At 59.3% G+C, this 55496-nt stretch carries 54 protein-coding genes and 4 pseudogenes (1 of these 58 running past the window's edge); 24 read left to right on the forward strand and 34 right to left on the reverse strand.

Features of this window, described 5'->3' with window-relative positions; genetic code table 11:
- Positions 1 to 236, forward strand: a pseudogene (locus RHIBUN_RS33880) (IS630 family transposase); the annotation flags it as partial.
- Here RHIBUN_RS33880 and RHIBUN_RS0124350 read toward each other — a convergent pair.
- A complete protein-coding gene (locus RHIBUN_RS0124350) occupies positions 196 to 3648 on the reverse strand; it encodes a TM0106 family RecB-like putative nuclease (protein ID WP_025661568.1) in 3453 nt (1150 codons plus the stop codon). The pseudogene RHIBUN_RS33880 and the gene RHIBUN_RS0124350 overlap by 41 nt on opposite strands.
- Before the next feature lie 545 nt (positions 3649 to 4193).
- On the opposite strand from RHIBUN_RS0124350, the gene RHIBUN_RS0124360 reads away from it, so the two are divergent.
- Entirely contained in the window at positions 4194 to 5894 is a 1701-nt protein-coding gene (locus tag RHIBUN_RS0124360; RefSeq protein WP_025661569.1) for an adenylate/guanylate cyclase domain-containing protein, read from the forward strand.
- A gap of 575 nt (positions 5895 to 6469) precedes the next feature.
- Here the strand turns inward: RHIBUN_RS0124360 and RHIBUN_RS0124365 are convergent.
- The 8 genes from RHIBUN_RS0124365 to RHIBUN_RS0124400 form a co-directional block, all read right to left on the reverse strand.
- A complete protein-coding gene (locus tag RHIBUN_RS0124365; protein ID WP_025661570.1) occupies positions 6470 to 7237 on the reverse strand; it encodes a fumarylacetoacetate hydrolase family protein in 768 nt (255 codons plus the stop codon).
- Positions 7238 to 7316: 79 nt separating this feature from the next.
- Positions 7317 to 8693 carry an FGGY-family carbohydrate kinase gene (locus tag RHIBUN_RS0124370; protein ID WP_025661571.1) on the reverse strand — a complete coding sequence of 459 codons (1377 nt, stop codon included), beginning with the start codon at positions 8691 to 8693 and terminating at the stop codon, positions 7317 to 7319.
- Positions 8690 to 9010, reverse strand: coding sequence for an L-rhamnose mutarotase (rhaM, locus tag RHIBUN_RS0124375; protein WP_025661572.1), 321 nt, complete (start codon positions 9008 to 9010; stop codon positions 8690 to 8692). The genes RHIBUN_RS0124370 and rhaM overlap by 4 nt, the downstream gene beginning before the upstream one ends.
- Positions 9007 to 10020 carry an ABC transporter permease gene (locus tag RHIBUN_RS0124380; protein WP_025661573.1) on the reverse strand — a complete coding sequence of 338 codons (1014 nt, stop codon included), beginning with the start codon at positions 10018 to 10020 and terminating at the stop codon, positions 9007 to 9009. The genes rhaM and RHIBUN_RS0124380 overlap by 4 nt, the downstream gene beginning before the upstream one ends.
- Positions 10017 to 11018, reverse strand: coding sequence for an ABC transporter permease (locus RHIBUN_RS0124385; RefSeq protein ID WP_025661574.1), 1002 nt, complete (start codon positions 11016 to 11018; stop codon positions 10017 to 10019). The genes RHIBUN_RS0124380 and RHIBUN_RS0124385 overlap by 4 nt, the downstream gene beginning before the upstream one ends.
- 10 nt (positions 11019 to 11028) lie before the next feature.
- Positions 11029 to 12564, reverse strand: coding sequence for a sugar ABC transporter ATP-binding protein (locus RHIBUN_RS0124390; protein WP_025661575.1), 1536 nt, complete (start codon positions 12562 to 12564; stop codon positions 11029 to 11031).
- A gap of 73 nt (positions 12565 to 12637) precedes the next feature.
- A complete protein-coding gene (gene rhaS, locus RHIBUN_RS0124395) occupies positions 12638 to 13633 on the reverse strand; it encodes a rhamnose ABC transporter substrate-binding protein (RefSeq protein ID WP_025661576.1) in 996 nt (331 codons plus the stop codon).
- A 50-nt stretch (positions 13634 to 13683) separates the two neighbouring features.
- Positions 13684 to 14493, reverse strand: a complete 810-nt coding sequence (locus RHIBUN_RS0124400) for a DeoR/GlpR family DNA-binding transcription regulator (RefSeq protein ID WP_025661577.1) — start codon at positions 14491 to 14493, stop codon at positions 13684 to 13686.
- Positions 14494 to 14693: 200 nt separating this feature from the next.
- On the opposite strand from RHIBUN_RS0124400, the gene RHIBUN_RS0124405 reads away from it, so the two are divergent.
- Complete coding sequence (locus RHIBUN_RS0124405) at positions 14694 to 16790, forward strand: bifunctional rhamnulose-1-phosphate aldolase/short-chain dehydrogenase (protein ID WP_025661578.1); 2097 nt, start codon at positions 14694 to 14696, stop codon at positions 16788 to 16790.
- A 62-nt stretch (positions 16791 to 16852) separates the two neighbouring features.
- Complete coding sequence (gene rhaI, locus RHIBUN_RS0124410) at positions 16853 to 18145, forward strand: L-rhamnose catabolism isomerase (RefSeq protein WP_025661579.1); 1293 nt, start codon at positions 16853 to 16855, stop codon at positions 18143 to 18145.
- A 62-nt stretch (positions 18146 to 18207) separates the two neighbouring features.
- On the opposite strand, the gene RHIBUN_RS0124415 is transcribed toward rhaI, so the two are convergent.
- Entirely contained in the window at positions 18208 to 18666 is a 459-nt protein-coding gene (locus RHIBUN_RS0124415) for a carboxymuconolactone decarboxylase family protein (protein ID WP_025661580.1), read from the reverse strand.
- A 109-nt stretch (positions 18667 to 18775) separates the two neighbouring features.
- Here RHIBUN_RS0124415 and RHIBUN_RS0124420 point away from each other — a divergent pair, with 109 nt between their 5' ends.
- Entirely contained in the window at positions 18776 to 19648 is an 873-nt protein-coding gene (locus RHIBUN_RS0124420; RefSeq protein ID WP_025661581.1) for a sigma-70 family RNA polymerase sigma factor, read from the forward strand.
- Positions 19649 to 19724: 76 nt separating this feature from the next.
- On the opposite strand, the gene RHIBUN_RS0124425 is transcribed toward RHIBUN_RS0124420, so the two are convergent.
- The gene (locus tag RHIBUN_RS0124425; protein ID WP_025661582.1) at positions 19725 to 19937 is read right to left on the reverse strand and encodes a hypothetical protein; all 213 of its coding nucleotides are present in this window, start codon (positions 19935 to 19937) and stop codon (positions 19725 to 19727) included.
- Between the two features lie 128 nt (positions 19938 to 20065).
- Here RHIBUN_RS0124425 and RHIBUN_RS0124430 point away from each other — a divergent pair, with 128 nt between their 5' ends.
- Positions 20066 to 20689 carry a TetR/AcrR family transcriptional regulator gene (locus RHIBUN_RS0124430; protein ID WP_025661583.1) on the forward strand — a complete coding sequence of 208 codons (624 nt, stop codon included), beginning with the start codon at positions 20066 to 20068 and terminating at the stop codon, positions 20687 to 20689.
- Positions 20690 to 20757: 68 nt separating this feature from the next.
- On the forward strand, positions 20758 to 20946 hold the full coding sequence (locus tag RHIBUN_RS0124435; protein ID WP_025661584.1) for a hypothetical protein: 189 nt from the start codon (positions 20758 to 20760) through the stop codon (positions 20944 to 20946).
- 6 nt (positions 20947 to 20952) lie between these two features.
- Here the strand turns inward: RHIBUN_RS0124435 and RHIBUN_RS0124440 are convergent, their stop codons facing one another.
- Both RHIBUN_RS0124440 and RHIBUN_RS35650 read right to left on the reverse strand, forming a co-directional pair.
- On the reverse strand, positions 20953 to 21390 hold the full coding sequence (locus RHIBUN_RS0124440; protein WP_025661585.1) for a DUF1810 domain-containing protein: 438 nt from the start codon (positions 21388 to 21390) through the stop codon (positions 20953 to 20955).
- Between the two features lie 70 nt (positions 21391 to 21460).
- Positions 21461 to 21769 (reverse strand): hypothetical protein, encoded by a 309-nt coding sequence (locus RHIBUN_RS35650; RefSeq protein ID WP_084659804.1) that lies wholly within the window; start codon positions 21767 to 21769, stop codon positions 21461 to 21463.
- A 225-nt stretch (positions 21770 to 21994) separates the two neighbouring features.
- Between RHIBUN_RS35650 and RHIBUN_RS0124445 the strand changes: the two genes are divergently transcribed.
- From RHIBUN_RS0124445 to RHIBUN_RS0124455, 3 genes are read left to right on the forward strand one after another with little or no spacing between them, the layout of a single operon-like run.
- Positions 21995 to 23365 carry an amidase gene (locus RHIBUN_RS0124445; RefSeq protein ID WP_025661586.1) on the forward strand — a complete coding sequence of 457 codons (1371 nt, stop codon included), beginning with the start codon at positions 21995 to 21997 and terminating at the stop codon, positions 23363 to 23365.
- Between the two features lie 30 nt (positions 23366 to 23395).
- A complete protein-coding gene (locus RHIBUN_RS0124450; protein WP_025661587.1) occupies positions 23396 to 24259 on the forward strand; it encodes a TIM barrel protein in 864 nt (287 codons plus the stop codon).
- Between the two features lie 19 nt (positions 24260 to 24278).
- Complete coding sequence (locus RHIBUN_RS0124455) at positions 24279 to 25073, forward strand: aldolase/citrate lyase family protein (RefSeq protein WP_025661588.1); 795 nt, start codon at positions 24279 to 24281, stop codon at positions 25071 to 25073.
- Between the two features lies 1 nt (position 25074).
- Here the strand turns inward: RHIBUN_RS0124455 and RHIBUN_RS0124460 are convergent, their stop codons facing one another.
- Positions 25075 to 25746: a hypothetical protein gene (locus RHIBUN_RS0124460; protein WP_025661589.1), complete on the reverse strand. Its 672-nt coding sequence runs from the start codon at positions 25744 to 25746 to the stop codon at positions 25075 to 25077.
- 97 nt (positions 25747 to 25843) lie between these two features.
- Positions 25844 to 26140, reverse strand: a complete 297-nt coding sequence (locus RHIBUN_RS37490; protein ID WP_084659806.1) for a hypothetical protein — start codon at positions 26138 to 26140, stop codon at positions 25844 to 25846.
- Positions 26141 to 26342: 202 nt separating this feature from the next.
- Between RHIBUN_RS37490 and RHIBUN_RS0124465 the strand changes: the two genes are divergently transcribed.
- Positions 26343 to 26627 carry an acylphosphatase gene (locus tag RHIBUN_RS0124465; protein WP_025661590.1) on the forward strand — a complete coding sequence of 95 codons (285 nt, stop codon included), beginning with the start codon at positions 26343 to 26345 and terminating at the stop codon, positions 26625 to 26627.
- Between the two features lie 189 nt (positions 26628 to 26816).
- Positions 26817 to 27539, forward strand: a complete 723-nt coding sequence (locus RHIBUN_RS0124470) for a L,D-transpeptidase (RefSeq protein WP_025661591.1) — start codon at positions 26817 to 26819, stop codon at positions 27537 to 27539.
- A 29-nt stretch (positions 27540 to 27568) separates the two neighbouring features.
- Here RHIBUN_RS0124470 and RHIBUN_RS0124475 read toward each other — a convergent pair whose 3' ends face one another.
- The 3 genes from RHIBUN_RS0124475 to RHIBUN_RS0124485 all read right to left on the reverse strand — a co-directional run bounded on the left by RHIBUN_RS0124475 (position 27569) and on the right by RHIBUN_RS0124485 (position 31681).
- A complete protein-coding gene (locus RHIBUN_RS0124475; RefSeq protein WP_025661592.1) occupies positions 27569 to 29365 on the reverse strand; it encodes a PAS domain S-box protein in 1797 nt (598 codons plus the stop codon).
- Between the two features lie 117 nt (positions 29366 to 29482).
- Positions 29483 to 30160, reverse strand: coding sequence for a dimethylsulfonioproprionate lyase family protein (locus RHIBUN_RS0124480; protein ID WP_025661593.1), 678 nt, complete (start codon positions 30158 to 30160; stop codon positions 29483 to 29485).
- Between the two features lie 186 nt (positions 30161 to 30346).
- The gene (locus tag RHIBUN_RS0124485; RefSeq protein ID WP_025661594.1) at positions 30347 to 31681 is read right to left on the reverse strand and encodes an aspartate aminotransferase family protein; all 1335 of its coding nucleotides are present in this window, start codon (positions 31679 to 31681) and stop codon (positions 30347 to 30349) included.
- A 143-nt stretch (positions 31682 to 31824) separates the two neighbouring features.
- Between RHIBUN_RS0124485 and RHIBUN_RS0124490 the strand changes: the two genes are divergently transcribed.
- Complete coding sequence (locus RHIBUN_RS0124490; RefSeq protein WP_025661595.1) at positions 31825 to 32373, forward strand: cupin domain-containing protein; 549 nt, start codon at positions 31825 to 31827, stop codon at positions 32371 to 32373.
- A gap of 5 nt (positions 32374 to 32378) precedes the next feature.
- Here RHIBUN_RS0124490 and RHIBUN_RS0124495 read toward each other — a convergent pair whose 3' ends face one another.
- From RHIBUN_RS0124495 to RHIBUN_RS37495, 3 genes and pseudogenes are all read right to left on the reverse strand, one after another.
- Positions 32379 to 33164 carry a pyrroline-5-carboxylate reductase gene (locus RHIBUN_RS0124495; RefSeq protein ID WP_025661596.1) on the reverse strand — a complete coding sequence of 262 codons (786 nt, stop codon included), beginning with the start codon at positions 33162 to 33164 and terminating at the stop codon, positions 32379 to 32381.
- A gap of 120 nt (positions 33165 to 33284) precedes the next feature.
- Positions 33285 to 33866, reverse strand: coding sequence for a hypothetical protein (locus RHIBUN_RS0124500; protein ID WP_025661597.1), 582 nt, complete (start codon positions 33864 to 33866; stop codon positions 33285 to 33287).
- 22 nt (positions 33867 to 33888) lie between these two features.
- Positions 33889 to 34400, reverse strand: a pseudogene (locus RHIBUN_RS37495) (hypothetical protein); the annotation flags it as partial.
- A 146-nt stretch (positions 34401 to 34546) separates the two neighbouring features.
- On the opposite strand from RHIBUN_RS37495, the gene RHIBUN_RS0124515 reads away from it, so the two are divergent.
- The 3 genes from RHIBUN_RS0124515 to RHIBUN_RS0124525 all read left to right on the forward strand — a co-directional run bounded on the left by RHIBUN_RS0124515 (position 34547) and on the right by RHIBUN_RS0124525 (position 37087).
- Positions 34547 to 35137: a DedA family protein gene (locus RHIBUN_RS0124515; protein WP_025661600.1), complete on the forward strand. Its 591-nt coding sequence runs from the start codon at positions 34547 to 34549 to the stop codon at positions 35135 to 35137.
- A gap of 282 nt (positions 35138 to 35419) precedes the next feature.
- A complete protein-coding gene (locus RHIBUN_RS0124520) occupies positions 35420 to 36727 on the forward strand; it encodes a hemolysin family protein (protein ID WP_025661601.1) in 1308 nt (435 codons plus the stop codon).
- 75 nt (positions 36728 to 36802) lie between these two features.
- Positions 36803 to 37087: a DUF1236 domain-containing protein gene (locus RHIBUN_RS0124525; RefSeq protein WP_025661602.1), complete on the forward strand. Its 285-nt coding sequence runs from the start codon at positions 36803 to 36805 to the stop codon at positions 37085 to 37087.
- A gap of 133 nt (positions 37088 to 37220) precedes the next feature.
- Here RHIBUN_RS0124525 and RHIBUN_RS0124530 read toward each other — a convergent pair.
- Positions 37221 to 37510 (reverse strand): annotated as a pseudogene (locus RHIBUN_RS0124530) (iron chelate uptake ABC transporter family permease subunit); the annotation flags it as partial.
- Between the two features lies 1 nt (position 37511).
- Positions 37512 to 37759 (reverse strand): annotated as a pseudogene (locus RHIBUN_RS37500) (ABC transporter transmembrane domain-containing protein); the annotation flags it as partial.
- Between the two features lie 56 nt (positions 37760 to 37815).
- Here RHIBUN_RS37500 and RHIBUN_RS0124540 point away from each other — a divergent pair.
- From RHIBUN_RS0124540 to RHIBUN_RS0124570, 7 genes are all read left to right on the forward strand, one after another.
- Positions 37816 to 38100, forward strand: a complete 285-nt coding sequence (locus RHIBUN_RS0124540) for a dienelactone hydrolase family protein (RefSeq protein WP_025661604.1) — start codon at positions 37816 to 37818, stop codon at positions 38098 to 38100.
- A gap of 399 nt (positions 38101 to 38499) precedes the next feature.
- Positions 38500 to 38916: a hypothetical protein gene (locus RHIBUN_RS0124545; protein WP_025661605.1), complete on the forward strand. Its 417-nt coding sequence runs from the start codon at positions 38500 to 38502 to the stop codon at positions 38914 to 38916.
- 338 nt (positions 38917 to 39254) lie between these two features.
- Positions 39255 to 39563, forward strand: coding sequence for an MliC family protein (locus RHIBUN_RS0124550; protein WP_025661606.1), 309 nt, complete (start codon positions 39255 to 39257; stop codon positions 39561 to 39563).
- 84 nt (positions 39564 to 39647) lie between these two features.
- Complete coding sequence (locus RHIBUN_RS0124555; protein ID WP_025661607.1) at positions 39648 to 39971, forward strand: DUF6665 family protein; 324 nt, start codon at positions 39648 to 39650, stop codon at positions 39969 to 39971.
- 202 nt (positions 39972 to 40173) lie between these two features.
- Positions 40174 to 40629, forward strand: a complete 456-nt coding sequence (locus RHIBUN_RS0124560) for a (2Fe-2S)-binding protein (RefSeq protein WP_025661608.1) — start codon at positions 40174 to 40176, stop codon at positions 40627 to 40629.
- Positions 40630 to 40633: 4 nt separating this feature from the next.
- Positions 40634 to 42784: a molybdopterin cofactor-binding domain-containing protein gene (locus tag RHIBUN_RS0124565; protein ID WP_025661609.1), complete on the forward strand. Its 2151-nt coding sequence runs from the start codon at positions 40634 to 40636 to the stop codon at positions 42782 to 42784.
- The gene (locus RHIBUN_RS0124570; protein ID WP_025661610.1) at positions 42784 to 43428 is read left to right on the forward strand and encodes a hypothetical protein; all 645 of its coding nucleotides are present in this window, start codon (positions 42784 to 42786) and stop codon (positions 43426 to 43428) included. The genes RHIBUN_RS0124565 and RHIBUN_RS0124570 overlap by 1 nt, the downstream gene beginning before the upstream one ends.
- A gap of 88 nt (positions 43429 to 43516) precedes the next feature.
- Here the strand turns inward: RHIBUN_RS0124570 and RHIBUN_RS0124575 are convergent, their stop codons facing one another.
- The 7 genes from RHIBUN_RS0124575 to RHIBUN_RS0124605 form a co-directional block, all read right to left on the reverse strand.
- The gene (locus tag RHIBUN_RS0124575; protein ID WP_025661611.1) at positions 43517 to 44347 is read right to left on the reverse strand and encodes a shikimate dehydrogenase; all 831 of its coding nucleotides are present in this window, start codon (positions 44345 to 44347) and stop codon (positions 43517 to 43519) included.
- A complete protein-coding gene (locus tag RHIBUN_RS0124580) occupies positions 44344 to 45420 on the reverse strand; it encodes a Gfo/Idh/MocA family oxidoreductase (protein WP_025661612.1) in 1077 nt (358 codons plus the stop codon). The genes RHIBUN_RS0124575 and RHIBUN_RS0124580 overlap by 4 nt, the downstream gene beginning before the upstream one ends.
- Before the next feature lie 19 nt (positions 45421 to 45439).
- Complete coding sequence (locus RHIBUN_RS0124585; protein WP_025661613.1) at positions 45440 to 46168, reverse strand: amino acid ABC transporter ATP-binding protein; 729 nt, start codon at positions 46166 to 46168, stop codon at positions 45440 to 45442.
- A 62-nt stretch (positions 46169 to 46230) separates the two neighbouring features.
- Complete coding sequence (locus RHIBUN_RS0124590) at positions 46231 to 46872, reverse strand: amino acid ABC transporter permease (RefSeq protein ID WP_025661614.1); 642 nt, start codon at positions 46870 to 46872, stop codon at positions 46231 to 46233.
- Positions 46873 to 46881: 9 nt separating this feature from the next.
- A complete protein-coding gene (locus RHIBUN_RS0124595; protein WP_025661615.1) occupies positions 46882 to 47550 on the reverse strand; it encodes an amino acid ABC transporter permease in 669 nt (222 codons plus the stop codon).
- A gap of 9 nt (positions 47551 to 47559) precedes the next feature.
- Positions 47560 to 48003, reverse strand: coding sequence for a type II 3-dehydroquinate dehydratase (gene aroQ, locus RHIBUN_RS0124600; RefSeq protein WP_025661616.1), 444 nt, complete (start codon positions 48001 to 48003; stop codon positions 47560 to 47562).
- Between the two features lie 103 nt (positions 48004 to 48106).
- Complete coding sequence (locus RHIBUN_RS0124605) at positions 48107 to 48937, reverse strand: transporter substrate-binding domain-containing protein (RefSeq protein ID WP_025661617.1); 831 nt, start codon at positions 48935 to 48937, stop codon at positions 48107 to 48109.
- Between the two features lie 247 nt (positions 48938 to 49184).
- Between RHIBUN_RS0124605 and RHIBUN_RS0124610 the strand changes: the two genes are divergently transcribed.
- Positions 49185 to 51074 carry a sugar phosphate isomerase/epimerase and 4-hydroxyphenylpyruvate domain-containing protein gene (locus tag RHIBUN_RS0124610; protein ID WP_025661618.1) on the forward strand — a complete coding sequence of 630 codons (1890 nt, stop codon included), beginning with the start codon at positions 49185 to 49187 and terminating at the stop codon, positions 51072 to 51074.
- An 11-nt stretch (positions 51075 to 51085) separates the two neighbouring features.
- Here RHIBUN_RS0124610 and RHIBUN_RS0124615 read toward each other — a convergent pair whose 3' ends face one another.
- From RHIBUN_RS0124615 to RHIBUN_RS0124635, 4 genes are all read right to left on the reverse strand, one after another.
- Positions 51086 to 51760 (reverse strand): GntR family transcriptional regulator, encoded by a 675-nt coding sequence (locus tag RHIBUN_RS0124615; RefSeq protein WP_025661619.1) that lies wholly within the window; start codon positions 51758 to 51760, stop codon positions 51086 to 51088.
- A gap of 39 nt (positions 51761 to 51799) precedes the next feature.
- Positions 51800 to 52486, reverse strand: a complete 687-nt coding sequence (locus RHIBUN_RS0124620) for a GntR family transcriptional regulator (RefSeq protein WP_025661620.1) — start codon at positions 52484 to 52486, stop codon at positions 51800 to 51802.
- Between the two features lie 629 nt (positions 52487 to 53115).
- Positions 53116 to 54117 (reverse strand): Ldh family oxidoreductase, encoded by a 1002-nt coding sequence (locus RHIBUN_RS0124630; RefSeq protein WP_025661621.1) that lies wholly within the window; start codon positions 54115 to 54117, stop codon positions 53116 to 53118.
- Position 54118: 1 nt separating this feature from the next.
- Positions 54119 to 55496 carry the 3' portion of an FAD-dependent oxidoreductase gene (locus RHIBUN_RS0124635; protein ID WP_025661622.1) on the reverse strand. It continues 608 nt past the right edge of the window, so only the last 1378 of its 1986 coding nucleotides appear in the window; its start codon lies beyond the right edge, outside the window — the gene reads right to left on this strand; the stop codon is at positions 54119 to 54121.

Consider the following 55496-nt stretch of genomic DNA (forward strand, 5'->3'; position numbering starts at 1 on the left):
GAGCCTGGCTCGATAAACGACCGGCAGGCCGCTTCGAATTTACCTTCACGCCCAAACACGGCTCCTGGCTCAACCTGATCGAGGGCTTCTTCTCCAAGTTCGCCCGCTCCGTCCTGCGCCACATCCGGGTGACCTCAAAACACGAGCTCAAGGAACGCATTATGGCCGGTATCGACGACATCAATCGTCATCCCGTCATCCACACTTGGTCATACAAGCTCGCCGAGGCTGCTTGATATGATTCGAACCACGAAAACGCGCTACTAGATACCTGCAGAAAGCGTTGGCCAACTGCATCTGTCTCGGCGTCTTGCAGTCGGCATCGAAGATTGCCGGGGAGGCGACCAGGATGGCTAGGCACTTCGCCCGCGAGATAGCGACGTTGAAACGGTTGGCGCTATAGAGGAACTCCATGCCCCGGGGAGCTTCGGCATAGCTCGAAGTTGCCATGGTATAGATCGCAATTGGCGCTTCCTGGCCCTGGAACTTGTCGACCGTTCCCACTCTGGCAGTGGGCAGTCGTTTCTGGATTTCGAGGACCTGAGCATTGTATGGCGTAATGATCACAATATCGTCGATGGAAAGCGATGCCACCTGGCCGTTTCGGTCCAGCCACGTTGGTCCGCACTCGAGGATCCGGGAGACCAAAGACGCTACGGCATTGGCTTCTTCGATCGATGAGCTGGCGTTGCCCGAGTGCTCGACAGGCAGGTATCTCAGGCCCGATCCCTTTATCGGCCCTTCGGAGAAGATTTCTTGCTGGCCGCATGAAACGATCGGGGCCAGTTTCCCTTCATAGAAAAGCTCGGAAATGAAATCACAGACGTCCGGTTGCATCCGCCAGGTCTCGGCGAGAAAAAGCCCTTGATCGCGATCAATAGTCTGCCGTTCTCCGAGAACATGCTCGAGGGACGAAACACCGACCCCATCGGGATGGGTGCCTTGTGTGGGCTGGTCAAGTTGTTGTGGATCGCCGAGCAACACCAACCGTTTGGCTGCGTGCGACACAGCGAGCACATTAGCGAGCGACATCTGGGCAGCTTCGTCAACGAATAGAACGTCCAGCACGTCTTCGGCGTCCGGGCGAGCCCAAAGGAAGCTGGTTGCCCCGGCAACGTCTCGTTGCCCCAACCTCATCGCGTCCAGCAGATCTTCGTTTCTTTTCGCAAAGAGGAGATGCGCGGTACTCGCCTCGGTGTTGCCAGCCTCGGGCTTCTGGACGCAACGAAGATCGATGGCCATCTCTTGCGCGGCTTCCATCGCCTTGTCGAGGAGGTTGCGGATCACCTTGTGGCTGTTGGCCGTAATTCCGACCTTCTTTCCGTCGGCAACGAACTGACAGATCATTCGCGCACCTGTGTGCGACTTGCCCGTGCCTGGCGGACCTTGGATCGGCAGGACGCCTCGTTCCAGCTTGGCCGCTATGCGGATCGCCGCATCGAGAGTGCTTTCCCCTTCGTTTTGCAGAGGCTCGCCACCGATATAGGGTGGCAGGCGGAGCAGCAGTTCCCGGGCTGCCTGATATCGGCCTTCACCCGTTATACCCTCGCCAGCCACGTACTCGCCCAACCGCAGAAGCGCCTCGGCCTGCTCCTCGGCCGCGATATGCTCATGGACAAACACAGCTTCGGGATGGACAGTGGCGGTATCCGCTCTCTTCTTGATGTCGATCGTGAATTGGTCGCTGGCGATGTCAAGAGCGGTCCCGAGCGGAGCGCCGCCGGGCTGAAAAAGCGACTTTTCTGCGCGAACGTCGGTATCCTGAGGCGGGAACGTGTAACGGTGAACCGGGATCTTAGCGTTGCCTCCCGGGACCTCCTCAATAAAGGAAAGTCCGGAAATCGCCGCGCGCTCGTCCAGTAGCTCATCAACGCTGAGATCCCTCAGCCGGAATTTTTCCCAGTAAGACGCCTTGTCTTCACGACGATGCCAATCGAGAATGTTTGCGAGGATCCATTGCGCCTGCTCTTGTGGAGAACGCTGTTCTGGATCAACTGAGATACCGGTTAGTAGGCGTTCGGACAGCTCGGCGACGCGCCGTTGGCGGATGGATACTTTTTCGCTTGGGCCTTCATCCATGAGCGGTCGACGAGGAACACTGACGCCGGTCGCGACAAGCTCGTCGCGCCGCTCTTCGAGCCAGTCCCTGAGATACCTGGTAGAGACGCAGTCATCCTCGTTGTAGCCTCGAACGATATCCTTTTCGCCCTGCGTAATTGATGAGATGTCTTCAAGCTCCAGCCCGGCTTGGAGCGACGCCAATGCCACGTTTGCGTCCCGTAGAGCTATCGTGCGCTCGTATCGATAAAACTGTTCAAGCCGTTTGATGGAGTAGCTCTCCACACTCGCACGCAATGCGTTTCGAATGACGCTGTACAGATCCACGAAGACGAGATTCCGAAGAAGCTGATCGATCTCCTCTTCACGGGAGGCGTAGCGCCCCATCAACCTCTTCAAGGCAGCCGGTTCATAAGGAGCGAAGTGGTATATGTGGAGGTCAGGATAGGCCTCCCTTCTCTCGACGATGAAATCGATGAAGCGCTCAAACGCCGCCTTCTCGGCCTCTCGATCGAATGCCCAATCACATACATACTCTGCTTTGCCATCAGCGCCCCAGTATTGATACCCGAACAGGTATTCCAATCCATGTTCGCCAACAAAGGGGTCACCTTCGAGATCGAAGAACACGTCGCCGGGATTGGGTTCGGGCAGCGCGGACAATCCGAGACCTGGTTGGACTTCAATCAGCTCAAACCGAGGCTCTCCCGATTGCCTTGATTCCGCCTGTATCCGCGCTTGCTCCCGAACCCTTGTGAACGACTGCACCGCCCCACGCTCTGGCTTCCAAGACATGGGTAGCGGCATCTGGGCGAGCTGGTCGAGCGTCCTGATATCGTGCTCAGCGAATTCCGCTATCTGGTTCCGGGAAATACCAGCGACGAAGGAGAGGTGATCGTCATTGCGTCGGCGTTTGTCGCAGGCATCGTACCAGCGACAGATGTCGCAGTGTGACGTCGGGTGAGGGTAGGTCTCTGCCGGTTCAGCCAGCGTCGCCGCTTCCGCCGCCCGCTTCGCTTTTCGATAATAGGCTCCATAGTCGTCCAGGCGAAAGCGCTGCGGCTCGAAGTCAGACCATGGCGCGACAACATAGGCCGCATGGGGTTGCAGTCCCTGGGTGGATGCCAATAGCTCCGAGTACAGACAGAGCTGCAGTACGGTGCCGCCCCGAGTCTCCCGGGCCAGCTTGGTATCCATAACTTCATAAGACCACTGTCCGAGATCGCTTGGCCGCTCGACGCGTCTCAGAATGTCAGCGCGACCAGCCCAGCGGCCATCGTGAAGAGCAGCCTGCACTATGATATCGGGGCCTCGGCGCATGGCAGCGAGGGTCTGTGCCACCCAGACGTCTTCGATGCCGACGCCGTCGATCTTTTCGACAGAGAGACCGCTTGAGGTGAGGTGATCAACAAAGGCTGCCTCGTGCCTAAAGCCGCGCTCCCTCAGGATGTCTAGAAGTGGATCCCACTGCACCGGCTTTGAAACCGCGCCGGACATGACCTGGAGGTCGAGGGACGTGAGATGCTCGCAGTTGAGATGGCCGACGAGATCCGACGCCGAAAGTTGAATTTGGTTGAGAAGCGTCTTCATTTGCTCATCTTACGCGAGAGTAGCCTTCGCAGCGAGCTTATTGAAAGCGAGTTCGTTGAGGTCGATGCGCGGATGCAAACGATAGGATGGCATTGGCTTACTGTGCCGCAGGAGATTTATCGCTTAGTTTATTGAATATGTGTAGTTTCGGTATTTCCCTGGGAGTAGCTCTCTTATTTTCCGGTGCGCCGCCTCCTCAGCCGAGTTATTAGCTGCAGTGCTTCGGACGGAGTCAACTTGACGCTGCTTGACCAAACTTCAGCTGGACAACCCCATCGCGGTGTCAATCACCGCGTAGAGGCCATGCTCGTCTGTGTGGACTTGATAGCGCGGACGTTGGATCATTGTAAGGGGAACCGATTGAGGGCGACCACATGTCCGTGCTGGCATCCCCCGATGTCAATCAGATTTCCTAACGTCGATCTTCATGACGGATTTCGACTTTAAACCTAATTGAAAGCCCGCTCCCTGCGGCGTAACGTCTATGGATGCCAGGCGATAGCGAACCAACCTTGGTTTCTGCCGGACCCGAGAGGAGACTGGCAGTGATACTTGCGGCCGATGTCGCAGGCTATAGTCGTTTGATGGAACGTGATGAGGAAGATACTCACGCACGGCTCCAAAAGCTCTTGCGAGATGACATCCGGCCCGCGGTGGGAAGCCACAGGGGACGCATTTTCAAAACAGCAGGGGACGGACTGTTTGTCGAATTTGCCAGTGCCATCGAAGCCGTCCGCTGTGCCGTTGACCTGCAGCGCGCAATTGCGGAACGAAACGAGGGGGTTGCTTTAGACCGACGGCTCGCATTCCGCATAGGCATCAATCTCGGCGACGTCCTTTCTGACCAAGAAGACCTGTTCGGAGACTGCGTCAATGTGGCGGCGCGGTTGGAAAGCATGACCGAACCCGGCAGCGTGCTCATCAGTCACAGCGTCTACGATCACGTAGATCGCAAGCTGCCCCTGCGCTTTGATGATCAAGGCGATTGCACGCTGAAAAACATCGCTCGACCAATTCGCGTTTACAAGGTCTGTTGGGATGAGAAGCCGCAGGTTGATTCAGCAACTCCTCTCGAGCTCCCTCAACTCGCCTCCATCGCTGTGTTGCCATTTGCCACGTCCAGCAATGACCGAGAACAGGAGTATTTTGCAGAAGGTCTCGCCGAGGACCTAATCACTGATCTCTCAAAGGTGAAGGGCCTCCTTGTTATCGCCGCGCATTCCAGTCTTGCTTACAAGGACAGATCCATTGATGTACGCCGGATCGCCGCGCAGCTCGGCGTGCGGTATCTCGTCGAAGGCAGCGTCCGGCGTGCGCAGACGCGCACCCGGATTAATACGCAACTCATCGACGCAACGCATGGCAACTGCTTGTGGGCCGAACGGTTTGATCGTGATCTCGCTGACATATTCGCGCTGCAGGACGAGGTCGTAAGTAAGGTCGTAACGGCACTCGCGGGCACGTTGCCTGCTGCAAGACCTGCTCCAAGTCACAGAACCACGAACCTGCAGGCATACGACCTGTTTGTTCGCGGTCGGGCGCTCGCTACCCAATCTCTCCGAGAGACCAGGCTGGCTCGCCCGCTTCTGACCAGGGCCATCGAGATCGACCCTGAATTTGCCGGGGCGCATGCTTGGCTAGCGATGAGCCATCATTTCGACGCGCTATACTATGAAAGCGAGACGGTGGAGCACCGCGCCTTTGCGCGAGTGGCAGCTGAAAGGGCTGTCGAGATCGATTCAGAGAACGCGGACGCTCATATTGTTCTGGGTTATCTGCGAGCTTATGAGGGAGAATTCGAAGCTGGCATCGCTCAGTTTGAGCACGGGCTTCGGCTCAATCCCAACCACGCAGAGGGCTGGTCGCTGCTTGCAGATCTCAGGGTTTTTCAAGGACGTGCGACTGAAGCAGTAGAATCCGCCGAGAACGCTTTCCGGCTCAACCCATCCCCTCCGGGTGACTATTACTCGTTTCTGGGCTGGGCTCAGTATGCGGCTCGTCGGTATCAAGAAGCTGTCGCTACACTTCGCCAGCCGCAAGCGGGTGGTCCAGGCTCGAAACGCAATCTGGCTGCAGCACTCGCCCGGCTCGGGCTCATCGACGAGGCCCGAGCGACGGCGTGTGACTTCCTCTCAGAGTTCCCCAATTTTTCGGCCGCGCAGTGGGGAAGAACGCAGCCCTTTGTTGACGATAACGACCGTCAGCACTTCATTGAAGGCTATGCCATGGCCGATCTTCCTAAGTGACTGGTAAAGATGCGTCTCCTCTCTCCCAGGTCCGCCCGCAATGGACGCTTGGCTGGGCTGCCCGCCGATGCCTTCGCGTTGGTTTGCTAAGTTTGTATTGGGCCAAGCGGGAGAATGATGGACATAGCCGTCGATAAAGAGCGACCACCGCGCCGTCGGCCTCATCCTTGTACGTTGGGAGATCGCCTTGTGACCGCACCGAACGCGCTTGACCATGATACAGGCCCGCGAATGATTGACCGTTCCTCGAACATCTGCGATCGCCAAGAGTACGCTGACCGCTTATCGCGTCTGCCGCTTTCCAGTGAGTGCCCAAGCGTTGCGTATCTTCTGAAGCCGCGAGGAAATCTGCTCCTTTGGGGGGGGGAGGCCGATATTCCATTGCGAAAATCAGCCAAAGCCTGAGCCTCCAGGCTCGTTCTCTCGGCTGATCCATCCCGGTCCCCGATTGGCCTGCCAAGCTGGTGATCTACGACTGACCACGTCCCGTTTTCAAATGTTGTATCCGATAGCATCGCGTTCTGAAGCCATTGATTTGGTGTGGCAACATCAGCCAGAGATCACTTTGAATGCGGTTAGACGAGGGCCAGGCGCAAATAGGCAGACCCACCAAAGGCAATTTCGATTTCGCCTGGCGTGAGAAGTTCGATCGCGCCACAGAGCGTGCCCGTCGTGATGAGCGCGCCAGCCTTGAGCGATGTGTTTGGCCGCATCCCATCATTTGCGTAGTCCAGGAGCCACGTCAGGACATCCCCCTTGGGATGCTGGGCGGGCGCGTCATAGAGTGGCTGGCCGTTGAACGTCACCTTAAGCGCCGTTCCGCTCGCCGTGTCGACCGCCGACTTTGACACGCGCGGACCGAGCACATAGCCGCTGTTTCCCAGTCGATCGGCCAGAAACAGAAGGAACGAGATCTTGCCGCTCTCCTCAACGGCGCTGGCCAGTAGTTCGGCGCCGAGATGGACGGCGTCGATCGCGTCGACGATGTCGGCTCGGCTGTAGCTGCCCTCCCGGCGGATCGGCAGGTCACGGCCGAGGCGAACTGCGATCTCTGCCTCGAATTTGGTGCCCCTCTGCCACGGAATTTGCGCCCCTGAGTCAGCCTGCACATAAGGGTGCAGTGGCGCGGTTACGGCCTGCCCATCGGGCGAGACGGTCACTTTCCAGGCGTTGCTTTCGATCGCCTCATCGGCGGCGAGAAAATTCTGCGCGTCCATCGCGTGCCGGAGATCGGCAGGCAGGGAAAACCCCGCGGTCGGTGCCTGGTTTCGTGAACGGCGCAGACCGTGTAGTTTTGCTGCAAGCGCGCGCGGATCAAAGGGTGCGGCGGCCGAATCTGCCATGAGGTCTCCTCCTTTTGCTTTGAGTCGCGAGCCTATAGCTAACGCTAAGATGGAGCGAGGGGTCTCTATGGAAAGACTGCTATGCCATCGCTGCATGCCAAGCTCGACGGTAGGCGTCGAGCCCGGAGACAGGGCTTCGCGTGACATGGCGTTCGGCGCCGGCAGGTGGCTTGATGCCGGTCAGCAGAGCGGCGCCCTGGCTCGTGCCGGTCGATCCGGGGACGGCGATGACTTCGCGGTTGGTTAGAGCCGCAAGCAGCGTCAGATACGTATCGTTGAGCGCAAATGGTCCTTCCACGATGACCGGGCCCCGCGCGCCGATCAGATCGAGGCAGGCCTGGTTCATCATGGCGAGATAGAGGCAGAGCGCGGCGTAGCGTTCTTCGGGTGTCACGCCTTGCGCGTTGACCCAACGCGCGCTTTTGCCGGGGAATGGGCCGGAGCCTGGTGCAACATTCGCAAGCAGCATCAGGCGCTTTGTTATCGCCTGCTCGACCGCCGAGGCGACCTTTTCCTTGTCAACCTGTCCGATTTCGCCCGAGATCGTTTCATATTCGCGTCCGCCCATGAAGCGGGAAGAGGGAACGGCGCGGCCATAGGCATCGACATTGGCGAGTGTGTCGCGCTTGGGATCGAGATGATCGAGATCGCCGCCGACCCCGAAATTGATCACCCATGTGCCTGTCGAGACAACTGCGAAGGGCGCCGGGCGGTCAAGCAGATGTGGCAGAAGCGACGCGTTGGAATCGTGAATGCCACAATAGACCGGGATTTTGCGGGTGAGGCCGATCGCGTCGGCAATATCAGGCAGGACCGGTCCGAGGGGATCGAAGGCGGAACGGATCGGTGCCATCAGGTCACGGATGCCCAGAGTATCGACCAGCGAGGAATAGCGGCCGTCGCGCGGGTTCCAGAGGTCGGTGTGGCAGCCGAGTGAGGTCACCTCGTTCGACACGACACCGGTCAGCCGTGCTGTCCAGTATTGCGGGTAGGTGAGGATCGTTGCCACCTTGGCAAAATCATCAGGGAAGGCAGTCTTCTGGTAATGCAGCTGCGCGCCGATGTTCAGGCCCATCGTTTGGTGCGGCGAAAAGGTTTCTTCGAAGGGTGGGCGCAGTCGCGCATATGCGTCGCTGATGTCTTCGGGATATTCGTGCTCGTAGTCGAGGACCGGCATTGCCAAATTGCCGGCCCTGTCGAGAAGCGCAGCCGAGGCGCCATGGGTCGTGATCGAGATGGTGTCGAAACCCGGCTCGCTCGCGAAGGAGCGAAGGGCATCCAACGTGAAGGACCAGAGCCTGTCGATATCGTAGTGCGGATAAAGTCCACCCTTGAGAACCGTGTTCGGAGTTCTCGCCACGGCGATTTCGGCGCCGGTCGCGCTGTCCAGGACCACGACCTTGGCATTGGTCTTGCCGATGTCGAGAACGGCGATGCGGCTGTAATTCGGCGTCATGGCATATGGAAGAGGGTGACGAGGTCGCTCTGGACGGGAGAATTATCCGGGTTGGTTACCATGATGTCGGCCATGTGAGCCCACCACTTCTTCATGACAGGGTGGTCTGGCAGGCTTGCCATCGCATGATCGACGGGACGGGTCAAAACGCCAAAAAGGGTGTTCGTTTCGCGGTCGAGATGGATCGAGTAGTCGCTGGCTCCGGACTGGTGCAGCAGGTCGACCAGCTCCGGCCAGATTTCGTCATGCCGCTTCCTGTACTCGGCTTCCATGCCGGGGTTCAGCGTCATCTTGAAGGCGTGCTTTTCCATCTTCATTTGGAACTCATGGCTTTGAGGCGGCGGGCGACGATCGGGATCGCGATGGTGATGATCAGCAGCAGGCCGATGAAGATCGACATGACGATGCCGGGCACATTCAGGAGGCCGAGGCCGAAGGTGACAAGGCCCATGACGAAGGCGGCAATGACGACGCCGCCAATCTTGCCGGAGCCGCCGAGGATGGAGACGCCGCCAAGCACGACCATGGTAACGACTTCGAGCTCCCAGCCCTGAGCGATCGAGGGGCGGGTGGAGCCGAGGCGTGAGGTCAGGCAGACGGAGGCGACGCCGCTCATCACGCCCGTCAATATGAACAGGATGAATTTCACGCGCTCGACCGGGATGCCGGAGAACCGGGCGGCGAAGTCGTTATTGCCGATCGTATAGACCTGACGGCCGAAATTCGTGGCATGCAGCAGGATCGCAAAGGCGATCGCGAGCGCAATGAAGAGCACGAACTCGAAGGAAAAGACCCAGAAGACATAGCCCTGGCCGAAGAAGGCGAAATCGTCCGGATAGCCTCCATAGGCCTGATCGCCCAGGACGATGTAGGAGATGCCGCGAAACAGGCTCATCGTGCCGATCGTCACGACGATCGACGGCAGCTTCATGACGGAAACGAGAAACCCGTTGAACATGCCGCAGAGGAGGCCAACGCCGATGCCGATGAGAACGAGGCCCGGTGCCCCGACACCGACTTGCGCTGCCGCGCCCATGGCGGTCGAAGCAAGGGCGATAATGGCGGCAACCGACAGGTCGATCTCGCCGGCAATGACGAGCAGCGCCATGGCAAATGCGATCATCGCCTTTTCAGTGAAATTGAAGGTCGCGTCCGAAAGGTTCCAGGCGTCCAGGAAGTAGGGGGATGCCAGCGAGTTGAAGATGAAGATCAAGACAGCAACGCCGAAGAGGAGGACCTCCCAGCTCGACATGATGCGCTTGAACGGCGTGCCGAGGCGGTCTGGGATGACGCGCTTTTCGCTCGGGGTGGAAACGACGGTGCTCATGCTGCCACCTCTGCTGGTGTCTCTGCTGCGGCCTTGTCACGCAGGATGATGCGGCCACGATTGCGCTCGCGCCTCGCATTGAAGACGACGGCAAGGATGATGACGGTGCCGGAAATTGCCATCTGCGTGAACGGCGAGATGCCAATGACGGGAAGGGCATTCTTGATGACACCGAGGAACAGGGCGCCAAGCACGGTACCGATCACCGAGCCGACGCCACCGGCAATCGAGATGCCGCCGATAACACAGGCTGCAACGCTGTCGAGTTCGAAGCCGTTGGCGATATCGACATAGGCGACCGCATAACGCGAGACCCAGAGATAGCTGGCAAGCCCGGCGAGCGCTCCCGACAGAACAAAGGCAAGGAACTTCGTCCAGCCGACATCGATGCCGGCGTAGACCGCAGCCGTCGGATTGCCGCCGGCAGCATAGGTCGAGCGGCCAAACTGGGTGTATTTCAACAGCATGTAGATCAGTGCGACGATAATGATCGCGGCCCAGCTCAGGATCGGCATGCCGAGGACGACGGTGCGCGGCACGTTGAGAAAGGTCGGCGTCATCTGGTGCGCGTTGACCCATTCGCCGCCTGACAGGACGAAAGCCATGCCGCGATAGATGGTGAGTGTGCCAAGCGTGACAACGATTGGCGGAATTTCCAGCGCCCAGACGAGGAAGCCGTTGATCGTGCCGAGAAAGGCGCCGATCAGGATCGCGGCGAGGATCAAAACGATCAGCGGCAGGTCGGGATAGGCGGCGTTCATCATCGCAATGGCCATGCCGGTGAACGCAAGGTTTGCAGCAACCGAAAGGTCGATCGACTTCGTCAGGATGACGGTCATCTGAGCGAGCGCAAGGATGATCAGGATCGACGTGTCGTTGAAGATGGCAGCAAGGTTGCCGGGTGTCGCGAAATCCTGGGCTCTCGTCGAGAAGGCCGCAACCATGATCGCGATAATGATGAAGAGCAGGGTTTCGCGTTTTTTCAGGAGTCTCGACATTCCGATTACCTCAAGCATTACCGGTCGCGGCGCGAACCAGCGTTTCCGGCGTCAGATCCTTGCGCTCGAAGAGGCCGGCCATGAGGCCTTCCTTCATGACGAGGACCCGATCGGACATTCCAATGATTTCCGGCAGTTCTGACGAGATCATGATGATCGACAGTCCCTCGGCGGCAAGCTCGCTGATGAAACCGTGCACGGCCGCCTTCGAACCGATGTCGATGCCTTTCGTCGGCTCGTCAAGGATGATCACCTTCGGCAATGTTGCCAGCCACTTGCCTATGACCACCTTCTGTTGGTTGCCACCCGACAGCGTCCCGACGGGAACCGAGAGGGCTGCTGCGCGCAGGTCCAGGCGCTCGGCATATTTGCGTGCCAAGGCAAATTCATTGGCCGCCTTCAGGAAACCCTTGCGCGATGTGCGCCCGAGCGACGGCAGCGTCATGTTCTGGTAAATCGGCATGGGCAGCGCCAGGCCGTGGCGACCGCGTTCTTCCGGCACGTAGACGATGCCGGCGCGGATCGCATCAAGTGGCGAGTGGATTGCCAGCGCCCGGCCCCCAAGCTTCAGCGTGCCGGATGCGGGTTTGGTGATACCGAACAGCGACTGGCAGAGCTCCGAGCGACCGGCGCCGATCAGGCCGTAGACACCAAGGATCTCGCCCTTTCGAAGCGTGAACGAAATGTCGCGAAACTCTGTCTGGTGACAGTATTTCTCGACCTCGAGCACCGGACCGCCGATGGCGACGTCAACTTTGGGAAATGCATTTTCGACATCGCGACCAACCATGAGACGGACGATGTCGTCCTGCGGCGTCTGCTTGAGTTGGCCGTGGCCAACAGCGCGACCGTCGCGGAAAACGACGTAATTGTCGGCGATCTCATAAACCTCGTCGAACTTGTGGCTGATGAAGAGGATCGCCTTGCCCTGTGCCTTCAGGCCTTCGACGATGCGGAAGAGGTCATCGATTTCCTTGCGCGACAGTGCTGCGGTAGGTTCGTCCATGATGACGATGCGCGCTTCGATGGAAAGTGCGCGAGCAATTGCGACAAGGTGACGCTGAGCAATCGAGAGATCCTTGAGACGGATCGTCGGATCGATGTTGCTTTCAAGCGAATGGAGCAATTCCTTCGACCGACTGTTCATCAGTTTCCAGTCGATCGTGCGGAACTTCGTGCGCGGCGCGTGGCCGAGGAAGATGTTTTCAGCAACCGTCAACTCGTCGAAGAGCACGGTTTCCTGGTGAATGGCGGTGACGCCGACGTCGATGGCGGCCTGCGCATTGGCGAAGGTGGTCGGCTTGCCGTCGACGATGATCTCGCCTTCGTTCGGCCGATAGATGCCGGTCAGGATCTTGACGAGTGTGGATTTGCCGGCGCCGTTCTCACCGATCAGGGCTGTAACCTTGCCGGGGTAGAGCGCGATGCTGACGTTATCGAGCGCCTTCACGCCGGGGAAGATCTGCGAAATGCCGCGCATTTCGAGGATCGCGGGCGCCTCGTCCGCCTTGATACCCGCGACGGATTGTTGAAGGGCAGTGTTCATCAGCGTTTACCAGTGTTCAAATGAAAAGTCCCGGCGGCTCGAACCGCCGGGTTTTTACTTGGATGAGCGAGGCTTAGAAAACCTTCGAGAACTGGTCGATGTTCGAAGCGTTGTACACGAACGGATCGGACATGGCGGCTTCGCCCTTGTCGTCGATCTTGATCTTGCCCATGCGGCCAGCTTCGATTTCGGTGCCCGGCTTGCCGGTCGCGTCACCCTTTACGAGGTGGTAGGCGATCTGCGTGGCAGAGTAACCGAGGTCGATCGGGTTCCAGATGGCGAATTCCTTCGTTGCACCAGACTTGATCGCGCCAGCCATTTCAGACGGCAGGCCGAGGCCGGTCACGTAGACCTTGCCGACAAGACCCTTGTCTTCGACAACCTTGGAAGCGGCCAGAACGCCGACCGTCGTCGGAGCGACGATGACCTTGACGTTCGGGTTCGACTTCAGCAGTCCTTCGGCTTCGCGATAGGACTTGTCAGACAGATCGTCGCCGTAGACTGTCGTGACGAGGTTGAGGCCCGGGAAGTCCTTGAGCTGCTTCTTCATCTGGTCGATCCAGATGTTCTGGTTGGTCGAGGTGGTCGTTGCCGACAGGATTGCGAAGTCACCCTTGCCGCCTTCCAGGTGGTCCTTGGCGAGCGTCAGGCACATCTTGCCGATCAGCTCGTTGGACGACGGGTTCAGCTGCAGGATGCGGCCGTCCTTGTTGACGCCAGAATCCCAGGAGATGACCTTGATGCCGCGCTGCTTGGCCTTCTTCAGGGCCGGTACGACAGCGTCCGGGTCATTGGCGGAGATGGCGATGGCATCAACGCCCTGGGCGATCAAAGAGTTGATGACTTCGATCTGCCCCTCTGCCGTCGTCGAGGTCGGGCCGGTGTAGATGACTTCCACGCCGCCGAGTTCCTTTGCAGCTTCCTGCGCGCCCTTGTTGGCGGCTTCGAAGAAGCCGTTGCCGAGGGACTTCACGACCAGGCCGATCTTGACGTCCTTGGCGCTTGCGGCGCCTGCCATCAGGGCCACCGCAAAGGCGACGCCGACGGCGAGTGATTTTGCGAATTTCATGCTTTATCCTCCCACGTTGATAAGACTTAACTACATCCTGACGGGGCCCCTCAGGCAACCGACGAGGAATCCTCCTTCATTTGCGAGATCGTGCTCGCAATGACGAGCTTGATGCCCGCATCCTCGATCATCCGGACGGAGTCCTCGGGAACACCGTCGTCCGTAATGATCGTCGAAACACGGTCGAGCGGGCACAGAATGAGGCTCGACCGGCGGTGAAATTTGCTGGAATCGACCATGACAACGAGTTCGTCGGCCTGGTGCATCAGCTTCTGTTCGCTTTGAATGATCTGCGCGTCGGATTCCATGATGCCGAGCGGACCGACGCCCTGCGCGCCGATGAAGAAGCGGCGAGCGTAGAAATTACGGATCGCATCATTGTCGAATGGCGACAGGATCAGGCTCTGCTCGCGGTAGATCACCCCGCCGGGGACCGTTACCGTGTTCTTCGAGTGCTTGACCAGATGCTCGGCAATCGCAAACGAGTTGGTCATCACCTGCATGCGATGGGCGGCCATGAAGTGCACCATCTGAAACGTGGTGGTCCCACCATTGATGATGATCGCATCGCCCTGATCGCAGAGATCAACGGCAGCGCGCGCTATTGAGCGCTTTTTATCGATGTTGACTGATTCCGAAACCCTGAAGGGCCGCCCCGCCAGATTGCCGAGTTGCGGCGGATGCACAGCCTCTGCGCCACCGCGTACTCGCCGGATCTTTCCCTGCACATGCAGGGCCGCGATGTCACGCCGGATCGTCGCCTCGGAAGCCTCGGTCAATTCGGAAATATCCTGAATCGTAACGACCGACTTTTCCTGAACGGCGCTCAATATGATGCGATGGCGTTCGCGTTCGTGCATGGGGTTCCTCCTAGCTTGCTTATTTCGCAGTTGTGAGAATGTGTCAATCAAAAACGATCATAAAATTTCATATTGCGCTGCAACATAATCGAATTTGATCGTTTTCGATTGACAATGTCCGTTTTGATGAGCGATACCGTGACCGCAAAGGAGCGTCGAGTTCGTTCGCGCGTCCAAGAAATTTTACATGGGAGGATGACATGGCGGCAACCGTCCGGCTTCTTGATAACCGTTGGGACGATTCATACGCGGCAGGCCTCGATGAGCCTGGAAAGCTGCTCTATCGCTCGAATTTGCTGGGTGCCGACAAGCGCATCACCAACTATGGCGGCGGGAACACCTCTGCCAAGGTCATGGAAACCGATCCGCTGACCGGCGAGAAGGTCGAGGTTCTCTGGGTCAAGGGTTCGGGCGGCGACGTCGGGACCATCAAGCTTGACGGCTTCGCCACTCTTTATCAGGACAAGCTCGTTTCCCTGAAGGGCATCTATAAAGGCGTCGAAGACGAAGACCGCATGGTCGGTTTCCTCCCGCACTGCACCTATAACCTCAACAGCCGCGCCGCCTCGATCGACACGCCGCTGCATGGTTTCGTGCCCTTCACCCATGTCGACCACATGCATCCGGACGCGATCATCGCAATCGCTGCCTCCAGGAACTCCAAGGAATTGACGAAGCAGATCTTCGGCGACGAAATCGGTTGGCTGCCGTGGCGCCGCCCGGGCTTCCAGCTCGGCCTCGACCTCGAAGCCTTCGTCAAGGCGAACCCGAATGCCAAGGGCGTCGTGCTCGAAAGCCACGGTCTCTTCACCTGGGCAAACGATGCAAAGGCCTGCTACGAGCTGACGCTCGACATCATCAACAAGGCGATCGTCTGGTTCGCGGAAAAGACCGAAGGCAAGACGATCTTCGGCGGTGCTGCCACCCAGAGCCTGCCGGTCGAGCAGCGCCGCGCCATTGCGGCCCGCCTGATGCCTGAAATCCGCGGTCGCATCGGCAAGGCGGAACGCAAGCTCGGCCATTTCGATGATCAGGATGCCGTTCTCGAATTCGTCAATTCGAAGAATCTGCAGCCGCTTGGCGCGCTCGGCACCAGCTGCCCGGATCATTTCCTGCGCACCAAGATCCGCCCGCTGATCGTCACCTTCGATCCGGCAAAGCCTGACGTGGACGCGATCGTTGCCGGTCTCGACAAGGCGCTCGAAGATTACCGCGCCGACTACGCGCGCTATTACAACGACTGCAAGCATGACAATTCGCCCGCCATGCGCGATGCGAACCCGGTCATCTTCCTCGTTCCCGGCGTCGGCATGCTGTCGTTCGCCCGCGACAAGGCGACAGCCCGCATCGCCAGCGAATTCTACGTCAACGCCATCAATGTCATGCGCGGTGCCTCGACCGTTTCCGAATATCAGGGCCTTCCGGAGCAGGAAGCCTTCGATATCGAGTACTGGCTGCTCGAAGAAGCCAAGCTTCAGCGCATGCCGAAGCCGAAGAGCCTTGCAGGCAAGGTCGCCTTCGTCACCGGCGGTGCCGGCGGCATCGGCCGTGCGACCGCTGCCCGCCTGATCGGCGAGGGGGCCTGCGTGGTTCTGGCCGATATCGACCAGGAAGCGCTCGACAACACGAAGGCCGATTTCGCTAGGCAATTCGGCGCCGACGCCGTGCGCGGCGTCAAGCTTGATGTAACCAAGGAGGACGGCGTGATCTCGTCCTTCGCGGAAGCCTGTGTTGAGTTCGGTGGCGTCGATATCCTTGTATCGAATGCTGGTATCGCTTCGTCCGCCCCGATCGAAAGCACTGAGCTTTCGATGTGGAACAAGAACATCGACATCCTGGCGACCGGCTACTTCCTCGTGTCGCGCGAGGCGTTCCGCCTGTTCCGCAAGCAGGATCTCGGTGGCAACGTCGTGTTCGTCGCCTCCAAGAACGGTCTGGCATCGTCGCCGAATGCTGCTGCCTATTGCACGGCCAAGGCTGCCGAGATCCATCTTGCCCGTTGCCTGGCGCTCGAAGGCGCAGAAGCCGGTATTCGCGTCAACACCGTCAATCCGGACGCCGTGCTGCGTGGTTCGAAGATCTGGAGCGGAGAGTGGCGTGAACAGCGGGCGGCATCGTCCAAGATCGAGATCAACGAGCTCGAGGAGCATTACCGCAAGCGTTCCATGCTGAAGCTCAATGTCTTCCCCGAGGACATCGCCGAAGCAATCTACTTCCTGGCGTCCGATCTCTCGGCGAAATCAACCGGCAACATCATCAACGTGGATGCCGGCAACGCCCAGAGCTTCCCGCGCTAAGTCCAACTGCTGCGGCGGGCAAATGCCCGCCGCCTTTCATCCACATGTCCGGGGAGGAACCCATGGCCGAGTCAAAAATCGCGCAGGACCTGATTGCGCAGGAAAACGACAAGCGCGCAGCAGCGCTCAAATCCGACTACGAAGCGCTCGGCGCCAATCTGTCGCGCCGCGGCATCGACATTGAAAACATTACGCGCCGGGTATCCGAGTTTTTCGTCGCTGTTCCGTCCTGGGGCGTTGGCACCGGCGGCACCCGCTTTGCCCGATTCCCCGGCACCGGCGAACCGCGCGGCATCTTCGACAAGCTCGACGACTGCTCCGTCATCAACGAGCTGACGCGCGCCACGCCGAACGTCTCCCTGCACATTCCGTGGGACAAGACAGATGCCAAGGAACTGAAGGCAAAGGGCGATCAGCTCGGCCTCGGTTTCGACGCGATGAATTCGAACACCTTCTCCGACGCGCCGGGCCAGAAGCATTCCTACAAATTCGGTTCGCTCAGCCACACCGACGCTGCAACACGTGCGCAGGCGGTTGAGCACAACATTGAATGTATCGAGATCGGCAAGTCGATCGGCTCGAAAGCATTGACGGTCTGGGTTGGCGACGGCTCGAACTTCCCCGGCCAGAGCAATTTCACCAAAGCATTCGAACGCTATCTCGCTTCGATGGCCGATATCTACAAGGCTCTGCCTGACGATTGGAAGCTCTTTTCCGAGCACAAGATGTATGAGCCGGCCTTCTATTCCACAGTCGTGCAGGACTGGGGCACCAACTACCTCATCGCCCAGACGCTCGGCCCGAAGGCGCAGTGCCTGGTCGACCTTGGTCACCATGCACCGAACACCAACATCGAAATGATCGTTGCCCGCCTGATTCAGTTCGGTAAACTCGGCGGCTTCCACTTCAATGACTCGAAGTATGGTGACGACGACCTCGATGCCGGTGCGATCGAGCCCTATCGCCTCTTCCTCGTCTTCAACGAGCTGGTCGAGGCAGAGCAGCGCGGTGTCAACGACTTCAATCCGGCCCACATGATCGACCAATCGCACAACGTGACCGATCCGATCGAAAGCCTGATCAACAGCGCCAACGAAATCCGCCGCGCCTACGCGCAGGCGCTGATCGTCGATCGCAAGGCGTTGGCTGGCTACCAGGATGAAAACGACGCGCTGATGGCGACCGAAACGCTGAAGCGCGGCTACCGCACGGACGTCGAGCCGATCCTTGCAGAAGCGCGTCGCCGTTCTGGCGGTGCGATCGATCCTGTGGCGACATACCGCGCGAGCGGCTACCGCAGGAAGATTGCCGCCGAACGCCCGGCGTCGATTGCCGGCGGCGGCGGCATCATCTGACCCTTAGCCTCGCAAGGCCGTTCTATCGGGCCGCTGTCGACGAGACAGCGGCCCGATTCCGTTTACGGCCTCCATTCACCGGCAATCTGACGGGTGGCGATGTTCAGCCGGTTCCAGACGTTGATGTTGGCGATGGCGATGACGAGGGCTGCCAGGCTCTTGCCGTCGAAATGCCGCGTGGCTTCATCCCAGATGTCGTCAGGCACTGGGTCGGCGCGATCGCTGACGCGGGTGACCGCCTCCGTCAGCGCAAGGGCTGCGCGTTCGGCCGGCGTGAAATAGGGCGTGTCACGCCAGGCGCTGACGGCAAACAGGCGCTCGTCCGTCTCGCCAGCCTTCTTGGCGATCCGTGGATGTCCGTCGATGCAGACGCTGCAACCATTGATCTGGCTGGCGCGTAGATTGACGAGTTCCAAAAGGATTGGCGACAGACCTGTTTTGGCGGGTATCGTCCCGAGGGCATGCAGCGCCTGCATTGCGTCGGGAATGACGATCGCCGGATTTCCCATTCTTGCTTGCATCACGTTTCTCCATGGTGTGTTTTCCAAACTGACGCCGTCGGCCGTGCTGTCACATCGGCCGGCTTTTGTTCGTCATGGAGTTGACGGAACACCGTGGAGGAATGTGACAATGGATGAGAAAAATTGGCTGGCCGGAGAATTTGAGGCGAATCGGGCGCATCTGGGCGCCGTCGCCTATCGCATGCTGGGCTCCCGCGCCGAGGCCGACGACGCAGTTCAGGAGGCCTGGCTGCGCCTCGGCCGCTCTGATGCTGACGCGATCGACAATATCGGCGGCTGGCTCACGACGGTTGTGGCGCGCATCTGCCTCGACATGCTCCGGTCGAGAAAGACACGCCGGGAAGAGCCGTTCGATCTACCCGTCCATGAACGCCTGGCCGACACGTCCAAGACCGTTGATCCGGAGCGGGAAGTGGCTTTTGCAGACTCCGTCGGCATGGCGCTACTCGTTATCCTCGAAACATTGGCGCCGGCCGAGCGCGTTGCCTTCGTGCTGCACGATATGTTCGATCTCCCCTTCGACGACATTGCGCCGATCATTCAACGCTCTTCGGCGGCAACGCGACAACTGGCAAGCCGTGCTCGCCGCCGGGTTCAAGGCAAGACCGATGTGCCGGAGGCGGACGCAGCGCGCAAGAAGCAGATCGTCCACGCATTCCTTGCGGCTTCGCGCCTCGGTGACATAAGGGCGTTGCTGTCAATCCTCGATCCGCAGGTCGTGTTCACCCCGGACACTGCGGCGATGCGGTACAACCCTTCGGTTGGCGAGCTTTTCGGCGCGGACGCGGTGGCAGAGACGTTCAGGGGTCGGGCTCAGGCGGCGCAGCCGGCGATGATCGATGGAGAGTTCGGGCTGGTGGTGGTCGTGGGGGGACACCTGCGCGTCGTCCTGCTTCTGACCTTCGACGGGGAGAAGATCGCCGGGATCGATGCTGTCGCCAACCCCGACTATCTCGCCAACTTGAAATACGACTTGCTCTAAAAACAACAGTTCAAAGGAAAAGAGCCGTCGCTTGGCCAGCGACGACTCTCACAGGGGCAGGGAAGCGCCCGAAACTTCAGCAGTAGCTGCACATGGCAGCCGGGTTGTTGTTGGGGATCACGTTCAGAAACTTGCCCACTGGAGAGGTTCGCTGTTCGCGCTTCCTGGCGGCCGTCTCAAGCAGACGCTTGAAATCGTCAAGTTTCACGCCGTCGGCACGGAGCACCATGGCGATTAGGGGGTCGTGAAGGGCTTCGGTAATGGTCAGGTCGTCTCTGGTCTTGCTCATGGTTTGCCTCCTTTCGTGGGCGGTAGCCCGTGTTCCACCCCGCTCCGATCCAATCAACCACGTTGACTTCGGCAGAGAGTGGTGTTACCGGTAAGTAACAATGCATTTGTTACCGATCGGTCACATGGATGTCAAGGACCTTGTCCGCGAAAAAATCAGAATCATTGAGCCTGCTGTCTCCCGCAAACACTGACGAGAAGATCCCGCCACGGGAGCGCATCGTCTCCACCGCCGCCGAGCTTTTTCGCGAGCACGGCATCCGTGGCATCGGTGTGGATGCGATCGCAGATGCTGCGCTGACCAACAAGATGACGCTCTACCGGCATTTCGGCTCCAAGGACGAGCTGGTCTGCGAGACGCTGCGCCGGGCTTCGGAAAGAGCCGAAGCAATCTGGCGCGATCTCGAGGCAACCCATCCCGGCGACCCGAAGGCGCAGCTCAGGGCATGGATCGAAGCGCGAACGCAAAGCCTTTGCGGCGAGCGCGTCGGATGTGATCTCGCCAATGCAGCCATTGAGCTGAAAGGTGAGGGGCATCCCGCCTATAGCGTGATCGAGCGCCACAAGGCTGAGCAGCGCGACCGGCTCGAAGCGCTCTGTCGAGCAGCCGATGCGCGCGAACCGAAGCTGCTGGCCGATACACTGACGCTCCTTCTGGAGGGGGCTCGCGTTACGCGGCAAGCTATGGGCAACGACACATGTTGCAATCATTTCTCCAAGGCCTGCAACGCTGCCATCGCCGCCTTTGCGTGATGGCGCCCGCCGATCGGCGGGAACCATATGGCTTTATGACCGTTTCGGAAGATGCGGGAAGTAAAGGCATGGACTATCTCTATCTCCATCGTCTGTATGCAAAACGAGCCGAGCTCGAGGCGAAGCTCGAGCTCTATGAGGCGCGCGATTGCTTCGGTGACGAAGAGATCGATGATGGCACCGATCAAGAGCTGCGAGAGAAGCTCAGCGAAATTTCAAGCGAGATCGACACGCTGGAGCGCTCGCGCGCGCCCTGAACAGCTCTAGCTACTGGCGTCCAGAAGCTGAATGGTGCGGTCGTCGAACTCGCCGCGATAAAGCCGATCAACGACTTTGTGAAAAGCCGACCCGTGCTCGCTGATCGCCGCAAAGAGGGTCATGGACGACCGCAGCTTGAGATCATCAGGAGACCCGAAGATCTCATGGGCGGATTTGCCCTCGATCGAAAGGACGGCATCGACACAGCGCAATAGTCTGCTACCGAGGACGGGGTCCGCGAGATAGGCGGTGGCCTCTTCCGCCGAGCGGATGGCGTATTTCTCTGCCATGGATGATGAGCCGAGCCCGGCAATCTGGGGAAATATGAACCACATCCAGTGGGATCGCTTGTGTCCGGCTCTCAATTCCGAAAGCGCTCGCTCGTAGGCACCATTCTGCGCATGAACGAAGCGATCCAGATCATAATCAATCTCATCGGGCATCGACGATCCTCCCCTCGTGCATAACTATATCATGGGGGAGGGTTGTCCATGCCCGGAACTCGACAGGTCCTCAGCAGGACCTGTCCGGGTATGGGCTGTGCTCCCGGCAATAATCGACCGAGGGCAATGAATCCGAGATTGACCCGACAGCTGCCGTGTCGAGGCCCGATGCCATGGGGGCCGTGAAATGGACTGTCAGTCCTGCAATGCCTAGTAGCGCAAAGGCCGCAAGAACGATGAAGCGTTCTGATAGTGAAGGTTTGTGTGCACCAACGTGCTCGGCGTATTCGCGTTCACCCATGCCGTTCGACTCGTTATCTGTCGCGTGGTGGTGTGCCACGTCGCCACGCGCCGCGTTCCAACTCTCGCTGTTTGTCATTTTGTTAACTCCTACACTGATGTGTGCACCGACACATGATCGTCCTCTCGCCGGCGAACAGCACGAACACGCATGTGTGTTCTTTTGGACCTCGATTGAAGGCCGGATACACAAACGCAGTGTTCATAAAATCGAACCAATCGGTTTGATTTGGAACTTTGAGGGCTTGGCTCCTCGACAAAATTCAGCTTAGGTCGGATGATCAGTCAGAATGCGGATGCCCCCATGACCAAATCATTTGGCGCGATGTCCATTGCGCAGCTTTCCAGCCTCATTCAAACAACAACGGTCGATCCCATCGAAGTGACGGAAGCTGTTATCGACGGCATCGAGGCCTATGCCGACCAGGCGGCCTTTACGGCAATCTTCAAGGATCGTGCAACGGAAGAGGCGAAGGCCTCATCGAAGCGAATGAGAGAGGGTCGCTCGTGCGGAATGCTGGACGGCATACCGATCGCCTGGAAGGACCTGTTTGACATCAAGGGTCGGACAACGACGGCCGGGTCGACAGTACTGGCCAGAGAGCCGGCTGCGCAGGCGGACGCTTCTGTGGTAGCAACGCTGAAACAGGCGGGCATGGTCTCGATTGGCTGCACGAACATGAGCGAGTTCGCCTTCTCCGGGCTCGGCCTCAATCCACACTACGGCACGCCGCGCAATCCACGCAGCAACGATGTGCCGCGCATTCCGGGTGGCTCATCTTCCGGCGCTGGCGTTGTGGTGGCAGCTGGCCTCGTGCCGGTGGCGATGGGGACGGACACGGGAGGTTCCGTGCGCATCCCGGCTGCCCTCAACGGTATCGTCGGATACAAGGCAACGCGCGGTCGCTATCCGATGGCAGGCGTCTTCCCGCTGGCAAAGAGCCTGGATTCGCTTGGTCCGCTCTGCAGGACCGTTCAGGATGCGGTGTGGATCGACGCGGGAATGCGAGGCGCGTCAGCGCCGTCAATAACCGCTCGCCCACTCAAGGAGTTGGACATCGTTATCCCTGACAATATCGTTTTCGATGGTGCTGAAGCTGGCGTGGTCGCAACTTTCGAGACGGCGGTCGATTGGCTGGAGGCGGAGGGTGCAACGATCAGCCGGATCAAGATCCCGGCTTTTGACGAGATATTGGCGCTGATGGCTCGATATGGTGCCCTGGTCACGGCCGAAGCCTATGTGCTTCACCGCGAGCGATTGGCTGGGCCTGCGGCTGACGACATGGATCGCCGCGTGGTCGTGCGCACTCGACTGGGCGAGAAGACCACGCTTGCGGCCTATCTGGCCATCCTCGAAGCCCGCGAGCGGTTGATCGCCGACGTCGACAGCCTTGTCGGTGACAGCTTCGTTGCGTTTCCGTCGGTCGCCCATGTGGCGCCGCCGATCGCGCCATTGGAAGCCGACGACGATTTGTTTTTCGCAACCAACGGGAAGACCTTGCGCAATACGCTTTTCGGCAACTTCCTCGATTGGTGCGGCGTATCGATCCCCTGCGGGACGGGAGATGCCGACATGCCCGTCGGCTTCCTGCTTTCTGCCGTGGGCAAGCGGGACGAAGCGCTCCTTGGCGCGGCGCTTTCGGCGGAGACAGTTATCCGCGAAGAATTTACGTGAGACCGTAGGCATTGCTCCCGGGAGGAGAACATGACTGAAAGCAATTTGGAGGATGGACGTTTTGCAGTTTCGACCTGGTCGCTGCATCGGCTGCTGGGCCCCGTCTATCCCTACAGCCCCGATCCGGAAAAAAGTGCGGCGCCCAAGGAGCCATATGGGCCGGGGCGTTCCCCGCTGACCGACATTCCCGGGCAACTTGCCAAGCGTGGCATCGGGCGGCTTGAGATATGCTCGTTCCATCTGCCAAGCATCGAAGCCGCCTATCTCGCGGAGATGCGCTCAGCGCTTCAGGACGCCGGCATCCTGCTTCAGACACTCCTCGTCGAAGATGGCGATCCCAGCCATCCAGAGACCGCGGAACGCGACATTCAGTGGATTGCCGGCTGGATTGGGGTCGCGGAAGCGCTTGGCGCCAGGAACATGCGGGTGATCGCCGGCAAGCAGATGCCGACCGCAGAAAACCTTGAGCGGGCCGCGGGCCATCTCGGTTGGCTTGGAAAGCAGGCCGAGAACGGCGGCGTGCGCATTGTCACAGAGAACTGGTTCGACCTTCTGCCTTCGCCGAAGGAAACCAATTGGCTGCTCGATACACTGCAGGGCAAAGTCGGCCTAAATGGCGACCTCGGAAACTGGGCTGCGCCTGAAAAATACGCAGGGCTTTCCGACATCATGCGCCGTGCGGAACTCTGCCACGCCAAGGCCAATTTCAATGAAGCGGGGCTTGATAGCGCGGACTACCGCAAGTGCCTGGAAGCGTGCCGGACGGCAGGTTACGGCGGACCCTATACCTTGATCTACGATTCACCATTCTTTGCCGATGAGTGGGACGGCATCCTGCTTGAAAAGGCATTTATCGAGGACTTCCATCAGGAAAAGCAGCGCGCGGCTGGCTAAACCGCGAAAGGAGCATGGCATGACTGGCGCAACGACGATCGACGGCTTCGCAAGGCGGATCAGAGGCGGTGGGGGCGGATTGATCTCCGCGTGGATCGGCATTCCCGATCCGCTTTTCGTCAATCATCTGGCGCAAGAGGCCTTCGATGCCATCGTGCTTGATATGCAGCATGGCGTCTGGGATATCGGATCGGCAGCCGTTGGCATTGGCCAGGGCCGGCTTGCCGGCAAGCCGGTGCTCGCCCGAATTCCGGTCGGTGATTTTGCATCGGCCTCGCGTCTTCTCGATGCGGGAGCCTCGGGCATTATTGCGCCGATGATCAATTCGGTGTCTGACGCCGAGGCCTTCGCCAAGGCCACCAAGTATCCCCCGGCCGGCGAGCGCAGCTGGGGGCCGACGCTGGCGATCAACCACACGGGACTTTCGGCCGCTGAGTATCTCGCGACCGCGAATGATGAGACCGTGGCCATTGCCATGATCGAGACGCGTGCAGCCCTTGATGCTGCGGATGAAATCATGCGTGTTGAGGGAATTGACGGTATTTTCGTCGGCCCGTCCGATCTCTCGATTGCCCTGTCAAATGGAACCAAGCTGGCACCTGACACGGCGGAGGTCGACGGCGTTCTCAAGCACCTCATCGCCCGTTGCCGTGCTCACGGCAAATTCGGCTGTGTCTTCGGCAGTAACGGCGAGCGGGCCGGAGAATTGTTGAAGATGGGCTTCGATCTCGTCATTGCCGGGGCCGACACGCAACAGCTACGCTCGGGCGCCGCGAGCGCGATTGCCGCCGCTCGACGCGTTCAGTCAAGCTGAACTACTTGACGGCCAGCCAGATGACATGACGCGCGCCTCCGCGTTTTCCGTTGGCGCGCGTATTGACGGCCTCGACGGCAAAGCCGCAGTCACGAAGCCGACGGGTGAAACCGGCATCCGGCCCGGATGACCAGACGGCAAGAACACCTCCGGGTCGCAAGGCATCGCGTGCGGAACGCAGGCCAGCGAAATCGTAGAGGCTGTCGTTCGAACGACGCGTCAGGCCGTCCGGCCCATTGTCGACGTCAAGCAGGATGGCGTCGAATTTCGCCTTGCTTTGCCGGATCAGTTCGCCGACATCGCCTTGATGGATGGCGACGCGCGGATCGTCGAGACACCCTTGAAAAACCGCCGACATCGGACCGCGTGCCCATTGCACCACCGCCGGCACCAGCTCTGCAACCGTGACGGATGCATCCGCCGGTAGGACCGAGAGGGCGGCACGCAGCGTGAAGCCCATTCCGAGACCACCGATCAGCATGTTCGGGCGAGGACGTCCCGCGATCTTATCACGGGAAAGTGTTGCGAGCGCCTCCTCCGAGCCGCTCAGGCGGCTGTTCATCAGCTCGTTCGAGCCCAGCATGATCGAAAATTCGCTGCCTCGTTGCTTGAGGCGCAATTCGCCGCTTTCTCCGGGGATGGGCGCGGAATCCAGTTGGACCCAGGGGAGCATGTCTGTCGTGCCTCGCGTTGCGCGGTTCCCCTAGCACAAAAGAAGTTCCCCGCGAACCGCCAGCGAGGCGCGCGGGGGACGTTTTAGCAGTGATTGCTCAATTGTTGTTCCGGCACGCCTGATTGGTAAGGGTGTTGGTTCCACCCCGAACCGCTCGGTGTTGGCCCTCGGGGCAACCGGTCCACTGTATGGAGTTGGTGCTTGTCGTCGTGGTGCCAAAGTCGATCGGTATCGAGAACCCGCCTCCACCTGTTCCTTCAGTATCAGGCGAGGTTCCAAGCGGCGGCGATCCGTCAAGGCGGCCGCTGCTGTCCATCCCCATATTTGCTTGCGCAAAGGCTGAACCGGCGAAACTGAGGAGGAGCACTGAAGTCACTGCGATAAGCCTGCGCATGATCGAGATCCCTTCAAGTTGAAGCACTTACCAATGTAGCGCGTCATTCGATTCAGTCCAGCGGAACAAGCAGTTATGGCGTTGAAAATCGCGCAATAGCAAATGATGCTTAACAGCGGTCGCAAGCGGCGGCGCCGGCAGTGCTTGAATTCTCTCCTCGTGCGCCAGATTGCTTACAAGGCGCGGACCAACGGAGGCAAGCATGGGCGGGAATTCAAAAGCCTTTCGGGTGCGGATATCCGGTCTGGTCCAGGGCGTCAGTTTTCGCGTTTGGACACGGTTCCGGGCCGAGGAGTTCGGCCTTGCGGGCTGGGTCCGCAACGAGACCGATGGATCCGTGACGGCGCTTATTGCGGGGCCGGAGACGGCTGTCTCGGCGATGCTGAAGGAATTTTGGAAAGGCCCCCCCGGCGCGTCGGTGCAAGCTGTCGAGGCCGAACCGGTATCCCCTGAGAGCGTCCCCTCCGGATTTCGGATTACGGCATAGCGCGGATTGGGAGAAACCGCGAGCTCCTCGCCGTGGCTATGGGCAACAGCCAATTGTTGTCCTCTTTCAACAGTCTCGCCTTAACGCGACCTCGTCCTGCATTTCTGATGACCGAAAACACATTTCAGCCACGGTATGAGCGAGTAGGGATGTCTTGCCTGACTGAAACATGAATCGGAATCTTTGAAATTGCATGCCACATCCTTGATCCGACCGCTGTTGGCAGCGGCCGGCGCCTCACTTCTTGCTGCTTGTACGCAGCTTCCCTCAGAACGAATTGTCGCAACCGCCCCGGCTCCCTCCATTGAGACGATTGCGCCCGAACCAGATCCGCAGCATGAGATCCAGCCGGTGGAGCGGGCTTCCGAGAAGCCGGACTATTCCATCGCCTATGCCGAAGTCGACGAGGGAGAGTTTCGTTGGCCGGCGATAAATTACGCAGCGGTCCATCCCGACTATTTGCGCCAGGAAGTCGACTATACGACCGACGAGCCGCCGGGCACCATCGTGGTCGAGACCGAGAAAAAGTTTCTCTACCTGGTGCTGAAGGATGGACGAGCCTTTCGCTACGGTGTGAGCCTCGGTGCCCAGGGCCGCGCATGGAAGGGGCGTGCAATCATTCAGTGGAAGCGAAAGTATCCGACATGGACACCGACACCGTCGATGATCAGTCGCAATCCGAAACTCGAACAGTGGAAGCAAGGCATGCAGCCCGGCGTGAACAATCCCCTCGGGGCACGCGCGCTGTACATCTTTCAGGACGGCCAGGACACGCTCTATCGCATCCACGGCTCTCCGGAATGGCAAACGATCGGCAAGAACGCCTCGTCTGGCTGCGTACGGATGTTCAATCAGGACGTCATCGACCTCTACGAACGCGTGAGAGGCAAGGCGCCGCTGCTTGTGAAGTGAACACCGCCTGACGCAGGCGGTGTTCGCCATTACGGCGCCGGATCGCTCGAACGATCATGATCCCATCCGGCGCCGACAGCGGCGTCGACCTCGCAGATGACGCCGGCTGGGTCGTAGCTGATCGTTACGTCACCCTTCAACTCGGCCGCCAGCAGGTTTTCGATCAGGCGCGAGCCGAAGCCCTTTCGCGACGGAGGAGCAACGGTCGGCCCCCCCATTTCCTGCCAGCGCAACCTCAGCCTGTTGTCGGCGCCAAGCGACCATTCAATCGTAACGTGGCCTTCCGGTGCGGACAAGGCACCATACTTGGCTGCATTCGTCGCCAATTCGTGCAGAGCCAGCGAGATTGACACAACCGCCCGCGGCGCCAGTTGGATGCTCGGGCCCGAGATCGAAAACCTGTCACGCTGATAGTGAGACAGAGACTGCTTGATGACGGCTTCCAGTTCGGCCTGCTCCCAGTTGCCGTGTGTCAGCAGATCATGTGCCTTGGCCATCGAGGCCAGTCTGGCCTCGAAAGCGTCCACGCCGGCCCGGGTTGCCTCCTCGCGTCCGAGCGTCTGTCGCGCAATCGCCATCACGGTCGCGAGCACGTTCTTCACACGATGGTTCAGTTCGCCCACGAGAACTGTCTGGAGCCGCTCGGCCTCCTTTCGGGCGCTGATGTCGTGCGCTATTTTTGAGGCCCCGACAATCCTGCCATAGGCGTCGAAAATTGGTGAAACGCTGAGCAGGACGTCGACAAGCCCGCCATCCTTGCGTCGGCGCTTGGTCTCATAGGGCTCGACCTTCCGACCGGTGCTGACCTGCCTGATGATCGCAGGCTCCTCTTCAATCCTGTCATCCGGAACCAGAATGATGACCGAGCGGCCGATCGCTTCCTCAGCCGAATAGCCGTAGAGCTTTTCTGCTCCGATATTCCAGCTCGTGATCCTCATGTTCAGGTCGGTGCCGAGAATGGCCTCGTCGGACGAAGCAATGATCGCGGCAAGGCGGCGTTCGACTTCCTGAGCCCGCTTGCGTTCGGTAATATCGACGACAACCGCCGCGGTTTGCCGTATATCTCCATTCTTGTCGCGAAGAGGCGAAATGGAACTCGCCACCCAAACGAGGCTGCCATCCTTGCGAACGTAGCGTTTCTCGATGTCGAAGCTTTCGCCGGTTTCCACCATCCTCCTGAACGATTGGACATAGTTGTCCAGATCCTTGGGAAAGGTGATGTCCTGCACTCGCATCTTCAGAAGCTCGGCTTCCGTGTATCCGACGATGTCGCAGAAACGGCTGTTGACCAAGAGCAGGCGGCCCGCGAGATCAGACTGGCCTATGCCTGCGGCCGTTTGCGAGAATATGGCACGAAACCGCTCCTCGCTCTCCCGCAACGCGGTCTCAAACCTGACGCGTTCAGTGGTCTCGCTGACGATGCAGATGACGCCGCCGACCTTTCCCGCTTCGTCCCTGATCGGCGAATAGGAGATGTCGAAGTGTACAGTCTCGGGATAGCCGTGTCGCTCGATATAGAATGGACGGTCCTTGGCAACCACTGTCTCGCCGTGATCAAGAACACGTCGCAGGAGCGGTTCCAGGTCGCTCCACAATTCGCTCCAATGCTCGCGGGCGGGGCGGCCGAGCGCCTGAGGATGCTTGAGCCCGATTGTAGGGGCATAGGCGTCATTATAGAGAGCGATGAAATCCCGGCCCCAGAATATGACGATCTGCGCCTTGGCGGGCAGCATGATGTCGACGGCCGATTTCAGTTCGGCCGGCCACGAGGAAAAGGGACCGATGCCGCTTGCTTCCCAGTCGCGGTCGTAAATGCGACCGGCCATCTCGCCTGATCCGGTATATGTGTCGCTGCTGCGCAGGGGTTTGTCCTCTCTAGAGTGCCCTTGTAATTCAAAGGTTTGGCGCCCAGACGTCAAGAGGCAATGCAAGAAAGCAGTCAGTTATCGTTCGACATGGCACCAGGCGGCCAGAAGCGGACGTGCGGTGCATCGCATCGCGACATTGTGCCCCGCTTCGTTGAAAAAAATCGAACCGATGGAACCGCGCTGCCAGCCCTTGTCATCGCAGGAGAACTCGCAGTCGGATAGCGCCAGAAATACGCGGGAGCGATACTGTATGTGGTCAGGGAAACGGCTGTAAGGCGCCATGATGGTGAGGCCGAGTGCCACGTCGCTCCGCTCTTCCACGCCGGATATGCCGGCCACGACCGCATGAGCATGCGTATGTTCTATGTTGATGCTGGCAAACGGGCCGGTTTTGCTCGCAACCCATTCGAGGCTCTTGGCGACGTCGTTGATGGCCGCGGCGACCTCTTCGAAAGGTTCACCCCTCAAAGCCAAATTGCGCAGCGCAAATTGCAATTGCGGAGCCAGGGGCAGAGAGGTGGCCGGCTTGTTTGCGATGGCGCCCGGTTCCTGGAGCAGGTGGAATACTTTCCCCGCGACAAACTTCTCCATGAATGGAGCAGCGTCGGACAGCATGATGTTTCCCAACGCGCCGATCAGGCGTTGCACGGCGACAGGCCTGCGGGCGCGGCTCACTGGATAGTCGCCACTGGCAGCCCTGGTCCCACGATGCAGAAGGAGATCTGCTTCCCTTCTCAACCGGGGTTTCGACATCGGTATGGAACGCTCCTTGATCACATGAGGCGATCCTTATCCCGGCCGGATCAAAAAGCAAACTGTTCGAAGCACCTTTTCCGACCATGTTGACCGCGGCCGCATGCGCTTGGCAGGAATCTCACCTCAACGCCTTGCGTTTCTGCTCGGCGGTTGACCGCCAAACAGAAACGCGCCGAGCCGGTCCTATTCTGCTCGTTTCAGGGCATCTCCGAGAATCGAGACGATATTTCCGATTTCGCCGCTCTCAATGATCAGCGGCGGGGAAAGCGCGATCGTATCGCCCGTGACACGGATCAACAGTCCCTTCTGGAAGCAGTCGACGAAGACGTCATAGGCGCGCGCACCAGGCGCGCCGTCGCGGGATGCAAGTTCGATTGCGCCGACGAGCCCGAGGTTGCGGATGTCGACCACATGCCTCAGTCCCTTCAAGGAGTGAAGAGCCTCCTGCCAGGTGTCGGTCAAGGATGCGGCACGGGTCAGCAGGCCTTCCTCTTCGTAGATCTCTAATGTGGCAATGCCGGCAGCACTGGCAACCGGGTGACCGGAATAGGTATAGCCGTGGAAGAGTTCGATCTGGCTCTCGGGTCCCACCATCAACGCGTCGTACACCTTACGGCGCGCAAAGACCGCTCCCATCGGAATGGCGCCGTTCGTCAGGCCCTTGGCGGTGGTGACAAGATCGGGAACGACACCGAAATAGTCGGTCGCAAATGGCGTCCCGAGCCGGCCAAAGCCGGTGATGACCTCGTCGAAGATCAGGAGGATGCCATGCTTGTCAGCAATAGCGCGCAGACGCTCCAGATACCCCTTCGGCGGCAGGATGACGCCGGCGGATCCAGACATCGGCTCGACGATGACGGCGGCGATCGTTTCTGCGCCATGCAGCGCAACCAGCCGCTCCAGATCGTCGGCCAGTTCGACCCCATGCTGCGGGAGCCCCTTGGAGAAACCATTTCGCTCGATGTCGAGGGTATGGCGCATATGGTCGGCCGGTATCTGCGGGAAGACGCGCCGGTTGTTGACGAGACCGCCGACCGAGATGCCGCCGAAGCCGACGCCGTGATATCCCTTCTCGCGACCGATGATGCGGGTGCGGGTGCCCTGGCCGATGGCGCGCTGGTAGGCGATCGCAATCTTCAACGCCGTATCGACCGATTCCGAGCCGGAGCCGGTGAAGAATACGCGATCGAGTTTTGCGCTTAAGCCGCCCGGCGCGATCCTTGCGAGCCTTTCGGCAAAGTCGAAGGCGACGGGATGGCCCATCTGAAAGGTCGGGGCAAAGTCCATCGTCTGCAGCTGGCGAGCAACGGCCTCCGCGATGCGCTGGCGACCGTGGCCGGCATTGACGCACCAGAGGCCAGCCGTGCCGTCCAGAACCTTGTTGCCGTCAATATCCGTGTAATACATGCCTTCGGCTGAGGCGAGCAGCCGGGGTGTGGTCTTGAATTGGCGGTTTGCCGTAAACGGCATCCAGAAATTATCGAGGGAAGGCCGGTTGGAAATGCTGATCTGGTCCACCGCTATAGTCTCCATTGTGCGTGGCGACATGTTGGGTGATTTGCGCCGACGGACAAGTCCTTTTCTTTGCGTGTGTAAGCACTTGAAATGTATAGCCACAAGTTGAATATGTTTCGATATTCGCAACAGGTGAAACGCGCCCCATGTCCGTCGATATCGGCAACCGCCTTCGTCATCTGAGGATGATGCACAATCTCTCTCAACGCGAACTGGCCAAGCGCGCCGGTGTCACGAATTCAACGATCTCGTTGATCGAGTCGAACTCCTCCAACCCTTCCGTCGGGGCACTGAAGCGTATTCTCGACGGCATCCCCATCGGTCTAGCGGAGTTTTTTGCCTTCGAACCGGAGCGGCCGCGAAAGGCATTCTACGCCGCAGAGGAGCTCGTCGAGATCGGCAAGGGGCCGATCTCCTATCGTCAGGTTGGAGAAAGCCTGTTCGGGCGCAGCCTGCAGATCCTGAAGGAGTGCTACCAGCCGGGCTCCGACACCGGCAAGGTTCCCCTCGTTCACGAGGGGGAAGAGGGCGGTATCGTTCTTTCCGGGCGGCTCGAAGTGACTGTCGACGACGAGCGGCGGATCCTTGGACCGGGCGATGCCTATTATTTCGAAAGCCGGCGACCGCACCGGTTCCGATGCGTCGGGCCGATTGCATGCGAGGTCATCAGCGCCTGCACACCGCCGACCTTCTAGATCTTTCAGGCCTTGGCGCCCTGTATCCTCGCCAGGACGCGGTCAAGCGCCAGGATCAGGGCATCGCGCCCGCCGTTTTTCTCGAAGTCGGACAGCACCTGTTGGTTGAGGCCGCCCTTCGTCGCAAACTCGCTGCTAAGTTCTTCAAGCGGAACGGTTTTCGAGCGCAGCGCAGTCTGCGTGAGATTGGTAAACAGTGGCGCGATATAGGCGCGTCCCTTGCCTTTGGTGAGGCCACGTTGTTCCAGCCACGCGGCCGAAATGTCCATGATTCCCAGGACGGTCGACATCAGGGAGCTGGCCGCCGCCAATAGGTCGTACTCCTCCTTGGTCTCGCATTCGACCGCGGTACCCATAACGGTAAAGAGCGCCGCAATGCGAGAATCCGGCGGAAAAACGGCCGTCACGCCTTCGCGGTCGGCCACAAAAGGCAGTGGAATTGCCTGGACGAGGTGAACATCAGCCCCGATCCATTCAAGAAGTGTCTTGCGATCGGTGGCTGCAATGACACTGAGAACGGATTGACCCTTTCGGAACGTCAGTCCGCCGAGAACCTCCTTCGCAATTTGCGGGCGCACCGCCAGGACAATCAAGTCGCTCGCGTCGATGACGGCCTGATTGTCGGCGGCAATCGAGACTTCCGAAAAGTCCGCAGCCAATTTCTGCGCGATCGCGGCGTTGCGAGGCGAAATGGTCACCTGCGCGACGGCGGCTGGCTTCGTCAACAGGCCCCTGACCATGGCGTCGCTGATTGCCCCGGTCCCGATGAAGCCGATTTTCTCTGTCTGCATGCCACTCTCCCCACGCTGCGCGGTCAAGCCGGACATCGCCCGCACCGCGAAATACCGTTCCGCGCGCCATGTGGCAAGGCAGGCGGGCCGCTCGGACGATCGACCCGCAAACCGAAATGACTACTCTCGCGCCCGCATGGGTGCCAAGGACATGGAGTGCGAGTAGGCCTGCGGCGATCTGTTTCCGGGCATGTTTTCATCGAGTACGAGCGCCTGGAGATCGTCCGTCTTGACATCGAGCGTGACCGCACTTTGTCTTTTGTCCAATTGCCAGACGTGGTAGCCAAGCGCCGGCGAGTAGCCGCAGTCACAGCCGCAATCGTCCGATGCGATCGTCTTTGGCATCTCCGGCAACAGCATGATCACCGGTTTCGGCATCTTGTAGCAATGCCCTTCGTAAGCGTCGCCGTAGATGACGCCGATGCTCTTGAGATAGCCTTGGCATCCATCTCCAAAGCCGCGCCACCACGGCAGCCCTATTGCTATCGGCAGGCATATTGTCTTTTGGCAATATTGCAGCGAAATGTTCACGCTCGGCGCGCTTTTGCTCTTGTCGGTGCAGTCCGTCCCCTCGTCAGGGTAAGGATCTTCAGGGACCTCAACTTTGGTGCAGTCGGTTGCAGGACGTCCGTATAGTCGCACCTCACCCGGGTCGTACGGGCCAGACGTTCCGACGTCTGGATTTCTGCAGCAGTCGCTCATTGCCCTCTCCTTTCGGGTTGCTTCAATAGATGATTTCACGCCATGCAAAATTTGCTCTGAGAGCTTTCGCAACGGCACCTTCGGCGGTCAACGATCGACCTTGCGGCTCGGTTGAATGTCAAATTCCGAGCGTCAAGTGTCTTTAGCGAAGCTCCGAGCGCACGTCCCACGTCGTCGCGCGCCTTCTCCAAGGCCCGCTGGAAGAACAGGGGTCTTGTACGAAAGGACTGCATCGTCAGCGCGCGGAAGCGATCAAATTCGTCGAGGGCCAGATTTCGCAAATCGTCATGGAGAAGGCGCGGTTCGGCAGAACCGTTGGCCACCAGATTGCGATGATAAAAGCTCGACAATGGTGTCGAACATGGCCCCGACGAAAGGTAGCGCCCGGTCATGCGGGTCGCGTGTGACTTCCGACATTCGCCTGAAGTTGATCGCGAGGCGGATCTGGGTTTCCGGGCTTGTTTCGGCGAAACGACTGAGCTCGTTGTAGAGCAGCAAATTGCCCTGTGCCCTTCGCAAAAGACGGTCGATAGCGTCGTTGTGCTCAGGGGCAACTACTTTCGCAACAAACCGGGAAATGGCAGCTTGGCGCTCTTCACGCCTCGCATGCGCCTGCGGACGTTGCTGCAGGACGCAATTCAGGGCAGATTGCTGGTTGTTGGGCGGCCGGAGGCTAGGCATTGCTGGAGAGGCTGATTGGCGAATACGGCGTCTTGGCCGTTTTTATCGGGGCCGGTGTTGAAGGGGAAACGGCAGCGTTTCTGGGTGGTGTCCTGGCTCATCGGCAGCTTGTTCCATATTGGCAGGTCGCTCTGGCCGCGTGTCTCGGGTCCTTTGCTGCAGACCAGTTCTTCTTCTTGTCAGGTCGCTACGCCACCAAGTGGTCCTATGTTCAAAAGCTGCTGGAATCGGAACCGATCGCGAGAGTGACAAAGCTCCTCGAAGCGCATCCGACAGGCTTTATCCTCGCCTTTCGTTTCATCTACGGCATGCGAACGATCAGCCCCGTTGCAATCGGCGTCTCGAACGTCTCGGCACGGAAGTTCATTATACTCAATGCGATCGCCGCGCTGATCTGGGGCGTCGCAATAACGGCGATTGGATTCCTGGCCGGACACGCCGTTGAGATACTGATCGGCCGGCTGGAACTTCATTTGCACGTGTTGATCGCGCTGGCTTTGGCTGCAATCCTCGTCGCGGTCAGTGCTTATGCGGTCAGGCGCGAAATGGCGCGACGCTCCGCGCGCTCGGGCACTTGGAGACGCGGGTGAGGGTCAGCCGAAACGCTCGGCTTCGTCGTGCCGCGTGGACCGTGTCTCGGCGTGAACCTGTTGGCGATGCTTCATACCAGATGAAAACCAACCTTTCGGGGCCTCAGGTTTCTGTGGCCAACGAACCGCCTCGTCCGACGTGCGGACCGGCGATCTGGGATTCTGCAATCCAGCGATCCGGGAATAAGCGAAGAAACCATCATTCCGGGTGGCTTGCAGCTGGTGTTCTGTGGGAGAATGCCTATGTTTCGCGTAGCTTCGTAAATTACAGGGTTCCTTTTTTTGTTTCTCGAAATTTCAATCGTTGCCATTCTCACCATCTTGAATGGCGTCCTTGCCATGTCGGAGCTCGCGGTCGTATCCTCGCGTCCCGCACGCCTCAAAGTGCTGGCCGACCAGGGAAGCCGGGGGGCCGCCATTGCCATCCGACTGGGCGAGGAGCCAGGGCGGTTCCTGTCCACCGTGCAGATCGGCATTACCCTCGTCGGCGTGCTGTCCGGTGCGTTCTCAGGCGCGACGCTTGGTGCGAGACTGGCCGGCTGGCTCGGCACGCACGGCCTTTCACCGACCGCTGCCGATGCGCTTGGGGTCGGCTCGGTCGTTGTCGCAATCACATACCTGTCGCTGATTGTCGGTGAGCTGGTGCCGAAGCAGATCGCGCTTCGCGCGCCGGAGACAGTGGCAAGCAAAGTCGCCCCGGCGATGATGTTCCTGTCTCGCCTGGCCGCCCCGCTCGTCTGGTTCCTCGACGCTTCCGGTCGCATGATCCTTCGTGTTCTTGGTCAATCAGGCAAGTCCGCCGATATGGTCACCGACGAGGAAATCAAGACCGTCTTGGCAGAAGCGCAGAGCGCCGGTGTGATTGAGACGGAAGAGTCGGCGATGATTTCCGGTGTCATGAGGCTGGCGGACCGAAGTGCGAGAGCCTTGATGACGCCTCGCCGGGATGTCGAGGTGATCGACGTCGAGGACGGTTTCGATGAGATCCGAGATCAGCTCCGCCGGAGCGTTCAGGCGCGATTGCCGGTGCGCAGAAACAGCTCAGATGAGATCATCGGGGTGCTTTTGACCAAGGACTTCTACGACGCAATTGCTTCGTCCGGTCATGCCGATGTCGCCACCCTCGCCAAGGAAGTGCCGATTGTGTCGGATTTGTCGGGCTCTCTTGATGTCATCCAGGCCATTCGTCGCTCACCCTGCCACATGGTGCTGGTCTATGACGAATACGGCCACTTCGAAGGCGTGATTACCTCTGGCGACATTCTGGAAGCAATCTTGGGCGCCGTTCAGGAGGACGCGTTTGGAGAGAAGGCCATCGTTCGCCGCCACGACGGCAGCTATCTCGTATCCGGCTGGACGCCGATCGACGAGTTTGCCGACTTCATGAGCTTCCAGGTCGAGGACGACCGGGAATATCAGACGGTTGCCGGACTCGTGCTGGAGGAGATGAAGCATTTGCCGGAAGTGGGCGAAAGCTTTGTCATGAACGGTTGGCGATTCGAGGTCGTCGATCTTGACGGGCGCAGGATCGACAAGCTCCTCCTGACCGCCGAAGTGCCCCCAGGAGACGCCAGCCGAACGCTTCAATAATGCCGATCGGCTCTGCTCTTCGTGAGGGCACCTTCACGTGAAAGGGGAGTTCCCTTTTCACACATGGAGGTAGATATGAAAGCTCTCATGACAGCGGCAATCACAGGACTTTTTTTGGCCGGTCCCGCTTCGGCTCAGACCACGGTCGTGACCGTGCCTGGCGAGGTAAGGACCTATATAACCGAACAAGAGGTTCCGTCGGTCGTTTATGATGGCGACATCGTCGTCGGGACGGAATTGCCGTCTTCGGTAGAAATCCACACCATCCCCAGCAACGATGCATACGGTTACACCGTGGTCAACAAGCAACGTGTCATTGTTGATCCGCATACCCGTCGCGTGATCGAAGTCATCAGGTAATCAATCGGTTGGCGGCGATAGCTAACAGCCACACTTGCGCGTGGATGCATCGGCCTGCCGTTACGGAATGTAGCCTTGGTGGAGTTGCCGTGCGCAAGTGATCTCCTTGGCACAGTTGGAGCGCCGCAGCGACTTAGAATGAGGCAAGCCGTTCCTTTCGACCGAGAAGCCAAAGAAGATATAGCCCTCCGACCAGCGCGGCGAACAGGCCGACGGGCACTTGGTAGGGGTATATGATAACGCGGGATGACCGTCGGCCAGTACGAGTAGACCGGCGCCTATCAGCATCGCTGCGAGCAGGTGGTCGCGGCTCCGGTGAAAGCCGGTCAGCGGCGATAGGTGGGGTGCAATCAGGCCGGTCAGGCTCAGCGGTCCAATGAGGAAGGAAGAGATCGCCGTCATTGTCGCGGCAAGGGAGGCAAGCACCGAAGTGGCTTGTCACCCAGGCCGTCAGCGGCACGACGACAGCCGTTTTCAGCGCCAGTTCAGTGCGATGAACAGATCCTAAGGCCCGTGATGGGCGACTTCGCCAATCTTTTCAAGATCCTTCGTCAGCCGCCCGACGATGTGCCCGGTCTTGTGGTTGTCGAAAAAGCTGAACGACAACTTCTATATATGATTGAACGCCGCACGACGCATGTCAGTTTCGATATTGATGCCGAGCATATGGCCCCGTCCTCGTGCGTCTGAAAAGCCGAACACGGTCTCGGATTTCGGAGCTGCTATCCGTGGCCTCGACGTCGTCGACGGCGGCCAAACCGAGATGGTCGCTAGCCGACAAGACGCCTCTCCTCCTCAACCTGGCGGGCAAAGATCAGTTTGTAGATCCCGAGATTCCGGCCTTTGTCGATCTTGTCAGGGAGAGCGGGCTGAAAGCTGAGATATTCAGCTATGAGAACACGGAGCGCGGCTTTGACGACGACAACGATGGCGTGCATTATTCAGCCGGAGCAGCAAAGCTAGCCTGGTCGCGTACGATCGAGTTTCTAAAGCTGACTTTGCATGTGTCTTGAGTAAGCCTCGCCAGCTGCGACGATCAGGCGGCAACGACGTGGACTGCTGTCTGCGCTTCTGCGGTGCGGGCGGAATTGGCACGTAGAACCTGCCGAACGTCTCGGCAGCACCCGATCGGCCACAGTGGAGCGATCGAGATTAATGCCCTGGCGGCTCATGAACACTGGTTAGCAATAGTCCCGGAAACGTCTCTAATGCCGTAAAAAAGCCGGGCTCGTTTAGTGACGGCAAGTACCCGCCTTTTCTGAATTTCAAGACGAACCGCAAGCTCTGCGCGAGTACAAGTTCGTTCCACTTTGCGAGCCGATCTGATTGGATTGGAACAATCTGCGGCCGCGAGGCGTATCTGTCCGATTTCACTATGCGCTCTTCGAGCACCATCTGGACGGAGAACAAAAATGCCAGCGGAAAAAAAGACCACCACGAGACCTCTCGTTGCTGACGGCGCCAAGATCGGCGAGCCAGTGCCGCGCGCCGTGGTTGACTTAAACACGGCTACCATCGGAATTCCTCCGCAACCCGAGTTCAATGCCGATGAGGAGATCAGCCTTCTCCGGTCGCAGGTGGAGATCCTTCGCAGGCAAGTGGCCGACGCTTCTGCGGCCGTCAAGACCGGCGCTAGTGTAGCTGTCCGACAGACAAAAGCGACCGTAAAGTTATATCCCGTATCCAGCCTGGTGACAGTTGCCGCCGTCGCTGCGATATTCGGTTTAGCGATCGCCGGGCGATTGCAAGCCTCGGCGCGACAGTCCACTTATGACCGCGCGCTCGATGATATGCGCGACCTTTACGACAAAATACGCGGCCGGTTCTGAGTATGGCGTATTCGTCGCAGCGACGCTGCTGGCCGCCGCCGGCAGCGGCTGAAACCTTTCACGAGGACGGACTATATCATCAGGCAAAGGCGATACTGCCACCTGCCATGCCTTCTCGCAGGTCCAGGTTTTACCGGAAGTCCGCTGCGGGTCCGGACGGCGCCGCGGCGCTGTCCGGATGTCCGACATTTCTATGCGAGCAACTTGTCCCGAAATGTGGGCCCGGTGCAATTTCTGGCGCGCCCGCGCAGCTAGGGACGCACCTCTTCCTTCACGAGCCTCGCCGCGTTAGATTGGCTCGACTAGATGAAATGTGTCCGCCCGGCCAAGGAGGCGTGATGCCCGCGAGGACGACCGTGATGATTGCGCTTGTTGCGCTTCCGGCTTTCGCGGCCAGTCCAGGCCCGATCGAAGCGCACTACGAGTGTTCGACCGGTACGCGTCTCAGCGCAACTTTTTCCTCGCCCACCGTTTCGCCTGGAAGTGTCATCCTTGTCTTTGCGGGCGCACGACGCTTGATCATACTGCCGCAGGTCGTTTCGGCCGATGGCGGCCGTTACGCCAATAGCGATATGGAATTCTGGATCAAGGGCAAGGAAGCCACGTTGACGCGCGAAGGGAAGCGAGAAACGTGTCACACCGACTGAGCCTGTTGCCAGGCGTCGGAGAAGGTCGCCGCAGCGCATCGCACGGTGCAAGGTGAACTGAATATCCGGGAAAAGGAGGCAATCGTGAGTCTCAGGCCGCCACGATCAATCTCAGGACAGTCGAGCACCGGGTTGAGCCCCTTGGAATACGAACTCGCTTCCGCGCGGGCGGACGCATTGGGCCGCCAGGGCCGCAAGACGGAGGCCGCGTTGGCCAGGCTTGCCTCCTGGTCGCCGGAGACCAATTTCGGGACCGACAGGCAAACCCTCCTCGATGACGCTTCCGACGCCGTCTGGGCCTTGTTCATCCAGCGCGAGATGTGCGGCTTCCACAATGATAGGGATGTCATAAGGCTTTATCAGATACCCGGCGAGGTTCTTGCAAGGCTTGGCGCAGCCCACAAATGACAAGCATGTTGTCGAACCTCCATAGCAAAACCTGGCGTTGCGCCCTCGCGAGCTCTGCAATGGCCGAGGCTTCCGACCATGTTCCCTGTGGTTGCGCCGTATCCTAACCTTCACAAGAATGTAACTGGCGGATTTCCCCGTTTTGCTGCTAGCTTGCCACAGCTGCATGTGCGTTGGGGGACGGCTTTCAGCCGGTAGTTGTATGTCTTACGATCTCGAGGTGAATGGTAAGAAATACGCCGTCGATGTGGATGGCGATATCCCGCTTCTATGGGTTCTTCGCGACAGCATAGGTCTCACCGGAACGAAATTCGGCTGTGGCATTGCCATGTGCGGTGCTTGCACGGTGCATGTCGACGGCGTGCCAGTCAGGTCGTGCGTGATGCCGGTTGCAGATGCGGTGTCCAAGTCGATCACCACCATCGAGGCGATTGGTGAGACTGCCGAAGGCGCACGGATCCAGAAAGCCTGGCTCGACATCGATGTCGTTCAATGCGGTTATTGTCAGTCTGGACAGATCATGTCCGCGACAGCGCTGCTGGCGGCAAATCCGTCGCCGACAGACGACGATATCGATGCGGTCATGGCCGGAAATATCTGTCGATGTGGCACGTATCCGCGCATTCGAGCCGCGATCAAGCTGGCCGCGGCGGGGTGATGCGATGTCTCTTCACGACAAAATCAAGCTTTCCGTATCTCGCCGGCACTTTCTGATCGGCGCATCGCTAACCGGAGCAGGCCTTGTCATTGGCCTGCGGCCTTCGCCCTCATACGCAGCAGAGGCGTTTGAGCCCAACGCCTTCATTCGGATCCCTGCCGAAGGCAAGATTGTCCTGGTCATGCCCTCCGTGGAGATGGGACAAGGGATTTACACTTCGGTTGCGATGCTGTTGGCAGAAGAGCTGGAAGTCGCTCTCGATCAGGTGGTTCTCGAGCATGCGCCTGCCGATCCCACGCAGTATTCGAACCCCTTGCTGGGCGATCAGATCACTGGCGGTTCCCTCGCCATTCGCGCCGTTTACGACCAGATGCGCAAGGCGGGAGCCGCTGCGCGCATCATGCTGGTAAGTGCTGCTGCCCGTGGTTGGGGTGTGGAACCGGATAGCTGCAAAGCCGAGGCGGGACACGTCGTCCATATGGCGAGTGACCGCCGGAGTACCTATGGCAGCCTGATTCAGGCTGCTGCGTTGCAGCCTGTTCCGCAGGAAATGCCATTGAAGCCTGCGTCGAGCTTCAAGCTGATCGGCCAATCTATCAAACGTCTGGACAGTCCGCAGAAGGTCAACGGTACGGCGAAGTTCGGTATCGATGCCCGTCCGGAAGGCGTGTCCTACGCCGCAATCACCATCTGTCCCCATTTTGGCGGCAAGCTGCGTTCGGTCGACGACGGACCGGCCATGGCAGTAAAAGGCGTCAAGCAGGTTGTGCGCATTGAGGATGCGGTCGCGGTCGTGGCCGACAACACGGGTGCCGCACGCAAGGGGCTGGCAGCACTTTCCCTTGAGTGGGACCCAGGCGTCAGCGGGGATCTCTCGCTTGCCGATCTCGAAAAGCGCATGGAAGATGCCATCAGCGGCAATGCTCTGCCACATATAAATGAAGGCGACGTCGCCAAGGCGGAGGCCGAGCACGGACCTCCCGTTGAGTTCATCTACCGCCTGCCGATCCTCGCGCATTCGGCAATGGAGCCAATGAACTGCACTCTCCACGTGCGAAGCGACGGTTGCGACGTGTGGGTCGGAACCCAGGTCCTCGGACGTGCGCGGCAGGCCGTCGCCGATGTGACGGGGCTGCCCTTGGACAAGGTCGTCGTACACAATCACCTGCTGGGCGGCGGCTTCGGGCGCCGGCTTGATGTCGACGGCGTCATTCTGGCTGCGAAGATCGCCAAGCAGGTGCAGGGCCCGGTCAAGGTCACCTGGAGCCGCGAGGAAGATATCCGCCACGACTGTTACCGCTATCTCAACTACAGCAAGGTCACGGCAACACTCGGTGCCGACGGCATGCCCGTTTCCTGGCGGCACCGGGTGATTGGGCCGTCCGTCATGGCGCGCTGGCTGCCGGCTTTCACCCGCGACGGTATTGACCTCGATAGCATGGGCGGTGCGGAGTCGCCCTATGCTATCCCTAACAAATATACGGAATTCGCCCGACACGAGGCGCCTGATGGAATGCTGACGGGCAACTGGCGCGGCGTCGGCGCAACACGCAACATCCCCGTCATTGAAGGCGGGATTGACGAGTTGGCCCACGTCGCGAACATTGATCCGCTCGAATACCGCAGGCGGCTGCTTCAGCATAAGCCGCGTCTCCTCGCAGCGCTCAATCTCGCGGCAGAGAAGGCCGGTTGGTCAACCACCCTTCCGCAGGGAAAGGGAAGAGGTATCGCCATTTCGGAGGATTTTGGAAGCTTTGCTGCCACGATCTCGGAGGTAAGCGTCGGAGAGGACGGCACGCTGAAGACCGACCGTATCGTTTGTGCCGTCGATTGCGGCCAGGTGATCAATCCTGACACGGTGGAAGCCCAGATACAGAGCGGCATCATCTACGGGCTGAGTGCAGCTCTCTACGGTCGCATCACGGTCCGCAATGGTGCTGTCGTGGAAAGCAACTTCGACGATTCTCCGGTTCTCAGAATATACGAGACGCCGAAGATCGAGGTCCATATCGTGCCGAGTTCGGAGGCCCCAGGTGGCATAGGGGAGGTCGGCACACCCGGTGTCGCGCCATCGCTTTTCAATGCGATCTTCATGGCAACCGGCAAGCGGTTGCGCTCGCTGCCAATCGACCAGAACGACTTGCGGAGGGTGTGATGGTGAAGAAGCGGATCGTCGCTGTGCCGTTGGCCGCCATTCTCGGCACGGCAGCTATTGCTGCCCTTGTCGGCCCCCTGAACGGCTACGCCGAAACATCGGACGGCGGAGCCCTCAAGGCCGTCTCCGACTTTGATGCCATCGCGGACACCAGCGCGCGCTCGAAGGCCATCTTTAAAGAGGCGAGCCGGGTCCTGACGCATCCGCGCTGCATCAACTGCCACCCGGCGACGCGTAGCCCGACGCAAGGTGAAGACAAACATCCGCATGTGCCATTGATGAACGCCAGCCAAAGTCCGTTGGGCCCGGCGGGGCTTGCCTGCAGCACCTGCCACGGTGCCGAGAACCGTCCGATTGTTGGCAGCCGCCTGAAATCCATTCCGGGCGATGCGCACTGGTCGCTGGCACCGGCCAGTATGGCATGGCAAGGGCTAACGGTGGGTGAAATATGCAGGCAGGTGAAAGACACGAGCCGGAACGGCAATCGGTCTCATGCCGATCTCGTTCGCCACATGGGTGAAGACCATCTGGTAGGGTGGGCATGGCATCCGGGCGCGGGACGTAGCACACCTCCCGGCTCACAGGAGGCACTGGCCGCCCTGATCGCCGCGTGGACGAACACAGGCGCCGAATGTCCCGATTGATCTCTTGCCGCTCTTCGGCAACAGGGCCCGTTTCGGCTCTCCGGTTGCAAGCAGTTTGCACCTGTTACTGGTTCCTGCGACAGCTTCCCTACGGAAGCTGTGCGATCGACCGCAGGTATTCTGCGCTTGTCGTGGGAAAGCCAAAGAACTCCAGATAGGCCGGTATTTGCTCGAACAACATGTCCGTCCCGACCTGAAAGGCGCACCCCCGTTCGCGGGCGGCAGCGAGAAACGGCGTGATTTCCTCTTTCATGACGACTTCGCCGACGAAAGTGGTGGGTGAAAGGCGCGATACGTCAAGCGGCAGGGGATCGTCCTTTCTCATCCCGAGGGGGGTTGCGTTGACGACGATGTCGAAACCGGCTGGATCGGTTGAACCCATGCTCACCTCAGTCATTGGGTAGTGTGTCTTCAGCCGGTTGCCGAGTCCCGCTGACGTAGCCGGGTTGTCATCGTAAAGCGCAATCCGTCGCGCGCCGGCTCCGGCCAACGAGGCAGCGATCGCGGAGCCGACGCCGCCAGCACCCACGATCAGCACCTGGGCTCCCGCCACCCATTGTCCCTTGCGCAACAAGCCGCGGACAAAGCCTTCACCATCGAACATATCGCCGATTAGCTTGCCATCCGGCTGGAGTCGGACGGCATTGCAGGAGCCGGCAACCTTGGCATTGGTCGAGACCCCATCGAGCAATCCGATCGTTGTAATCTTGTGCGGCATGGTGATGAGGGCACCATGGATGTTCGAGAGCCTGAAGATAAGCTTGAGAAAGGAAGGGTAGTCTTCCGGCTTGCAGCCCATCGGTACGACGACAGCGTCGATGCCGCTCTTTTCGAAATAGGGGTTGTAGATGAGTGGCGCCTTGAAGGATTCTGTTGGATAGCCGAGGTGCGCGATAAGCTTTGTGGTTCCGGTGATCATATCAGGGGCCTCACGCTGCGTTCACCAAGCTGGATCGTTTCGCCCGAGCGGGCGGACGCCTTGATCGCCTCGATGACGCGCAAGGTGGCGAGGCCTTCCGCTGCGCTAACAAGCGGTTCGGCCTCGCGGCAAATGACGTCGCAGAAGTGACGAAGCTGTATCGCCAGCGGGTCGGCTGGTTCAAATGGTACGCGCTCTTGGACAAGCGGCTCCAGCCAATCCGGTTTCGACGCATTGGTCCAAAGCGCAAGCTGGGGAATGGCGAGCGATCCCCCGGTCCCACCAATCTGGTAGCAAGATTGATCCTGCTGCGGAAAGGCGGGGTTCTCTGCCGTCGTCATCTCAAAGCTCCAGGGAGACGGGACGGCGTCGGATGCATTTAACGTTCCAAGGACACCGCTCGCGAAACGAAGCAGGATAGCAATGCTATCCTCGACGGAGTGCATGCGGACCGAATTCGTTTCCATCGCATGGACAGCTTCCACCTCTCCGAAGAAATAACGGAAGAGATCAACGTCATGGATCAGGTTGATGAAGGCCGGCCCTGCACCTTCCGCCCGGCGCCAGGAGACATCGAAGTAACCGTCCGGCTTGGCAACCCAGAATGTTCCCTGAACGGTCAGGATCTTGCCGAGCCGACCACTGTCCAGGATTTGCTTTGCCTGTCGTATCATCGGATTGTCGCGCCGATGGTGACCAACGAGGATGGGGACACCTGCCTTTGAACCAGCATCGACGAGAGCCACCGCTGCTTGCGCCTTGTCAGCAATCGGCTTTTCGACAAGGACCGGAATTCCTGCGGCGATGACATTAAGGGCGTTGGTGACATGAAGCTGGTTCGGGGTGGCAACGATCACTCCGTCCGGTCGGTCGCGTGCTAGGGCTTCGGCAAACGTTGAAAACCATGCAGCACCCTTGCTTGTCACAAAGTCGCGCCCGGCATCGGAGGGGTCGATCACGGCCGATAGTGTCGTGCGCGGCTCGGCCAGAATGCCTTCGATATGGCGCCTTCCGATAAGACCGGCACCCATCACCGCGATCTTCAGCGGAGGCGTCTGCGATTGTGCTGACATGACAGTTCCCTCACAGATCCTAGTTGCGCAGGATTTCACCGAGGAATTTGCGTGTGCGCTCATGGCGGGGGTTGGTGAAGAATTCCCCGGGTGGCGCTTCCTCGACGATCGCGCCGCTCGCCATGAAGATGACGCGGTTTGCAACTTGCCGGGCGAAGCCCATTTCATGCGTCACGCAGACCATCGTCATGCCTTCGTCAGCAAGGCTGATCATGGTGTCGAGGACTTCCTTGACCATCTCCGGATCGAGTGCGGAGGTTGGCTCATCGAAGAGCATGATTTTCGGCCGCATGCAGAGCGCCCGCGCAATCGCGACACGCTGCTGTTGGCCGCCGGAAAGCTGCACAGGATATTTGCTGGCCTGTTCGAGGATCTTGACCCGGGCAAGCAGAGAACGTGCGCGGTCTTCGGCCTCCGCCTTTCCGACGCCAAGCGCCCGCATCGGGGCCAGCATGCAGTTTTGCAGCACGGTGAGATGCGGAAAGAGATTGAACTGCTGGAAGACCATGCCGACTTCGCGGCGGATCGCGTCGATCGCCTTTGCCTGGTTTCCGAGCAGGATGCCGCCGACGCGGATTTCGCCCTTCTGATAGGTCTCCAGATGGTTGATGCAGCGGATGAGCGTCGATTTTCCACTGCCGGAGGGGCCGCAGAGCACGATTCTCTCGCCCTTGCGAACGGACAGGTTGATGTCGTGCAGGGCCTGAAAGGCGCCATACCATTTCTCCACGTGGCTCATGGTGATCATGGTCTCGGCGGTCGATGAAGGACTGTTCATGGTTCCGTCTCTTTCGTGGTCAGCGCCGGAGATCACCGCGATGCCGCGGCGAACCTCCGTTCAAGACGGGCACCGAAGATCGTCAGCGGGCAGCACATCAGGAAATACAGTGCGCCTACGATCCCGAAGACCGTCAGCGGCTCGAAGATCTGGTTGGAAATGATGTTGCCGGCGCGGGTAAGTTCCGTGAAGCCGACGATCGAGGCGAGCGAGGTTCCCTTGATCAACTGCACCAGGAAACCGATCGTTGCCGGCAGCGAGATGCGCAGTGCCTGCGGCAGGATCACGTCCCTCATGCGCGAGACATATTTGAGGCTGAGCGCTCTTGCGGCCTCGCTCTGGCCGCGCGGAACCGCTTCGATCGAGCCGCGCCAGATTTCGCCCAGATAGGCGCTGGCATGCAGGGTCAGCCCGATGGCAACTGCGACCCAGGCATCGAGCTTGAAGCCGATGAGGGCAAGACCGTAATAAACCACGAACAGCTGCATCAGGAGAGGAGTGCCTTGGAAGACCGCGATGTAGCCGGCCGTCACTCGCTCCAGCAGTGGAATTTCCGAAGTCCGGGCGAGCGCCACACCAAGCCCGGCAATGCATCCGCAGACAAAGCCAACCGCGGACAAGACGACGGTCCATTTCAGACCGATCAGAAGGAAGACGAATTCTTCGCTGCCCATCGATTGCTCCTACTTGACCGGATAGGTGAAGTAACGTGCCGAAAAGAACGCAAAGAGGCGCATCATCAGCCAGGAAATGACGAGGTAGAAAACCGTCACCGTGAAATAGACCTCGAAGCTGCGGAAGCTTTCGGACTCGATGCGCTGCGAAACCGAGGTGAGCTCATAGGCCGATATCGCCGAGGCAATGCTGGTCGACAGCGTCAGCAATACGAACTGGCTGGTCAGCGAGGGATAGATCGCCCTGAGCGCCGGCTTGAGGATGATCAGGCGGAAGACCTGCGTCTTGTGCAGACCAAGAGCGAGGCCGGCTTCCATCTGGCCCTTGGAGATCGACTGGACCCCACCGCGGATAATTTCGATGGCGTAGGCGCCGCCGTTGATCCCGAGAGCAATGATCGCCGTTGGCGTCGGATCGAGCCTGATGCCTGCAAGCGGCAGGGCGAAATACAGGAAAAAAATCTGAACCAGGAACGGCGTGTTGCGGATGAGCTCGACAAAGCTGATCACCAGCCAGCGCGCCGGTTTGTAGCGAGAATCCCGCAAGGCCACACCGCCTATGCCGATCACGATTGCCAGCAGCATGCCACAGATTGCAAGCAGCAACGTGCCGAGACAGCCAAGCAGCAGGCTTGGCAGGCCGTCAATGACAGGCGTGAAATCCAGCGTGTAGTTCATCGCGTCTCCTCAATCGCGTCCGACCATGCCAGCCATGGCCTGGATCGCCAATTCATAACCAGCTGCTCCAAAGCCGATCATGATTGCCGTCGCGACGCGAGAGATAAGGGAATTGTGGTAGATGCTCTCGCGCGCATGCACGTTCGAAATGTGGAGCTCGATCTTCGGGTAATCGAACGTCTTCAGCGCGTCGAGTAGCGCGATCGACGTGAACGTGTAGCCTGCCGGGTTGATGATGATGCCGCAGGCCTCGTTGCGGGCCTGATGCACGCTCTCCACCAGTTCGCCTTCGAAATTTGTCTGGCGAAAGTCGACGTCGAATCCGAGGTCGTTCGCCTTGGCGAGGCATTTTTCCTTGATGTCCGCAAGCGTTGTCGTGCCGTAGATGGTGGGCTCGCGCTGTCCGAGCAGGTTCAGGTTTGGCCCGTTGAGCACAAAAATCGTCTTGTTCATGATTGCGCTCCTCGAAACGCGCAAAGCCGTGCTTTCGGCGTCGCGACACGGTCGGCGGGCATCGAAACGCCCGCCAGTTTGCTTTTGCTTCAGCGCTTGTGGCTCAGTTTGCGGTGAACGGAATGCCTTCAAGGCTCGCGGGGAATTCCGGAACCGGCACCTTCATCCACTTGTCGTAGATCTTCTTGAGCTCGCCATTGGCCTTGATCTTGTCGATGAAGGCATTGATCGAAGCGTTGATTTCCTTCTCGCCAAGCCGCGTGCAAGCGCCATTGTAGAGCTTCTGGAACTCAAGCTTGTTTTCGAACTCGCCCGGACGAGCCTTTTCGACACGGTCCATGTAGAAGATGTTGCCGCCAAGCGCCTGGACCTGGCCGGACACAAGCGCCTGGACGCTGGGCGCATCACCGTCGAAGCGGCGGATCGTGGCGCTCTGGGGTGCATTCTTGGTGACCTGGGTATCTTGAGCCGCACCCTTGGCAACGCCAATCGAAAGATTGGCCATGTCATCATTCGTCTTGACCGACATGGACTTCGGCGCAATCAGCACGATGGCGTTGGCAACGTAGGGCTTGCTGAACTGAACGGCTTTGGCACGCTCCGGCAGCATGGCCATCGTCGCGAAGAGAACATCGACACGACCGGTTGTCAGAGCGGGAATGCGGTTGTTGACTTCCAACGGCACGAACTCGACAGAGACGCCGAGTTCCTTTGCGTAAAGCGTTGCAATATCGGCATCGAGGCCGTCCTGCTTGCCGCCTGATGTCACGAAGCCCCATGGCGGGTTGTCGCCCTGAATGCCAACGACGAGCTTTCCTTTGGCCTTGATTTCTTCGGGGGTGACTGCGGCAGCGGGGGTGGCGAGCCCGATCGCAGCCACGACAGCAGCGACACCCAGCATCGCGTTTCGGCGCGTCAGCATCGACTTGAACATTGATTCCTCCTCCTTTGAACGGTCGCTTGGACCCAACAGTCTTCCTCTCCCGACTGCATGTTCAGCTTTTTGCCAGAGGATCGTGCGCAAATCAACCGAGTTTTTGAAAATCATATGAGACTTTTGATTTGACCAATTGATTTGAAATGCTCACGACATTTGACATAATGCCATGATCGGGGCGGCGCGTGAGGCGCAATCGGCTGCTCGCCGCGCTCTCGTGGCGCCAATGGAAAGGTATTGGGTTATGAAGACCTCGATTGCGACGGTGACGCTCAGCGGTGAACTGCCCGACAAGCTTGAGGCCATTGCACGAGCAGGGTTCGACGGCGTGGAAATTTTCGAAAACGACTTCCTTGCCTTTGATGGAAGCCCCGCCGATGTCGGCAAGATGGCGGGGGATCTGGGCCTCAAGATCACGCTCTTCCAGCCCTTTCGCGATTTCGAAGGCATGCCCGACACACTTCGAAGCCGCACCTTCGATCGGGCGGAGCGTAAGTTCGACGTCATGCAGGAGCTCGGAACCGACATGGTTCTTGTCTGCTCGAATGTCTCGCAGGCGGCCCTTGGCGGCATTGATCGCGCGGCCGCCGACTTTCACGAACTGGGTGAACGAGCGGCGAGGCGCGGCCTCAAGGTGGGCTATGAAGCGCTTGCCTGGGGGCGCTATGTCAATGACCACCGTGATGCCTGGGAAATCGTGCGGCGTGCCGATCATCCGCATGTCGGGCTCATCCTCGACAGCTTCCATTCGCTCTCGCGCAAGATCGACATCAACTCGATCCGCTCCATTCCAAAGGAGAAGATCTTCATCGTCCAGCTCGCCGATGCGCCGCTGATCGACATGGATCTGCTTTATTGGAGTCGCCATTTTCGCAACATGCCAGGCGAGGGCGATCTGCCGGTGACAGCGTTCACCGAGGCGGTCGCCTCGACCGGGTATGACGGCTATTTCTCGCTCGAGATCTTCAACGATCAATTCCGCGGCGGCTCGACGCGGGCAATCGCTGCCGATGGCCATCGCTCCCTGATCTATCTGGCAGATCAGGTTCGTCGCAATGTCCATACCCCGATCGGCGCCGCCATGCCGGAGCGGGCAGTGGTCAAGGGCGTCGGCTTCGTCGAATTCGCCACGGACCCAGACGAGTCCGTCGAACTGGTCTCACTCCTGCGGACCCTTGGTTTCCGCAAGACGGCAATCCATCGGTCCAAGAAGGTCACGCTGTTCGAACAGGGCAGCATTCGCATTCTGGTCAACACAGATCCGCTTGGCTTTGCCAGCGCAGCCTATGCGGTCCACGGCACATTTGCTTATGCGATCGCACTCAATGTCGAGGATGCCGCAAAGGCCTATCAGCGTGCCCTTGCCCTAGACGCAGAACCATTTCGACAGCCTGTTGTCGACGGGGAGCTCGAATTTCCCACTGTCCGGGGTGTCGGCGGCGGCCTGATCTACCTCATCGACGACACGAGCCCGCTCGGCCGGTTCCCGGAGATCGACTTCGAGGCGGTTTCGGATGAAAGCGGCAGCGTTGGTTCCGGACTGCTGCAGGTCGACCATGTCGCCCAGACGGTTGCCTATGACGAAATGCTGACCTGGCTGCTCTTCTACACATCGATCTTCGAAACCAGAAAAACGCCGATGGTCGATATCATCGACCCGAGCGGCATCGTGCGCAGCCAGGTCGTCGAGAATGAGCCCGGTACGCTGCGGATTACCATGAATGGTGCCGAAAACCGCCGTACGCTGGCGGGGCACTTCATCGCCGAGAAATTCGGTTCGGGCATTCAGCATCTGGCGTTTTCCACCGACGACATTTTCGTCACCGCCAGATCACTCCGTAGCCAGGGCTTCAAGCCACTCCATATCTCGCCCAACTATTATGATGATATTGAAGCCCGCTTCGGACTTGACCCCGATCTGACCGAGCGCCTGAAAGCAGAAAACATCCTCTATGACCGTGACGAGCACGGAGACTATTTTCAGCTCTATAGCGGCACCTATGGTGAAGGCTTCTTCTTCGAAATCGTCGAACGACGCGGCTATCGGGGCTATGGGGCACCAAATGCCATTTTCCGTATCGCAGCACTCAAGAAGCAGATGCGGCCCGAGGGCATTCCGAAGGACGCCGTCTGAGCGGCGCCTCGTCAGGTAATGCGCCCGCTCCTCAGAACGTGTGCCACGCCGCTCTCTATATGTCGGCGGATGACAGAACGGGCTCCTTCGACGTCACGCTTCAAGGCGAGTTCGAAGAGGAGCTTGTGGTCTTCAACAACCGCCCGGCCGCGAAAGCTCTGGGCAAGCATATGATAGCGCAGAAACCTGTCGAACACTGAAGATAGCGCCGCCATGAGCGTGGCCGAATTGCAGGCCGATACGATCGCCTGGTGAAACTCCCAGTCATAGCGAACCCAGTCGATGGTGCGCGAGGCATCGCCCGCAAGCAGCTTCTTTTCCGCAGCCGCCAGCTTATGGTGGGCGGCAACGATGCGTCCCTCCCACTCGAGATTTCCAGCCGAAAAGGACAATCCGATCGCATGCGTCTCCAGCACGGTGCGAAGATCGGCAAGCTCCTCGAGTTCCTTGCGGGTCGCAGGACTGACTTCGAACCCACGCTGGCCCTCGGCCAACACCAGGTTCTCCGTGGTCAGGCGGCTCAGTATCTCGCGCAGTGACGAGACACTGATGGAATACCGCTCCTTGGCCTGCTCAAGCTTGATCTTTGCACCAGGCGCCAAGGTCCCCGAGATGATATCCTGACGGATCTGTCGAAAGACGATGTCGCTGACAGTCTCGGCTGTTTCAGCAGCAATTTTGAGCATGAGATCCTCTGCTTTGATCAAGCGCCACGTCGGCATCGATCACGTTTGTGACGGAAGGGCCGATAGCGATCCCTTTTCGAGCGCATGCTCGACGCCGCCTTGTATGTGACGCTGCAGGATTTTCTTTGCCGTCTTGCTGTCGCGTTGCAGGGCGGCCTCCAGGAGCTGCCTATGTTCCTGCTCGGCAACACGTCCACGGTAAGACAGCGCAACCATCTGATAACGCAGGTACTTGTCGAAGACGGCCGAATGGGTCTCCATGAGCAGACGCGATCCACAGGCGGAAATCAGCGCCTGGTGAAACTCCCAGTCATAGCGCTTCCAGTCTTCCGCCCTGCTGGAATCGCCCGAAGCCATGACCTCTTCCATGCGTGCCAGCTTGTAGTGGGCAGACACCAGCCTCGCTTCCCACTCTACATCGCCCTGTTCGAACGACTGCTCAAGCGCATGCTCTTCGAGAAGCAAACGGAGAGCCGCAACCTCTTTCAGGTCAGCAACCGACACGCGGGCAACCTCAAAACCCCGCTGTCCTTCAGCCACGACGAGCCCTTCGGACGTCAGGCGGTTGAGAATTTCCCGCAGAGTGCTGACGCTCGTCTCGTAGGCACTCTTCAAATTATCAAGCTTGAGCTTCAGGCCCGGCGCAAGGCGGCCGAAGATTATGTCCGCCCGTATCTGCCTGTAGCTGCTTTCAGCGACAGTTTCGTCCGCAGTCTCTCTCCGCACGCCTATCTCCGATATTTTTCCTTTCGTCATATATATCCGCATGACTAGGTCGAAGACAATGCCGATCGTCTGGCGTCGGATCCGACTAAAATGCGCAATCAGTTGGCCAGCACGCAGCCGGTCAAGACATGGCTCGAAGGAAGAAACATTTCACATTGCCGGAACGGCAATGGCGTCTTGCTGTAATTTAGCAACGCCTTAACGAAAACAGTGTGGCAATGTCGAAATTCGCGCGTTGGTTGGTGGTGCGCCGCCATGCTGGATTCTAGCTTTCTAGCAGGCTTCGGTTGAGGGAGTGAGATCGATCGAAGCTCGGCATACAGCAGGGGCACTCAACCGTGCCAAAAAGGCCCGGTCCCCTGGACGTGTGTGAGGAGTTCGAAGGGTGGTTGGGAGTGAGTGCTCGTAGACATCAACATTTCCACTCTTCGAACGCGGTCTATCGAGTTGCTGCGTAAGCGCGATATCACCTGGCGACAAAGGCATATCTTAGCCGAGTGAGCGCTTCAACGCAGCGCGGTCGAGGAGGGGATGATGAGCGATCGTGCAATGGGCTTCTTGGTTGCGACAGAAGTGTGCCTGCTATTTTGGATAGCCGTCGCAATGTTTGCGGTTGGAGGGCTCCCCGTCTAAGCTGTCTTGGCGATGGTGGCGATCTTTTCATATACGCTTCGGGGGATGGAGAATTCTCCTGATGTGTGAGTAGAATTAACTCCCGTAACGCCCGGCACGAACACGCTTTTTTCTTGCAGGCGTTCGACTTGGCGAAGTGCCCGCTCGATCCGTCCGTCAGCTCCCGGACCGGGCATGATTGCAATCACGCTGAGCCCCACCGCTGGCGACGTGGTCCCCGACCTGAAATCCGGAGTGTCCAGAGACCAGGGGCCACCAGAAAGGCCAGCAGACAGCATCTCCACCAGCAGCGCTACATTGGCTCCTTTGCGGCCGCCGAAGGGCAACAGAGCTCCCGTCAGCGCCTCTTCCGCATCCTCAGTCGCGTTGCCGCCTGCGTCGACTGCCCAACCCTTCGGGATTGGGTCTTTCTCTTCGGCCGCTCTGACGATGTTGACGAAGGCCGTGGCGCTCGACGCCTGATCGATGATCATGGGCGGCATGTGCTCGCCGAGCGGAAATCCGAATGCCATCGGATTTGTGCTGTAGACGACAGGTCCGCCGGCTTGTGCGACCATCATGGCATTTGCGTTGGTTGCCGCCAGTCCGATCACACCCTCATTGCAAAGTCTGCGGACGTAGTATCCGAGTTCGCCGGTGGTGTAGCTGTTGGTTTGCGTGAAGACAGCAACTCCAAATCTGCGAACCGCGTCGAGCAGATCTGGAAATGCGAGATCGAAGCCTAGCTGGGCGATGCCGCGATCTGCATCGGAAACGAGAAATGCGGGGAAGGCGCGGTCCAATCGCGGCTTGGGTTCGTGATTTATTCGCCCCTCGCGAAATCCATCGAGATAATCCACGAAGTGCGGAAACCCGAGGGTAGGGGGACCGTAGCTTGCCGCCGAAATCGTGGCGTCCACGAGAGAAAGTGCGCTCGCGCGAGCCGCGCCCGAGGCCAGGCACGCCTTCATTGCAAGTTCCTCGGCGTCCTTCCATTTGAGCACGATCTCCTCGGACATGTCAGATCTCCAATCCCGCTTTTCTGCCTTCGTAGAAGGCGTAAGGAGCTTGCCGCGGTGCCGCGCAATCGCCGATTTGTCGCACGGGAACACCCAGTTCGAGCAGGCCTGGCATCAGCCAGTCCATCGGATGATTTGTCGTTGCGGTGACCAGGCTGTCCGCCCCTACAAAGTTGCGCTCACCAGTGTTGTGATCCAGAAGCGTTGCACCGTTTCCGTACCATTCAGCGATGCTGGCCTCCGTGATCCACTGCACGCCAAGCTTTTTCAAAGCCTGCCGCATCGGAACATCGGCAGCCGTTCTTTGAAGCTCCTTTCCGACGAACGGGTCGGGTGTGACGATCGTGACCTGATGGCCGTCCTCCGCCAGCTTCCAGGCCGTCCCGCAACCGCGCCAGCCGCCGCCCTCGTCCAGGAGAAGGACGTGCTTGCCTGGCCTTGCCTGCCTTGCCATGACTGCCTCGACGGTGAACACGCCGCCCTTGTCTAGCCCGGGCATCGCTGCAATCGTCGGCAAGGCCTTTTGGAACCCGGTTTCCGGAGAATAGGAGCCGGTCGCGACGATCACGACGTCCACCTTCGACGGGTCGATGTCATCTGCTTCCACATAGTTGTTCAGTCTGACGTCAACGCCGAGCTTTTCCAGTTGGCGTTCATACCAGGCAAGCAGATCAAGGATCTGGGCACGCCTCGGCTGCAGGCCGGCGAGCAGAAAATTGCCACCGAGACGCGTTCCGGCTTCCGAGAGGACGACCTTGTGGCCGCGTTCGGCCGCTACCCTTGCCGCTTCGAGCCCCGCCGGGCCGCCACCGACGACAAATACGTGTCTTGGATTGGATGTCTTGGTGAAACGATCGCCTTTCCATTCAAATTCTCGTCCCGCCGAAGGATTGATCAGACAGCTTATCCAGTAGTCCCGGGAACGGCGCCCCCAGCACATCTGGTTGCAGGATATGCAGCTGCGGATGTCGTCGGGGCGGCCTTCACCTGCCTTGCGCGCCAGGTGAGGGTCGGCGATCTGTCCACGAACGATCGACACAAGGTCGCACGCGCCTTCGCCAAGAACTGTCTCCGCATTTTCAGGTGTTCGGATATGGCTTTCGGCAATGACGGCGGAATTTCTCACGACCTTCTTGAGGCAGGCGGCAAGATCGGCGCCGAGCTTTTCAGGATAAATGAATGTCGGCATGAGCTTGTAGAAGTCGAGGTATCCGCCAGACCCGCAGGTGACATAGTCCATCAGGCCGAGCTCGTCGTGAAGCTTCACGATCTCCGCAAGCTCGTCTCGCTGCAGCGCGGCCTTCACATCCGGCTCGTCGCTGACTGCGAGGCCTATGATGAAATCTGGTCCGCATGTCTCTCTGATTCGGGAGAGAATC

The organism is Rhizobium sp. IBUN (assembly GCF_000510625.1).
GTDB lineage: Bacteria > Pseudomonadota > Alphaproteobacteria > Rhizobiales > Rhizobiaceae > Rhizobium > Rhizobium altiplani.

What these genes read in the sequence shown, in the direction of transcription:
- RHIBUN_RS0124350 (WP_025661568.1), bottom strand. Translation starts at nt 3,648, where the DNA reads ATGAAGACGCTTCTCAACCAAATTCAACTTTCGGCGTCGGATCTCGTC.
- RHIBUN_RS0124365 (WP_025661570.1), bottom strand. Translation starts at nt 7,237, where the DNA reads ATGGCAGATTCGGCCGCCGCACCCTTTGATCCGCGCGCGCTTGCAGCA.
- RHIBUN_RS0124370 (WP_025661571.1), bottom strand. Translation starts at nt 8,693, where the DNA reads ATGACGCCGAATTACAGCCGCATCGCCGTTCTCGACATCGGCAAGACC.
- rhaM (WP_025661572.1), bottom strand. Translation starts at nt 9,010, where the DNA reads ATGAAGATGGAAAAGCACGCCTTCAAGATGACGCTGAACCCCGGCATG.
- RHIBUN_RS0124380 (WP_025661573.1), bottom strand. Translation starts at nt 10,020, where the DNA reads ATGAGCACCGTCGTTTCCACCCCGAGCGAAAAGCGCGTCATCCCAGAC.
- RHIBUN_RS0124385 (WP_025661574.1), bottom strand. Translation starts at nt 11,018, where the DNA reads ATGTCGAGACTCCTGAAAAAACGCGAAACCCTGCTCTTCATCATTATC.
- RHIBUN_RS0124390 (WP_025661575.1), bottom strand. Translation starts at nt 12,564, where the DNA reads ATGAACACTGCCCTTCAACAATCCGTCGCGGGTATCAAGGCGGACGAG.
- rhaS (WP_025661576.1), bottom strand. Translation starts at nt 13,633, where the DNA reads ATGAAATTCGCAAAATCACTCGCCGTCGGCGTCGCCTTTGCGGTGGCC.
- RHIBUN_RS0124400 (WP_025661577.1), bottom strand. Translation starts at nt 14,493, where the DNA reads ATGCACGAACGCGAACGCCATCGCATCATATTGAGCGCCGTTCAGGAA.
- RHIBUN_RS0124405 (WP_025661578.1), top strand. Translation starts at nt 14,694, where the DNA reads ATGGCGGCAACCGTCCGGCTTCTTGATAACCGTTGGGACGATTCATAC.
- rhaI (WP_025661579.1), top strand. Translation starts at nt 16,853, where the DNA reads ATGGCCGAGTCAAAAATCGCGCAGGACCTGATTGCGCAGGAAAACGAC.
- RHIBUN_RS0124415 (WP_025661580.1), bottom strand. Translation starts at nt 18,666, where the DNA reads ATGCAAGCAAGAATGGGAAATCCGGCGATCGTCATTCCCGACGCAATG.
- RHIBUN_RS0124420 (WP_025661581.1), top strand. Translation starts at nt 18,776, where the DNA reads ATGGATGAGAAAAATTGGCTGGCCGGAGAATTTGAGGCGAATCGGGCG.
- RHIBUN_RS0124425 (WP_025661582.1), bottom strand. Translation starts at nt 19,937, where the DNA reads ATGAGCAAGACCAGAGACGACCTGACCATTACCGAAGCCCTTCACGAC.
- RHIBUN_RS0124430 (WP_025661583.1), top strand. Translation starts at nt 20,066, where the DNA reads ATGTCAAGGACCTTGTCCGCGAAAAAATCAGAATCATTGAGCCTGCTG.
- RHIBUN_RS0124435 (WP_025661584.1), top strand. Translation starts at nt 20,758, where the DNA reads ATGGACTATCTCTATCTCCATCGTCTGTATGCAAAACGAGCCGAGCTC.
- RHIBUN_RS0124440 (WP_025661585.1), bottom strand. Translation starts at nt 21,390, where the DNA reads ATGCCCGATGAGATTGATTATGATCTGGATCGCTTCGTTCATGCGCAG.
- RHIBUN_RS35650 (WP_084659804.1), bottom strand. Translation starts at nt 21,769, where the DNA reads ATGACAAACAGCGAGAGTTGGAACGCGGCGCGTGGCGACGTGGCACAC.
- RHIBUN_RS0124445 (WP_025661586.1), top strand. Translation starts at nt 21,995, where the DNA reads ATGACCAAATCATTTGGCGCGATGTCCATTGCGCAGCTTTCCAGCCTC.
- RHIBUN_RS0124450 (WP_025661587.1), top strand. Translation starts at nt 23,396, where the DNA reads ATGACTGAAAGCAATTTGGAGGATGGACGTTTTGCAGTTTCGACCTGG.
- RHIBUN_RS0124455 (WP_025661588.1), top strand. Translation starts at nt 24,279, where the DNA reads ATGACTGGCGCAACGACGATCGACGGCTTCGCAAGGCGGATCAGAGGC.
- RHIBUN_RS0124460 (WP_025661589.1), bottom strand. Translation starts at nt 25,746, where the DNA reads ATGCTCCCCTGGGTCCAACTGGATTCCGCGCCCATCCCCGGAGAAAGC.
- RHIBUN_RS37490 (WP_084659806.1), bottom strand. Translation starts at nt 26,140, where the DNA reads ATGCGCAGGCTTATCGCAGTGACTTCAGTGCTCCTCCTCAGTTTCGCC.
- RHIBUN_RS0124465 (WP_025661590.1), top strand. Translation starts at nt 26,343, where the DNA reads ATGGGCGGGAATTCAAAAGCCTTTCGGGTGCGGATATCCGGTCTGGTC.
- RHIBUN_RS0124475 (WP_025661592.1), bottom strand. Translation starts at nt 29,365, where the DNA reads ATGGCCGGTCGCATTTACGACCGCGACTGGGAAGCAAGCGGCATCGGT.
- RHIBUN_RS0124480 (WP_025661593.1), bottom strand. Translation starts at nt 30,160, where the DNA reads ATGTCGAAACCCCGGTTGAGAAGGGAAGCAGATCTCCTTCTGCATCGT.
- RHIBUN_RS0124490 (WP_025661595.1), top strand. Translation starts at nt 31,825, where the DNA reads ATGTCCGTCGATATCGGCAACCGCCTTCGTCATCTGAGGATGATGCAC.
- RHIBUN_RS0124495 (WP_025661596.1), bottom strand. Translation starts at nt 33,164, where the DNA reads ATGCAGACAGAGAAAATCGGCTTCATCGGGACCGGGGCAATCAGCGAC.
- RHIBUN_RS0124500 (WP_025661597.1), bottom strand. Translation starts at nt 33,866, where the DNA reads ATGAGCGACTGCTGCAGAAATCCAGACGTCGGAACGTCTGGCCCGTAC.
- RHIBUN_RS0124525 (WP_025661602.1), top strand. Translation starts at nt 36,803, where the DNA reads ATGAAAGCTCTCATGACAGCGGCAATCACAGGACTTTTTTTGGCCGGT.
- RHIBUN_RS0124545 (WP_025661605.1), top strand. Translation starts at nt 38,500, where the DNA reads ATGCCAGCGGAAAAAAAGACCACCACGAGACCTCTCGTTGCTGACGGC.
- RHIBUN_RS0124550 (WP_025661606.1), top strand. Translation starts at nt 39,255, where the DNA reads ATGCCCGCGAGGACGACCGTGATGATTGCGCTTGTTGCGCTTCCGGCT.
- RHIBUN_RS0124560 (WP_025661608.1), top strand. Translation starts at nt 40,174, where the DNA reads ATGTCTTACGATCTCGAGGTGAATGGTAAGAAATACGCCGTCGATGTG.
- RHIBUN_RS0124565 (WP_025661609.1), top strand. Translation starts at nt 40,634, where the DNA reads ATGTCTCTTCACGACAAAATCAAGCTTTCCGTATCTCGCCGGCACTTT.
- RHIBUN_RS0124570 (WP_025661610.1), top strand. Translation starts at nt 42,784, where the DNA reads ATGGTGAAGAAGCGGATCGTCGCTGTGCCGTTGGCCGCCATTCTCGGC.
- RHIBUN_RS0124575 (WP_025661611.1), bottom strand. Translation starts at nt 44,347, where the DNA reads ATGATCACCGGAACCACAAAGCTTATCGCGCACCTCGGCTATCCAACA.
- RHIBUN_RS0124580 (WP_025661612.1), bottom strand. Translation starts at nt 45,420, where the DNA reads ATGTCAGCACAATCGCAGACGCCTCCGCTGAAGATCGCGGTGATGGGT.
- RHIBUN_RS0124585 (WP_025661613.1), bottom strand. Translation starts at nt 46,168, where the DNA reads ATGATCACCATGAGCCACGTGGAGAAATGGTATGGCGCCTTTCAGGCC.
- RHIBUN_RS0124590 (WP_025661614.1), bottom strand. Translation starts at nt 46,872, where the DNA reads ATGGGCAGCGAAGAATTCGTCTTCCTTCTGATCGGTCTGAAATGGACC.
- RHIBUN_RS0124595 (WP_025661615.1), bottom strand. Translation starts at nt 47,550, where the DNA reads ATGAACTACACGCTGGATTTCACGCCTGTCATTGACGGCCTGCCAAGC.
- aroQ (WP_025661616.1), bottom strand. Translation starts at nt 48,003, where the DNA reads ATGAACAAGACGATTTTTGTGCTCAACGGGCCAAACCTGAACCTGCTC.
- RHIBUN_RS0124605 (WP_025661617.1), bottom strand. Translation starts at nt 48,937, where the DNA reads ATGTTCAAGTCGATGCTGACGCGCCGAAACGCGATGCTGGGTGTCGCT.
- RHIBUN_RS0124610 (WP_025661618.1), top strand. Translation starts at nt 49,185, where the DNA reads ATGAAGACCTCGATTGCGACGGTGACGCTCAGCGGTGAACTGCCCGAC.
- RHIBUN_RS0124615 (WP_025661619.1), bottom strand. Translation starts at nt 51,760, where the DNA reads ATGCTCAAAATTGCTGCTGAAACAGCCGAGACTGTCAGCGACATCGTC.
- RHIBUN_RS0124630 (WP_025661621.1), bottom strand. Translation starts at nt 54,117, where the DNA reads ATGTCCGAGGAGATCGTGCTCAAATGGAAGGACGCCGAGGAACTTGCA.